General features: G+C 62.3%; 50 protein-coding genes and 1 pseudogene (1 of these 51 only partly in view). 21 read left to right on the plus strand and 30 right to left on the minus strand.

Translation table 11 applies throughout. The features are described from left to right. Positions 1-106 precede the first annotated feature (106 nt). Positions 107-700 carry a TetR/AcrR family transcriptional regulator gene (locus AC1Q6I_RS13525; protein WP_069075897.1) on the minus strand — a complete coding sequence of 198 codons (594 nt, stop codon included), beginning with the start codon at positions 698-700 and terminating at the stop codon, positions 107-109. Between the two features lie 72 nt (positions 701-772). On the opposite strand from AC1Q6I_RS13525, the gene AC1Q6I_RS13530 reads away from it, so the two are divergent. Beyond that, on the plus strand, positions 773-1,372 hold the full coding sequence (locus tag AC1Q6I_RS13530) for an NAD(P)H-dependent oxidoreductase (RefSeq protein WP_102625512.1): 600 nt from the start codon (positions 773-775) through the stop codon (positions 1,370-1,372). 1 nt (position 1,373) lies between these two features. Here the strand turns inward: AC1Q6I_RS13530 and AC1Q6I_RS13535 are convergent, their stop codons facing one another. From AC1Q6I_RS13535 to AC1Q6I_RS13550, 4 genes are all read right to left on the minus strand, one after another. After that, positions 1,374-1,763, minus strand: coding sequence for a hypothetical protein (locus AC1Q6I_RS13535; protein WP_041161191.1), 390 nt, complete (start codon positions 1,761-1,763; stop codon positions 1,374-1,376). 32 nt (positions 1,764-1,795) lie between these two features. Continuing rightward, positions 1,796-3,052 (minus strand): 3-phosphoshikimate 1-carboxyvinyltransferase, encoded by a 1,257-nt coding sequence (gene aroA / locus AC1Q6I_RS13540; protein ID WP_024075180.1) that lies wholly within the window; start codon positions 3,050-3,052, stop codon positions 1,796-1,798. Between the two features lie 91 nt (positions 3,053-3,143). Then, positions 3,144-3,698 (minus strand): UPF0149 family protein, encoded by a 555-nt coding sequence (locus tag AC1Q6I_RS13545; RefSeq protein WP_102625513.1) that lies wholly within the window; start codon positions 3,696-3,698, stop codon positions 3,144-3,146. Positions 3,699-3,738: 40 nt separating this feature from the next. Continuing rightward, positions 3,739-5,028, minus strand: a complete 1,290-nt coding sequence (locus AC1Q6I_RS13550; RefSeq protein WP_024075182.1) for a chloride channel protein — start codon at positions 5,026-5,028, stop codon at positions 3,739-3,741. 191 nt (positions 5,029-5,219) lie between these two features. On the opposite strand from AC1Q6I_RS13550, the gene AC1Q6I_RS13555 reads away from it, so the two are divergent. Then, positions 5,220-6,032, plus strand: coding sequence for a crotonase/enoyl-CoA hydratase family protein (locus AC1Q6I_RS13555; protein WP_024075183.1), 813 nt, complete (start codon positions 5,220-5,222; stop codon positions 6,030-6,032). Between the two features lie 5 nt (positions 6,033-6,037). Beyond that, on the plus strand, positions 6,038-6,871 hold the full coding sequence (gene nudC / locus AC1Q6I_RS13560; RefSeq protein WP_102625514.1) for an NAD(+) diphosphatase: 834 nt from the start codon (positions 6,038-6,040) through the stop codon (positions 6,869-6,871). On the opposite strand, the gene AC1Q6I_RS13565 is transcribed toward nudC, so the two are convergent. From AC1Q6I_RS13565 to AC1Q6I_RS13575, 3 genes are all read right to left on the minus strand, one after another. Then, positions 6,839-7,618 (minus strand): TSUP family transporter, encoded by a 780-nt coding sequence (locus AC1Q6I_RS13565; protein ID WP_041161192.1) that lies wholly within the window; start codon positions 7,616-7,618, stop codon positions 6,839-6,841. The genes nudC and AC1Q6I_RS13565 overlap by 33 nt on opposite strands. Before the next feature lie 139 nt (positions 7,619-7,757). Beyond that, the gene (gene pcsA, locus AC1Q6I_RS13570; RefSeq protein ID WP_024075186.1) at positions 7,758-8,474 is read right to left on the minus strand and encodes a phosphatidylcholine synthase; all 717 of its coding nucleotides are present in this window, start codon (positions 8,472-8,474) and stop codon (positions 7,758-7,760) included. A 148-nt stretch (positions 8,475-8,622) separates the two neighbouring features. Then, the gene (locus AC1Q6I_RS13575) at positions 8,623-9,549 is read right to left on the minus strand and encodes a class I SAM-dependent methyltransferase (RefSeq protein ID WP_102625515.1); all 927 of its coding nucleotides are present in this window, start codon (positions 9,547-9,549) and stop codon (positions 8,623-8,625) included. Between the two features lie 204 nt (positions 9,550-9,753). Between AC1Q6I_RS13575 and mdeB the strand changes: the two genes are divergently transcribed. From mdeB to AC1Q6I_RS13600, 5 genes and pseudogenes are all read left to right on the plus strand, one after another. Beyond that, complete coding sequence (mdeB, locus tag AC1Q6I_RS13580; RefSeq protein WP_102625516.1) at positions 9,754-12,432, plus strand: alpha-ketoglutarate dehydrogenase; 2,679 nt, start codon at positions 9,754-9,756, stop codon at positions 12,430-12,432. A 395-nt stretch (positions 12,433-12,827) separates the two neighbouring features. Beyond that, positions 12,828-13,187 carry a response regulator gene (locus tag AC1Q6I_RS13585; RefSeq protein ID WP_102625517.1) on the plus strand — a complete coding sequence of 120 codons (360 nt, stop codon included), beginning with the start codon at positions 12,828-12,830 and terminating at the stop codon, positions 13,185-13,187. After that, positions 13,187-13,798 carry a chemotaxis protein CheC gene (locus AC1Q6I_RS13590; protein ID WP_024075190.1) on the plus strand — a complete coding sequence of 204 codons (612 nt, stop codon included), beginning with the start codon at positions 13,187-13,189 and terminating at the stop codon, positions 13,796-13,798. The genes AC1Q6I_RS13585 and AC1Q6I_RS13590 overlap by 1 nt, the downstream gene beginning before the upstream one ends. An 11-nt stretch (positions 13,799-13,809) precedes the next feature. Next, the gene (locus AC1Q6I_RS13595) at positions 13,810-15,138 is read left to right on the plus strand and encodes an ATP-binding protein (protein ID WP_024075191.1); all 1,329 of its coding nucleotides are present in this window, start codon (positions 13,810-13,812) and stop codon (positions 15,136-15,138) included. A 2-nt stretch (positions 15,139-15,140) separates the two neighbouring features. Next, positions 15,141-15,557: pseudogene (locus AC1Q6I_RS13600) on the plus strand (response regulator); the annotation flags it as partial. 85 nt (positions 15,558-15,642) lie between these two features. Here AC1Q6I_RS13600 and AC1Q6I_RS13605 read toward each other — a convergent pair. Further along, on the minus strand, positions 15,643-16,893 hold the full coding sequence (locus AC1Q6I_RS13605) for a ribonucleotide-diphosphate reductase subunit beta (RefSeq protein ID WP_024075193.1): 1,251 nt from the start codon (positions 16,891-16,893) through the stop codon (positions 15,643-15,645). A 298-nt stretch (positions 16,894-17,191) separates the two neighbouring features. Between AC1Q6I_RS13605 and AC1Q6I_RS13610 the strand changes: the two genes are divergently transcribed. Continuing rightward, a complete protein-coding gene (locus tag AC1Q6I_RS13610) occupies positions 17,192-17,818 on the plus strand; it encodes a helix-turn-helix transcriptional regulator (RefSeq protein WP_024075194.1) in 627 nt (208 codons plus the stop codon). Here AC1Q6I_RS13610 and AC1Q6I_RS13615 read toward each other — a convergent pair. Beyond that, a complete protein-coding gene (locus tag AC1Q6I_RS13615; RefSeq protein WP_024075195.1) occupies positions 17,806-18,186 on the minus strand; it encodes a RidA family protein in 381 nt (126 codons plus the stop codon). The genes AC1Q6I_RS13610 and AC1Q6I_RS13615 overlap by 13 nt on opposite strands. Further along, positions 18,183-19,148 carry a threo-3-hydroxy-L-aspartate ammonia-lyase gene (locus AC1Q6I_RS13620; RefSeq protein WP_102623862.1) on the minus strand — a complete coding sequence of 322 codons (966 nt, stop codon included), beginning with the start codon at positions 19,146-19,148 and terminating at the stop codon, positions 18,183-18,185. The genes AC1Q6I_RS13615 and AC1Q6I_RS13620 overlap by 4 nt, the downstream gene beginning before the upstream one ends. A gap of 266 nt (positions 19,149-19,414) precedes the next feature. Between AC1Q6I_RS13620 and AC1Q6I_RS13625 the strand changes: the two genes are divergently transcribed. Together AC1Q6I_RS13625 and AC1Q6I_RS13630 are read left to right on the plus strand one after the other, a co-directional pair. Further along, on the plus strand, positions 19,415-19,933 hold the full coding sequence (locus tag AC1Q6I_RS13625) for a sigma-70 family RNA polymerase sigma factor (RefSeq protein WP_102623861.1): 519 nt from the start codon (positions 19,415-19,417) through the stop codon (positions 19,931-19,933). Further along, the gene (locus AC1Q6I_RS13630) at positions 19,930-20,847 is read left to right on the plus strand and encodes a FecR domain-containing protein (RefSeq protein WP_102623860.1); all 918 of its coding nucleotides are present in this window, start codon (positions 19,930-19,932) and stop codon (positions 20,845-20,847) included. The genes AC1Q6I_RS13625 and AC1Q6I_RS13630 overlap by 4 nt, the downstream gene beginning before the upstream one ends. Here AC1Q6I_RS13630 and AC1Q6I_RS13635 read toward each other — a convergent pair. Genes AC1Q6I_RS13635 through AC1Q6I_RS13645 form a run of 3 tightly spaced genes read right to left on the minus strand, consistent with a single transcriptional unit; the run spans position 20,844 to position 23,351 of the window. Further along, positions 20,844-21,554, minus strand: coding sequence for an ABC transporter ATP-binding protein (locus AC1Q6I_RS13635; protein ID WP_024075199.1), 711 nt, complete (start codon positions 21,552-21,554; stop codon positions 20,844-20,846). The genes AC1Q6I_RS13630 and AC1Q6I_RS13635 overlap by 4 nt on opposite strands. 2 nt (positions 21,555-21,556) lie before the next feature. Beyond that, entirely contained in the window at positions 21,557-22,384 is an 828-nt protein-coding gene (locus AC1Q6I_RS13640) for an ABC transporter permease (RefSeq protein WP_102623859.1), read from the minus strand. Positions 22,385-22,394: 10 nt separating this feature from the next. Then, positions 22,395-23,351, minus strand: coding sequence for an aliphatic sulfonate ABC transporter substrate-binding protein (locus AC1Q6I_RS13645; protein ID WP_102623858.1), 957 nt, complete (start codon positions 23,349-23,351; stop codon positions 22,395-22,397). Positions 23,352-23,668: 317 nt separating this feature from the next. Between AC1Q6I_RS13645 and AC1Q6I_RS13650 the strand changes: the two genes are divergently transcribed. After that, a complete protein-coding gene (locus AC1Q6I_RS13650) occupies positions 23,669-23,884 on the plus strand; it encodes a TOBE domain-containing protein (RefSeq protein WP_003173733.1) in 216 nt (71 codons plus the stop codon). 71 nt (positions 23,885-23,955) lie between these two features. Here AC1Q6I_RS13650 and AC1Q6I_RS13655 read toward each other — a convergent pair whose 3' ends face one another. The 7 genes from AC1Q6I_RS13655 to AC1Q6I_RS13685 form a co-directional block, all read right to left on the minus strand. Beyond that, complete coding sequence (locus AC1Q6I_RS13655) at positions 23,956-28,503, minus strand: dermonecrotic toxin domain-containing protein (RefSeq protein WP_102623857.1); 4,548 nt, start codon at positions 28,501-28,503, stop codon at positions 23,956-23,958. Between the two features lie 101 nt (positions 28,504-28,604). Continuing rightward, complete coding sequence (locus tag AC1Q6I_RS13660) at positions 28,605-29,750, minus strand: MalY/PatB family protein (protein WP_069075928.1); 1,146 nt, start codon at positions 29,748-29,750, stop codon at positions 28,605-28,607. Positions 29,751-29,904: 154 nt separating this feature from the next. Beyond that, positions 29,905-31,215: an MFS transporter gene (locus AC1Q6I_RS13665; RefSeq protein WP_024075204.1), complete on the minus strand. Its 1,311-nt coding sequence runs from the start codon at positions 31,213-31,215 to the stop codon at positions 29,905-29,907. 282 nt (positions 31,216-31,497) lie between these two features. After that, positions 31,498-32,130 carry an N-carbamoylsarcosine amidohydrolase gene (locus tag AC1Q6I_RS13670; RefSeq protein ID WP_102623856.1) on the minus strand — a complete coding sequence of 211 codons (633 nt, stop codon included), beginning with the start codon at positions 32,128-32,130 and terminating at the stop codon, positions 31,498-31,500. Positions 32,131-32,217: 87 nt separating this feature from the next. After that, entirely contained in the window at positions 32,218-32,970 is a 753-nt protein-coding gene (locus AC1Q6I_RS13675; protein ID WP_024075206.1) for a maleate cis-trans isomerase family protein, read from the minus strand. Between the two features lie 10 nt (positions 32,971-32,980). Next, positions 32,981-33,781: an alpha/beta fold hydrolase gene (locus tag AC1Q6I_RS13680; RefSeq protein ID WP_102623855.1), complete on the minus strand. Its 801-nt coding sequence runs from the start codon at positions 33,779-33,781 to the stop codon at positions 32,981-32,983. Then, positions 33,778-34,911, minus strand: a complete 1,134-nt coding sequence (locus tag AC1Q6I_RS13685; protein WP_024075208.1) for an FAD-dependent monooxygenase — start codon at positions 34,909-34,911, stop codon at positions 33,778-33,780. The genes AC1Q6I_RS13680 and AC1Q6I_RS13685 overlap by 4 nt, the downstream gene beginning before the upstream one ends. A gap of 308 nt (positions 34,912-35,219) precedes the next feature. Here AC1Q6I_RS13685 and AC1Q6I_RS13690 point away from each other — a divergent pair, with 308 nt between their 5' ends. The 4 genes from AC1Q6I_RS13690 (at position 35,220) to AC1Q6I_RS13705 (ending at position 41,284) form a co-directional block, all read left to right on the plus strand. Further along, positions 35,220-36,272 carry a 2,5-dihydroxypyridine 5,6-dioxygenase gene (locus AC1Q6I_RS13690; RefSeq protein ID WP_102623854.1) on the plus strand — a complete coding sequence of 351 codons (1,053 nt, stop codon included), beginning with the start codon at positions 35,220-35,222 and terminating at the stop codon, positions 36,270-36,272. Positions 36,273-36,401: 129 nt separating this feature from the next. Continuing rightward, on the plus strand, positions 36,402-36,836 hold the full coding sequence (locus AC1Q6I_RS13695) for a MarR family winged helix-turn-helix transcriptional regulator (protein ID WP_081329278.1): 435 nt from the start codon (positions 36,402-36,404) through the stop codon (positions 36,834-36,836). 438 nt (positions 36,837-37,274) lie between these two features. Next, the gene (locus AC1Q6I_RS13700; RefSeq protein WP_024075211.1) at positions 37,275-37,760 is read left to right on the plus strand and encodes a (2Fe-2S)-binding protein; all 486 of its coding nucleotides are present in this window, start codon (positions 37,275-37,277) and stop codon (positions 37,758-37,760) included. Positions 37,761-37,762: 2 nt separating this feature from the next. Then, positions 37,763-41,284: a molybdopterin cofactor-binding domain-containing protein gene (locus tag AC1Q6I_RS13705; RefSeq protein ID WP_102623853.1), complete on the plus strand. Its 3,522-nt coding sequence runs from the start codon at positions 37,763-37,765 to the stop codon at positions 41,282-41,284. Between the two features lie 45 nt (positions 41,285-41,329). Here AC1Q6I_RS13705 and AC1Q6I_RS13710 read toward each other — a convergent pair whose 3' ends face one another. Next, positions 41,330-41,977, minus strand: a complete 648-nt coding sequence (locus tag AC1Q6I_RS13710) for a TetR/AcrR family transcriptional regulator (RefSeq protein WP_069075925.1) — start codon at positions 41,975-41,977, stop codon at positions 41,330-41,332. Between the two features lie 160 nt (positions 41,978-42,137). Here AC1Q6I_RS13710 and ggt point away from each other — a divergent pair, with 160 nt between their 5' ends. Continuing rightward, on the plus strand, positions 42,138-43,862 hold the full coding sequence (gene ggt, locus AC1Q6I_RS13715) for a gamma-glutamyltransferase (RefSeq protein WP_024075214.1): 1,725 nt from the start codon (positions 42,138-42,140) through the stop codon (positions 43,860-43,862). A gap of 109 nt (positions 43,863-43,971) precedes the next feature. Here the strand turns inward: ggt and AC1Q6I_RS13720 are convergent, their stop codons facing one another. From AC1Q6I_RS13720 to AC1Q6I_RS13730, 3 genes are all read right to left on the minus strand, one after another. Then, entirely contained in the window at positions 43,972-44,490 is a 519-nt protein-coding gene (locus AC1Q6I_RS13720) for an AAA family ATPase (RefSeq protein WP_024075215.1), read from the minus strand. Continuing rightward, positions 44,487-45,050 carry a nicotinamide riboside transporter PnuC gene (gene pnuC / locus AC1Q6I_RS13725; protein WP_024075216.1) on the minus strand — a complete coding sequence of 188 codons (564 nt, stop codon included), beginning with the start codon at positions 45,048-45,050 and terminating at the stop codon, positions 44,487-44,489. The genes AC1Q6I_RS13720 and pnuC overlap by 4 nt, the downstream gene beginning before the upstream one ends. A gap of 132 nt (positions 45,051-45,182) precedes the next feature. After that, positions 45,183-46,817, minus strand: coding sequence for a methyl-accepting chemotaxis protein (locus AC1Q6I_RS13730; RefSeq protein WP_024075217.1), 1,635 nt, complete (start codon positions 46,815-46,817; stop codon positions 45,183-45,185). Positions 46,818-47,047: 230 nt separating this feature from the next. Between AC1Q6I_RS13730 and AC1Q6I_RS13735 the strand changes: the two genes are divergently transcribed. Then, positions 47,048-47,878: an undecaprenyl-diphosphate phosphatase gene (locus AC1Q6I_RS13735; RefSeq protein WP_024075218.1), complete on the plus strand. Its 831-nt coding sequence runs from the start codon at positions 47,048-47,050 to the stop codon at positions 47,876-47,878. Next, positions 47,875-48,258, plus strand: coding sequence for a DUF1294 domain-containing protein (locus AC1Q6I_RS13740; protein WP_024075219.1), 384 nt, complete (start codon positions 47,875-47,877; stop codon positions 48,256-48,258). Before AC1Q6I_RS13735 ends, AC1Q6I_RS13740 begins: the two co-directional genes overlap by 4 nt. Here AC1Q6I_RS13740 and AC1Q6I_RS13745 read toward each other — a convergent pair. Beyond that, positions 48,247-48,603 carry an MmcQ/YjbR family DNA-binding protein gene (locus AC1Q6I_RS13745; protein WP_024075220.1) on the minus strand — a complete coding sequence of 119 codons (357 nt, stop codon included), beginning with the start codon at positions 48,601-48,603 and terminating at the stop codon, positions 48,247-48,249. The genes AC1Q6I_RS13740 and AC1Q6I_RS13745 overlap by 12 nt on opposite strands. Continuing rightward, on the minus strand, positions 48,600-49,508 hold the full coding sequence (locus AC1Q6I_RS13750; protein WP_024075221.1) for a LysR substrate-binding domain-containing protein: 909 nt from the start codon (positions 49,506-49,508) through the stop codon (positions 48,600-48,602). Before AC1Q6I_RS13750 ends, AC1Q6I_RS13745 begins: the two co-directional genes overlap by 4 nt. Before the next feature lie 124 nt (positions 49,509-49,632). Between AC1Q6I_RS13750 and AC1Q6I_RS13755 the strand changes: the two genes are divergently transcribed. Continuing rightward, positions 49,633-50,244: an FMN-dependent NADH-azoreductase gene (locus tag AC1Q6I_RS13755; RefSeq protein ID WP_024075222.1), complete on the plus strand. Its 612-nt coding sequence runs from the start codon at positions 49,633-49,635 to the stop codon at positions 50,242-50,244. A 241-nt stretch (positions 50,245-50,485) separates the two neighbouring features. After that, the gene (locus tag AC1Q6I_RS13760) at positions 50,486-51,523 is read left to right on the plus strand and encodes an alpha/beta hydrolase family protein (protein ID WP_102623852.1); all 1,038 of its coding nucleotides are present in this window, start codon (positions 50,486-50,488) and stop codon (positions 51,521-51,523) included. Here AC1Q6I_RS13760 and AC1Q6I_RS13765 read toward each other — a convergent pair. From AC1Q6I_RS13765 to AC1Q6I_RS13775, 3 genes are all read right to left on the minus strand, one after another. Continuing rightward, on the minus strand, positions 51,517-52,692 hold the full coding sequence (locus tag AC1Q6I_RS13765; RefSeq protein ID WP_102623851.1) for an MFS transporter: 1,176 nt from the start codon (positions 52,690-52,692) through the stop codon (positions 51,517-51,519). The two genes, AC1Q6I_RS13760 and AC1Q6I_RS13765, sit on opposite strands and share 7 nt — an antisense overlap. Before the next feature lie 355 nt (positions 52,693-53,047). Continuing rightward, positions 53,048-54,634, minus strand: coding sequence for an ABC-F family ATPase (locus tag AC1Q6I_RS13770; protein WP_024075225.1), 1,587 nt, complete (start codon positions 54,632-54,634; stop codon positions 53,048-53,050). 142 nt (positions 54,635-54,776) lie between these two features. Then, a protein-coding gene (locus AC1Q6I_RS13775; RefSeq protein WP_069075922.1) for an MFS transporter crosses the window boundary here: on the minus strand, positions 54,777-55,875 show its 3' portion. Its footprint extends 140 nt past the window's final position; 1,099 of the gene's 1,239 nt are visible here — the last part of the coding sequence; its start codon lies off the right edge, out of view; it ends in the stop codon at positions 54,777-54,779.

A 55,875-nucleotide genomic window follows, 5' to 3' on the forward strand; every position in this document is an offset into this window, starting at 1 on the left:
ACGCGTGTTTCCTGAATCAACGCGGCGCCTGTGAGTTCTTCGCGAGCAAGCTCGCTCCTACAAAAAAGCCTTAACTGGACAGCATCAGGGCAAGCCCGTCCAGTCTTCAGCTCCGTGAGCGATTGACCATCGCCAGAATCGTCGCCAGCAACTCCTGTTGCGCCTCTTCACGGCTGATTTCGCCACTGGCGGCTGCGTGGGACAACGCTTCCGCGGCACCCAGCATCGCCCGCAATCCTGCCTGTGATACCTGGCCAAAGGGCGCCAGCGCGGCGCGGCATTTGTCGAGAAAGATCGCCTCGTATTTGCGCTTGAGCGCTTCCAGCTCCGGCGAGCTGCTCAGTGCCGCAATCACCCCCGGAATTTCCCGGCCCTGCAATAACACGCAATCGACATAGCACGAGGCAATCACCCCTGCGCGCTCTTCCAAGGTCGCGCTGCTGGCGTCGAGGGCCTCGGCAAACACCTGGGTCTGACGCCCGTCGAAGTCTTCATACAGCGCGGCGAGCAACCCGGCGCGGGTGACGAAATGGTCGTAGACCACCGGCTTGGTCACGCCCGCCAGTTCCGCCAGGCGGCCCAGGGTCAGCGCTTCGGTGCCTTCCTCGCGCACCAGTTGCCAGGCCACATCCAATAATTGGCGCAGGCGATCTTCACGGGACAGGCGACGACGTGGGGCAGGGGATTCAAGGCTTGACATGCTTATATACCAAAAGTAACTTATCTGCGTTAACTTACTAAAAGTAGATTAAACCGAAAGGGAGTCAAAGTCATGCACGCACTCATCGTCGTTGCCCATCACGACCCACAATCGCTCACCCACGCCGTGGCCGCGCAGGTGGCTGCCGGGCTGACTGCGGCGGGCCACAGCTTCGAAATCGCCGACCTCGCCGCCGAAGGCTTCAACCCGCGCTACGCCGCCGCCGATCACCTTGTGCACCGTATCCGCGCTACGCCGCCGGCCGACGTATTGGCCGAACAAGCGCGCATCGACCGTGCCGATGCGCTGGTGATAGCGTTCCCGATCTACTGGTGGTCCATGCCGGCGTTGCTCAAGGGCTGGGTCGACCGCGTTTTCGTCAACGGCTGGGCAATCGACTACGGCCCCGCCACGCCCGTGGTGAAAAAGCTGCGCCACTTGCGTGTGCACCTGCTGGCCCTGGGCGCCGCCGATGAAAGCGCCTTTGATCGACATGGCTATGCCAAGGCGATGCGCACGCAAATCGACTACGGGATCTTTGATTACTGCGGGGCCCAGGTGGTGACGTCGGAGCTGTTGCTGGAGTCGGAAGATGGCGCGGCGACCGCGCATCTGCAAACGGCCAAGGCGGTGGGGCAGAGACTGTTCGAGGCCGAGACGGTTGCCGGTTGATTCAACCTTCGCGAAACAGATCGTGGGCGTCCAGCAGGCGGTAGGCAATTTCCGGGTTTTTCTCCAGGCCCCGACGAATCGCCGCCGGGATCGATTGTCGGGTCTTGCGGCACATGCCGGGCAGTTCGTCGATCACGATCTGAATCCCGCGCATGCTCTTGACCTCGGTGTGCCCCGGCGCGATGTGCACGCGAATGCCCAACAGTTCGTACATCCGCTGCTGCATACGTTCCAGGTCTTGCAGGTTCTGCAGGTTTTCAAGGCGTTCGAGCAGGCGTTTTTCTTCCTGGCGGGTCAGGCTGAGAATGCGCAGGTCGGCGCCGGGGGCTTGCAGCAACTGTTCGCGATCGCAGACGCAGGCGCCGGGTGGGCAGGGTTGGCGAATCGTCATGTTCATTCCCTCCCCATTCCGACGCGTTTTCCTCAGTAAGTCAGCGCCACACCGAGGCTGCCCAAGGCCTTCCAGTACTCAGGATAGGTCTTGGCCACGCAGTCCGGGTCTTGAATCCTGATGCCCGAGACCTTCAGCCCGGCGAGGGCAAAGCACATGGCAATGCGATGGTCGGCGTGGGTGTCGATCAGGGCGTTGCACGACGTGCCGGCCAACGCCGGGTCGGCGGCGACCAGCAAGTCGTCGCCTTCAATGCTCGCCAGGCCCGGACGAATCTCGTTCAGGCCGTCATGCAGCGCCTGCACCCGATCACATTCCTTGACCCGCAGGTTGGCCAGTTCGGTGAAGCGTACCGGGGTGTTGTTGAACGCGGCCAGCACGGCCAGGGTGGGGATCGCATCCTGCATCTGCGAACCGACCACCGTGGCCTGCATGTGCGGGAACTGGGCAATCACGGCCTGGGCCTTGGCGTCTGGCTGGGTGAAGTCCTGCGCGGCCACGCCGATGTCGATGCGGCCGCCGGTCAACACTTCGGCAGCCCACAGGTACGTGGCGGCGGAAGCGTCGGGCTCGATCAGGTAGTCATGGGCGGTGTAGCCGGTGGGGGCCACGCGCCAGGTCGTGTCGTCGACCACCTCGACCTGCGCGCCGAACGCACGCATGCAGTCCAGGGTCAGGTCCACATACCCACGGGCGCCGATATCCTTGCCGGTCAGCGCCACTTCAATCGGCGCTTCGCCGCAGGCTGCGAGCATCAGCAGGGCCGAGACGTACTGGCTGGACAAGCCGCCATCGATCTCGAAGCGCTTGGCCTGGACCTTGCCGACGCCGTGCACGGTCACCGGGGGGCAGCCGGTCGGGCTCTCGACCTGGATGCCGTTCTCACGCAGGGTCGCCAGCAGCGGGCCGATCGGGCGTTTTTGCATGTAGTCGTCGCCGTCCAGCACCACGGTGCCTTGCACGGTGGCCACGGCGGCGGTGAGGAAGCGCATGGCGGTGCCGGCGTTGCCGAGGAACAGCGGTTGCGCCGGCAATTGCAGCTTGCCTGAACCGGTGACCACGAAGGTGGTGTCGTCCGGCTCATCGATGATCACGCCCATCTGGCGCAGGGCCACCGACATGTGCCGGGTGTCATCACTCTTCAGTGCGCCGCTCAGGCGACTGGTGCCGGTGGCCAGGGCCGCCAGCAGCAGGGCGCGGTTGGTAATGGATTTGGAGCCGGGGGGCGCGACCTTGCCAGTGAGGGGGAAATTGGGCGGTGTAACGGTCACGGTTTTCTGCGAACTCAAGGTACAAGGCTCCTGATTCAAGGCAAGGTGGTACGGAGTGGCCGACGGGCGGACCCGAATAATCGGGCATAGACGCCACGCTTGTCGAGGCTTAGCGCTGGGCGAGCCAGTAATCGTGCAGCGCCCGAGCGGCCGGTTCGATTGCGCTGGCGCGCTGCTGATGGGCCTGTACATCGAGGTCGGCCGGCAACTCGAAGTTGTCCTGTTCGGCGCACCAGGAGATTTTCTCCAGGTTCGCGGCCTGTTCAGCGGGCAGGTCCGGCCAGTTGCCGATCGCGGCACCGCGGATATAGCCAAAGCACCATTCTTCGGCGAGGGTCACGGTTTGCCCCTGATGCTCGGTGTCATCGAAGCGCGCCTTGAAACCCTGGGCATCGGTGGCCAGCTGTGTGGCGAGGGCGTTCATATGGCGTACGCACAGTTCGAGGAACTGCTTGGCTTGCTCGGCGCTTTCCCAGTCCGGGTTTTGCCCACCCCAGATCGCCGGGAACCATTCGGCGATATCCACCTGCGCCGGGCTGGACACCAAGGCCGTGAAGTAGCCGTCGAGCTCAGCCAGGTTCAGCACCGAATGGTCATCGCCGTACTGGAGCAGGGTGTCTTCGATAAATTCGAAATCGGCGGGGGCGAGGGGGTGGGTGAGCATGGGCATGTCCTTAAACGTCGAGCGCCGCTGATGGGGCGGCTTAAAGCGCGCAGGATGGCGCTTGGGCCGGCTTTTTTCCAGCACTTTCCCAGCGTTGGCACAGCTTGCTCACGCAGACCGCACCCACCACCGCGAGAATAATCGGTACCAGGAAGTCATGCTCGATACGGGTGAATTCCGCCACCAGCACGATCGCTGTCAGCGGCATGCTCATGCTGGCGGCCAGGAAAGCGGCCGCGCCGATGATCGCGAAAGCCCCCAACGGTACTCCGGGCCACGCCAGGCTCCAGGCGCCGCCGAGGATAATCGCCAGTAGCGCGCCGTTGGCCAGGCCGGGCGTCAACAGCCCGCCCTCGGCCCCGGCGCGCAGGCTGCTGGTGGTGATCAGCACCTTGACCAGCAGCAACAGCGCGGCCAGGCCGATCGTCAGTTCATTGTCGAAACCCAATTGCGCCGGGCCTTTGCCATTGCCGAGGATTTGCGGCAGCAGCATCGCCAGGCCGCCGATGAGCGTGAAATTAATCAAGCACAGCACCGGCAGGCGCCAGCCGCGCGCGGCGTTCGCCCGCGCGGCGCCGGTCAGGCGCGTGAAACCGTAGGCGGCCATGCCAAACAGCGGCCCGCAGACCACGGCCCAGGCGATCAATGCCGGGCTCAGGACAAAATGCGGCACGACGTACTGCGCCTCCGCTCCCAACCCGATCCAGGCCACGGCCGCACCAATGGCCGAGGTCGCCAGGGCGATCAGCGCCGCGGGCCAACTGAACGCGCCCACCAGCACCTCCAGCACAAACACCGCGCCGCCCAGCGGCACGTTGTACACCGCCGCCAGGCCCGCGCCCGCGCCACAGGCAACGATCAAACGGTGCATATCCGGGGTCAGCCGCGCGCGTTGCGACAACCAACTGCCGGCCAGTGCGCCGACCTCGCGCGGCGCCACTTCACGGCCCAGGGGCGAGCCCAGCGCCACGGTGACGATCTGCAACAGGGCGTGGGCGAGGGTGGTCTTGGGCGGCATGATCGGCATCGTGGGTGACACCGCCTGCTTGATGCTCACCAGCGGGCGACCATAGCGATACACGGCCCACCAACCCAGGCCGGCGACCAGGCCGCACACCACCAACACCTGCAAGCGCCGCTCGGGGGGCGCGGCAGTGACACCCCGCAGAAAGGTTTCATGCCCGACCAGGCTGTCGAGGCTGTAGCCGTAGGCCAGGTGTTGAATGCCATGCAGCAGCAACGCCAGGAGCATCCCGCCCAGGCCGGCGCCAATGCCGGTGAACACCACCACCAGGGCCAGAATCAACGATGAGCGAAACGTGGACGGCATAAACGACTCCAGACAGTGCCCCAGAGTGTATAGCCGATAAACCGTCGGGCCTGGATGAAATGTATCGGCGTGCCGTCAACCCTGCGCCACTGCATTCAATGGCTTTTACCAGTCCTGTTTTTGGCCGATGCGCCCTTGTGCACCCTTGTTATAGTCTGGCCTTTCTCAATCGCCAGCCAGGGATCACTGCCATGTCCGAATACCAAGCTTTCGTCGTCGAACTCATCGGTAACGTTGCCCATGTGCAGATCAACCGCCCGGAAAAGATCAATGCGATGAACGCGGCGTTCTGGACCGAGATCATCGATATCTTCCAATGGGTGGAAGACACCGACGCCGTGCGCGCCGTGGTACTCAGCGGTGCCGGCAAGCACTTTTCGTCCGGTATCGACCTGATGATGCTGGCCTCGGTGGCCAATGCGTTCGGCAAGGACGTGGGCCGTAACGCACGCCTGCTGCGCCGCAAGATCCTTGAGTTGCAAGCCTCGTTCAACGCCGTCGACAACTGCCGCAAGCCGGTGCTGGCGGCGATCCAGGGTTACTGCATTGGGGGGGCCATCGACCTGATCAGCGCCTGCGACATGCGTTACGCCGCCGAGGACGCGCAATTCTCCATCAAGGAAATCGACATCGGCATGGCCGCTGACGTCGGCACCCTGCAACGCCTGCCGCGCATTATCGGCGACGGCATGCTGCGTGAGCTGGCCTATACCGGCCGCGCGTTCGGTGCCGAGGAAGCGCGCAGCATCGGCCTGGTCAATCGCGTGTATGCCGACCAGCAAAGCCTGTTGGCCGGCGTCCTGGAAATCGCCCATGAAATCGCCGCCAAATCGCCGATCGCCGTGACCGGTACCAAGGCCATGATCAGCTACATGCGTGACCATACGGTCAATGACGGCCTGGAATACGTTGCCACCTGGAACTCGGCTATGTTGCAATCCAACGACCTGCGCGTGGCCATCGCGGCCCATATGAGCAAGCAGAAACCCGAATTCGTGGATTGACTGACATGACCCCAGGCTGGATTACCACTACGCTGCTGGACAACCAAACCCCCGGCGGCTGGGCTGTCGCCCGCAGCCACGACGGCTTTTTGCATGACACCAACGGCCCGCTGTTCCCACGGGAATGGCTCAAGCGCCAAGACCTTTCGGTGTTCGCCGAACACGGTATCGGCCACCTCGACGGCGAGCCGGTGTACCTGCTGGAGCTCAACGCCGCCAGCGAGGTCCCCGGCTGCAGTTGGCAGGGCCTGCGCGGCTTCATGTTGCAAGGTGATCACCGGCTTTACAAAGTGTTGGGCTATGCCGCGCAGATCGGTACCTGGGCCCGGGAACACCGGTTCTGCGGGAGTTGCGGGCAGGCCATGGTCCAGGTGCCCCGTGAGCGAGCGATGTTCTGTGAGGCCTGTGACCTGCGCAGCTACCCGCGTATCTCGCCAAGCATGATCGTGCTGGTGACCCGCGGTGATGAGATCCTGCTGGCGCGTTCGCCACGCTTTGTGCCTGGGGTGTACAGCACGTTGGCGGGGTTTGCCGAACCGGGTGAGTCGGCCGAAGACTGCTTGATCCGTGAAGTGCGCGAAGAAGTGCAGGTGGAGGTGCGCAACATCCAGTACATGGGCAGCCAGTGCTGGCCGTTCCCTCACTCGATGATGCTGGGCTTCCATGCCGAGTACGCCGGCGGCGATATCGTGCCCCAGGCTGACGAAATCGAGGACGCGCAGTGGTTCAACATCCACGACCTGCCGCCGTTGCCGGCGTCACGCTCGATTGCGCGCTACCTGATCGACCTGTACGTCGCGCGTCGCTTAGGCCACGCTGAACCAGTGCTGCCAGGCTAGGCGTACAGTCAGGCCAAGGACCACGGTGATAAATACCGGGCGAATGAATTTGGCGCCGCCGCTGATTGCGCTGCGTGCGCCAAAGAATGCGCCGCACATCACCGAGATGCCCATGGCCAGGCCGACGATCCAATCCACCGAGCCGTTGAAGATAAACACCGACAGCGCCGCCGCGTTGCTGACGAAGTTCATGCTGCGCGCCACGCCGCTGGCCTTCACCAGGTCGATGGGGTGCAGCAGCATTGTGCTCACGGTCCAGAACGCGCCCGTACCTGGCCCGGCTACGCCATCATAGAAACCCAGGCCAAAGCCTTGGGTGCTTTGCCATTTCTTCTTGATCGGTGCATCGGCATCCAGCGCAGCCTTGGGTGTGCCACCGAATAACAGGTACAGGCCACAGCCAAAGACAATGACCGGCAGCATCTTGTTCAGGGTTTCGGCGGGCAGGTAGTGGGCGACCACGGCCCCGGCCAGTGCGCCGACCAAGGTGCCGACGATGGCGTGCACCCATTGGCGCGGGTGGAACAGCTTGCGTCGGTAGAAGGTGAAGCTGGCGGTGGCCGAGCCGAAGGTGGAACTGAGCTTGTTGGTGCCCAACACCAGGTGAGGCGGCATGCCCGCGGTGAGCAGGGCCGGGGTGGTGAGCAACCCACCGCCGCCGGCGATGGCGTCGATGAAGCCGGCGATAAAGGCCACGACGGCCAGAATGGCGAGGGTGGTGAGGTCTACGCTGAGTTCGAAAGGCATTGGGCAGGGCTTAATGGTGGCAGGGCGCAGCAAAAGCGCTGTGCGAAGGGCCGCCATCTTACCTGCCTGAGGTACGCAGAACCAAATGTGGGAGGGGGCAAGCCCCCTCCCTCCCACATGTTTTACCGTGCCCGCTTGGCTATTTGTGCGTGCCCAGCCACTCCAGCGCCGTGCGCCAGATGCAAATCCCGAGGAAATACGCCGACATCAGCGACCACAAGCCGAATGTCCACGGGTTGGTATTGGGGTAATCCACCACCATCAAAAAGCTGCACAGCAACCAGATCGTGGTCACCGCGATGTTGATCGGCATGAAGCGCTTGACCCGGAACGGATGCAAAAACTTCATCGGCGTCACGGTCAGCAGCGCCAGGCCGATCACGGTCAACAAGGTCACCCAGGCGTCTGGCTGGATGATATACACGCAGAGGGCAACCACATTCCACGCGGCCGGGAAGCCGACGAAGTAGTTGTCCTTGCTCTTCATGTTCACGTTGCAGAAGCAGAACAACGACGACACCAGGATCACCGACACCGTGAACAAGTGGGTGAAGTCCGGCAGGTCGATATAGCGATAGATAAACAGTGCCGGGATAAATACGTAGGTCAGGTAGTCGATCACCAGGTCCAACACCGAACCGTCAAAGCTGGGCAGTACCGTGCTGACATTCACCCGGCGAGCCAGCGAGCCATCCACGCCATCGACCACCAGCGCCAGGCCCAGCCATAGCAGGCAAGCCTTGGGTGAGTTTTCCAGCAGCGCCAGGGTGGCCAGGAAGGCCAATACCACACCGGTGGCGGTAAAGCCGTGGGCGCCCCAGGCTTTCAGTCTGGCTACATGCAGGGTCGATATCACGGGCGGTTCTCCAAAGGTGAAACGGGGCAGCCGACGATGTGACACCGTCGAGTCTGGCCAGGGAATGCAGGTATCGACCGGGAAGGGGGGGATAAGGTTCACCGCCCCGGTGTATTGCCTAGCGTAGCAAGCGTAGGACGATTCAGCATCAGCCCTGGCGGAACACCAGCGCTTTCAGGCCACTTTGCGCGTCGATATCCGGAAATTCCGGCGGGTTTTGCAGCCGTTCGATAAAGCGCAGGCCCGGTGCTTCGCGCGTGACGCTGTCGATCAGGAAGTCTTCGCCGAACGCCGGATCGTTCATGCATGCCAGCACAGTGCCCTGTGCCGTGAGCAAGTCCGGCAGGCGGCGCAGCACACGCTGGTAGTCCTTGGTCAACAGGAAGCTGCCTTTCTGGAAGGACGGCGGGTCGATGATCACCAGGTCGTAGGGGCCGCTATTCGTCACCTTGGCCCAGGACTTGAACAGGTCGTGGCCGAGGAAGGTCACTTTGCCCAGGTCATGACCGTTCAGCCGATGGTTGTCGCGGCCACGGCTGAGGGCGCCACGGGCCATGTCCAGGTTCACCACATGCTCGGCACCGCCTTCGATGGCGGCCACGGAGAAACCGCAGGTGTAGGCGAACAGGTTGAGTACCCGCTGGCCCTTGGCCTGCTCACGCACCCAATTGCGACCGTAGCGCATATCGAGGAACAGGCCGCTGTTCTGTTTTTTCCCCAGGTCGATCAAATAGCGCAGGCCGCCTTCGGTGATCGTCAACGCGTCGACGGCTTCGCCGAACAACCATTCGGTGGTGCTTTGCGGCAGGTAACGGTGTTGCAAGGCGACGCTGCGCACGCCGTACCGCGCCCATTCGAAAGTGCTCAGCCACAGCTTGAAGGCATCCAGCTGCGCCGGTTCCGGTTCCTTGAACAGCGCGACCAGCACCACCCCTTGCAACCAATCGACCGTCAGTTGCTCCAGGCCCGGCCAGCAGCGGCCACGGCCGTGGAACAGGCGGCGGGTTTCCGTGGGCGCGTCGGCCAGGGCCGTGAGCAGGTGGGCATGCAGCGTGGCGAGTACGTCTGGGTTCATCGTTGAGCGTCATTCATTGAGCGGGCGGCATTTTAAACACAGTTGCGGTTTTTTTGTGAGGGATGGACACGGCGCTGGAGCACAACGTGCTGGGAAAAATCTGATTGGCAGTGATTCATGCTCAAAATGCGCTCTGAAGCGCCTGAAAATAGGCAAAAAATCCTCCGTCACCGACATAAACTGGAAAAAAGCCCGGAGGTGCCCATGAATGGTTTCGCGAGTGCAGTGAATCACACCGCAGTGGACGACGAAGAACTGAGCGAATGGCGCGATGCCCTGGCCTCACTGGTGGCCAACGCCGGCCCCGCGCGTGCACGGCAGATCCTTGACCTGCTGGCCCGCGAAGGCCGTGCCCCCCACATCGATTGGAAACCGCGCCACGGCACGCCCTATGTCAACAGCATCAGCGTCGACCAGCAGCCGGCATTTCCCGGTGACCTGGCCACCGAGGAGCGCCTGGCCTCGTTGGTGCGCTGGAATGCCTTGGCCATGGTCGTGCGCGCCAACCAGGCCTATGGCGAGCTCGGCGGCCATATCGCCAGCTACGCCAGTGCGGCGGATTTGTTCGAAGTGGGCTTCAACCACTTTTTCCGCGCACGCAACGACGGGTTTGGCGGCGACCTGGTGTTCTATCAACCTCATTCCGCTCCCGGTATCTATGCGCGCGCTTTCCTTGAAGGGCGCCTGAGCGAACAGGACCTGGCTCACTATCGCCAGGAAATCGGCGGGGCCAAGGCCGGTGCGCGGGGGCTCTCCAGTTACCCTCATCCGTGGTTGATGCCGGACTTCTGGCAATTTCCCACCGGTTCCATGGGCATTGGCCCGATCAGCTCGATTTTCCAGGCGCGCTTTATGCGCTACCTGCAGCATCGCGGCTTGCAGGACACCACCGACCGCCATGTGTGGGGCGTGTTCGGCGACGGCGAGATGGACGAACCGGAAAGCATGTCGGCCCTGACCCTGGCCGCCCGCGAAGGCCTCGACAACCTGACCTGGGTGGTCAATTGCAACCTGCAACGTCTCGACGGCCCGGTGCGCGGCAATGGGCGGATCATCGATGAACTGGAGGCCTTGTTCGGTGGTGCGGGCTGGAACGTGATCAAGCTGGTGTGGGGCTCGGACTGGGATGCCTTGCTCGCCAACGACGCCGACGGTGCGCTGGTCGATACCCTGTCGCACACCGTGGACGGGCAATTCCAGACCTTCGCGGCCAAGGACGGCGCCTATAATCGCGAACATTTTTTTGGCCAAAGCCCATCCCTGGCCGCTCTGGTCGAGGGCATGAGTGATGAACAGATCGACCGGCTCAAGCGTGGCGGCCACGACATGGTCAAGATCCACGCCGCCTACCACGCCGCGCGTCGGGTCAAGGGCAAGCCCACGGTGATCCTGGCCCAGACCAAAAAGGGCTTCGGCATGGGCGAGGCCGGGCAGGGCAAGATGACCACCCACCAACAGAAGAAGCTCGATCGCGAAGCACTGATCGCCTTTCGCAATCGCTTCCAACTGCCCCTGTCGGATGCGCAGGCCGAATCCCTGAGTTTTTTCAAGCCGGCGGATGACAGCCTTGAACTGCGCTACCTGCACCAGCGGCGCCAGGCCCTGGGCGGTTATGTGCCCAGCCGCAGCCAGCTCGCCGCGCCGGTTACCGTGCCTCCCGTGACGGGGTACGCCGTTTTTGCCACGGCCGCCGAAGGCAAGGAAATGTCCACCACCATGGCCTTCGTGCGCATGCTGACCAACCTGCTCAAGGACAAGGCCCTCGGCCCGCGCATCGTGCCCATCGTTGCCGATGAGGCGCGGACCTTCGGCATGGCCAACCTGTTCAAGCAGATTGGTATCTATTCCAGCGTCGGCCAGCGCTACGAGCCGGAAGACATTGGCTCGATCCTCAGTTACCGCGAAGCCACCGACGGGCAAATCCTCGAAGAGGGCATCAGCGAGGCCAGTGCCATCAGTTCCTGGGTCGCGGCAGCCACCAGCTACTCTGTTCACGGCCTGCGCATGTTGCCCTTCTACATCTATTACTCGATGTTTGGCTTTCAGCGTGTGGGGGACCTGATCTGGGCCGCCGCTGACCAGCGTGCCCGCGGCTTCCTGCTCGGCGCCACCGCCGGGCGTACCACCCTGGGCGGTGAAGGCTTGCAGCACCAGGACGGCAGCAGTCACCTGACCGCTGCCACGGTGCCCAATTGCCGCGCCTACGATCCGGCCTTTGCCGGCGAGTTTGCGGTGATCCTCGACCATGGCATGCGCCAGATGCTCGAACACGACGTAGACGAGTTCTACTACGTGACCCTGATGAACGAAAACTACCCGCAACCGACTCTGCCCCAGGGCGTGGAGGGCGCAATCATCAAGGGCTTGTATCGCCTGGAAGGCGCCAGCGCCGCTCAAGTACGCCTGCTGGGCTCCGGCACGTTGTTGCGCGAAGCCCAGGCGGCGGCGCAGTTGCTGGCAGATGATTGGCAGGTGGCGAGCGAGGTGTTCAGCGTCACCAGCTTCAGCGAACTGGCCCGCGAGGCGCGCGAGGTGGAACGCTGGAATCGCCTGCATCCGCTGCAGGTCGCACGCACCAGTCACCTGGCAGGCTGCTTGCCCACGGGCGCGCCGGTGGTGGCGGTATCTGATTACGTGCGGGCGGTGCCGCAGATGATCGGTTCGTACCTGGACTCCAGCTACACCGTGCTCGGCACCGATGGTTTCGGACGCAGTGATACACGGGCGGCGTTGCGCGATTTCTTTGAGGTGGATCGTCATCACATTGTGCTGGCTGCACTCACTGCCTTGGTAGAGCAGGGCCGTCTGGAACCGCGGGTGTGCCAGCGGGCGATTGAGCAGTATGGCCTGCTGCCGGAGCGCGTCGCCTCCTGGGCCTCCTGAACAACGCAGAGCAAGTGGGAAGGCTGAGCAAACAGTCACCTGTGGCGAGCGGGCTGTTGTGGCGAGCGGGCTTGCTGTGGCGAGCGGGCTTGCCCCGCGTTGGGCTGCGAAGCGGCCCCCTTACAGGCGAGGTGTTTTTAACTGACACACCGCAGTGCCCTGGTTTTGGGGGCCGCTTCGCAGCCCAACGCGGGGCAAGCCCGCTCGCCACTATAAGGTGGGCGTCCCAGATCACTGATCGCCGACGCTATATCGCAAAACACTCACGCAATATCAGGATTTCCTGATGGCTCTTTGCTATTTGTCACGCTAGAGTGCTTGAAAGAATAAAAGAAATTGTAGTTTCTTCGGCCGCGACTGAAGCCGTAGGACACTTCATAAATGTGGAGTGCACCATGAAAGTTCTAATCGCCGATGACTCATCCATGTCCCGCAAGTTGGTCTTGCGTGCCCTGCCAGAATCACTGACCGAAGATGTCCGCCAAGCCTGTAACGGCTCCGAGGTGATGGAGGCCTATCACGCGGGCTTGGTCGATTTGCTTTTTCTCGACCTCACCATGCCCGTCATGGACGGTTTCCAGACCCTGGAGGCGCTCAAGCGCGAAAACGCCAATGTGGTGGTCGTCGTGATCAGCGCAGACATCCAGCCCCGGGCCAGGCAACTCGTATTCAACCTGGGCGCCGCTGCCTTCGTGGCCAAGCCTGTTACGGCTGAAGCTCTACTCGAAGCTTTACACCTCATAGGAGTGCTTTGATGGAAACCTTGGCCGAGCTCACCGAAGACCAACGCGATGCCCTGCAGGAACTGATGAATATCGCCATGGGGCAGGCGGCCGAGCGACTGGCCCTGCTGACCAATACCATGGTCACGCTTTCGGTTCCTTTTATTCACCCGCTGATCCGGGAACAGAATAACCTGGCGATTCCGGAGCATCTGCGCCGAAGCTTCATGATCGTCACCCGCCAGTCTTTCCTCGGGGAGTTACGCGGAGAAGTGTTCGTGTGCTTTGGCTGCATGGGGGCAGATGAACTGGCCGAACTGCTGGGCTACAAGGGCGGCGGTCTGGACCAGCAGGACGAGCTGATGCTCGATGTCACCAACATTCTGACCGGCGCCTGCATCAGTGGCCTGGCAAAACAGGTGGCGACTCAAGTGAGCTATGACGCGCCATCCATTCTCGTCCACAGGGATCAGGAAGCGAACGCACTGGATGAGTTGAACCTGAATGAACACCTTGCGATGGTGTTGGAAATCCGCTTCGAGGTTGAGGCTCATCAATTCTCCTGCGACTTGCTGATCTGCATCACTGAACGTACAGCAGGCGTTGTCGTTCGGGCCATTGATCGTTTGCTGGACGAGCTTTGAAGGGACCTCTCATGACAGACAGCAAGGCAATCTCCCGGGAAACCCTTGAGTCGATGCTCACGGCCATCAACATGGGTGTGCTGCTCGTCGATAAGGACTGCAAAGTGCTGTTCTCGAACCACTTCATGTCCATCAACAGCGGCCGCAGCGCCGAAGAACTTGTTGGCCGTACGCTGTTCGAAGCCTTTCCTGAGCTCCCGGAGGTCTGGACCCGGCAGAAGATCAACAGCGTCCTCACGCTGCAAAACTTTGCTTTCACTTCGTGGCAGCAACGGCCGCACCTGTTCAATTTCGAAAGCACCCGGCCCATCAGTGGACTGGTTCGGCACATGTACCAGAACTGCACTTTCTTCCCGGTGCAAGACGCCGATGGCAGCAGCCTGGGCGTGGGCTTAGCCATCAGTGATACGACCGACACCGCTGCCCGTCAACTCGAGCTGACGCACCTGAACAAGCTGCTGGAAGAGGAAAAGGGCGCCCAGGCGCTGCTGATCGCGCGGCTCGAAGATGCGCAGGCGCAGTTGCTGCAGTCCGAGAAGATGGCGGCGATAGGGCAACTGGCTGCGGGGGTGGCCCACGAGATCAATAACCCGATCGGCTTTGTCTGCTCCAACGTCAACAGCCTGCGTCGTTACCTCGTGGACATTTTCGCGCTGCTCGAGGCTTATGAGCAGGCGAGTGACGAAAGCCATGCCGATGCTCATCCCGAGCTGGCGGCGATGCGTGACAAGGTGGATTACGACTTCATGCGTCAGGACATCGACGAGTTGCTTGTGGAATCGGTCGACGGTCTCGACCGGGTCACTCGCATCGTCAAGGACCTGCGCGAGTTCTCCCATGTCGACAGTTATGAATGGCAGTTGGCCGATCTGCACAAAGGGCTCGATAGCACCCTTAACGTTATCTGGAACGAGATCAAGTTCAAGGCCCAGGTGATCAAGTGCTACGGCGATATCGAGCCTATTGAATGCATGGGCTCACAGATCAATCAGGTCTTTCTGAACTTGCTCATCAACGCAAGCCATGCTGTGGGTGCCGACGGCCAAATCACCATCAGGAGTGGCAGGGAGGACGGCGGTGTGTTCGTTGAGATCGCCGACAACGGCCATGGTATCCCCCTTGAGATCCAGAACCGGATATTCGAACCGTTCTTCACCACCAAGCCGGTGGGCATGGGCTCGGGCCTGGGCCTGTCGTTGTCGTATAGCATCATCGTCAAGCACCATGGACGGCTCACCGTCGAGAGTGAGCCGGGTAGGGGAAGTTGCTTCCGGGCGTGGTTACCATTACGCCAGCCCCAGGTGCAGGCCCTCGCTACTTCTGCCGCCGAAGGACGCTGATCATGAACGCCCCCACTTCCTGCGTAAAACGCTACACCGTCATGCTGGTGGATGATGAAGAAAGTATCCTCAACAGCCTCCGGCGCCTGTTGCGTGGCAAACCTTATGACTTGCTGTTGGCGACTAATGGCGCGCAGGCACTGAGTCTTTTCGAACAGCACTCTATCGACTTGATCGTTTGCGATGCGCGCATGCCGTTGATGGACGGTCCGACGCTGCTCCGCGAGGTGTATAGGCGCAATCCAGAATGCGTGAATATCCTGCTCACCGGCTATGCCGACATGAGCATGATTACTCAGGCAATCAGCGATGGGTACGTTTACCGCTATATCAGCAAACCCTGGAATGATGACGAGCTGCAGCGCACGCTCGACCAGGCTCTCGAGATGCAGAATGCGCTTCGTAACCGCGACAGCCTGGCGTGAAATGTCGCACCACTGGAGTGCGACATTTCACGGTTCTTGACAGCGTTTCCGTCAAGTTGAACATGGCCCAGGGTAGGGCTTAGTCCCAGCTCAGCGCGCCGCCGGTCTGGTACTCGATTACCCGGGTCTCAAAGAAATTCTTCTCTTTCTTCAAGTCCATGATCTCGCTCATCCACGGGAACGGGTTAGTGGTCCCTGGATACTCTTCCTTCAAACCAATCTGCGACAGGCGACGGTTAGCGATGAACTTGAGGTAATCCTCCATCATCGCCGCGTTCATACCCAGCACACCGCGCGGCATGGTATCGCGCGCATATTCGATCTCCAGCTGCGTCCCTTGCAGGATCATCTGGGTCGCTTCTTCCTTCATTTCGGCATCCCACAGGTGTGGGTTTTCGATTTTGATCTGGTTGATCACATCGATACCGAAGTTCAGGTGCATCGACTCGTCGCGCAGGATGTATTGGAACTGCTCGGCGACGCCGGTCATCTTGTTGCGGCGGCCCATGGACAGGATCTGGGTGAAGCCGCAGTAGAAGAAGATGCCTTCCAGCACGCAGTAGTAGGCGACCAGGTTGCGCAGCAGTTCCTTGTCGGTGTCGACGGTGCCGGTTTCGAACTTCGGATCGGAGATCGAACGGGTGTACTTCAGGCCCCAGGCGGCTTTTTTCGCCACCGATGGGATCTCGTGGTACATGTTGAAGATCTCGCCTTCATCCATGGCCAACGATTCGATGCAGTACTGGTAGGCGTGGGTGTGGATCGCTTCTTCGAAGGCCTGGCGCAGGATGTACTGGCGGCACTCCGGGTTGGTGATCAGGCGGTACACGGCCAGGACCAGGTTGTTGGCAACCAGGGAGTCGGCAGTGGAGAAAAAGCCGAGGTTGCGCATGACGATGCGGCGCTCGTCGTCGGTCAGGCCTTCGGGGTTTTTCCACAGGGCGATGTCGGCGGTCATGTTGACCTCTTGCGGCATCCAGTGGTTGGCGCAGCCGTCGAGGTACTTCTGCCAGGCCCAGTCGTACTTGAAGGGGACGAGTTGGTTGAGGTCGGCGCGGCAGTTGATCATGCGTTTTTCGTCAACGGCGACGCGGGCGGAGGCGCCTTCGAGTTCGGCGAGGCCTTCGGCGATGTCGAGTTTGTCCAGGGCCGCCTTGGCGCGCACGATGGCGGCGGAGTCACTGGCGGTGACGGCGCGGGCTTCGATGGCGGCAGCGGCGCCGGCACCGTCGAGGCGGTCCATGTTGGCTTCGCTGGCGTGGCCGGCGTTGGCGCCCTTGATCACCGCTGCACCGGTGTCCTCGTTGTCGACTTCATCCCAACTCAGCATCGAAATACTCCTTCCTGGTCTGTTCTGACGGCATGTGAACCCGTCCAAAAATAGGTGATTTGCAGGCTATTAGGCATTGAAATACTGCGCGTAGTGTGGTCGATAAATACCGATGCTGCACACTATGTAGTGGTCTGTTTTGTTTATGGGCACACTATATGGGGTGTGGTCCCAGTGGTCAACGGACAAGATGTGCGGTTTTCGGTCGCTGCCCGGTGCCTATTGGATGTCGCGGGCTGCGAAGTGAAGGGCAGGGTGCAAATTGACGCCCTGTCCAGGACTGGATATGTTGTCTTGCATGAAAAAGACCTCTCTCCAAGACACCACCCTGATCAGCCAGCTCGAACAGATTGCCGAAGGCTTGAGCAAAACCTTCAGCCCGTTCTGCGAAGTGGTGCTGCACGACTTGCGCGACCCGCAGCACGCGATCCTGGCCATCCATAACAACCTCTCCGGGCGTGCCCCCGGTGACCCGGCCACCGAGTTGGGTCTGGCACGTATCGCCGACCCGGACTACCCGCAGGTCATAGCCAATTACCAGAACCAGTTCGCCGATGGGCGCCAGGTCAAAAGCACGTCGATCGGCATCAAGGACGCTCGCGGCCAGTACGTCGCCGCCCTGTGCCTGAATGTTGACCTCACGTTGTTTCGTGGTTTGCAGGGCCTGCTGGAGCAGTTCGGTTCGGTCAGTGGCGACAAGCTCGGCGAGTCTCTCGATCCCTCCGGCGCCGACGCGATCCGTGCACGCATCGACCAGTTCGCCGCCCGCCTGGCAACCACGCCGCGCGCATTGAAGACCGCAGATCGACGCGTGTTGATGCAGGAGTTGAAAGATTCGGGTTGCCTCGACATTCGCCGGGCCATGGAAACCGTGGCCTCGCACCTGGGTGTGTCGCGCGCGGCGGTCTATACCTACGCCAAGTAGCGCGCCAGCGCTTCGATCTCGACCTGATAACCGTGGTGCAATTGAGGTACCGGCACCACGGCGCGGGCAGGGCGGTGCTCGCCCAATGCGGCGGCGTAGAGCTGGTCGAATTCAGCCCAGTGCTGGACCCCGACCACATACACCGTGACTTTCACCAGGTCCTGTGGCGAGCCGCCCGCTGCCTTCAAGATAGCCAACAGGTTCTCCAACGCCACCTGGGCCTGTGCGGCGAACGACGCCTCGGGGTGATGGCGCCCATCGGCGCTCACCGGCAGTTGCCCGGAGATATACAGGGTGCCGGCGTGACCGATCGCCTGGGCGTAATGGCCGGCCGGTTTGGCCGCACTCGATGTCTGGATGATCTTCATGGGGCCTCGCGGAGCAGGGCGGCGTATCGCTCGATATCCACGTTGCCGCCGGTGACGATAATGCCCACGCGCTGGCCCTTGAACCGCTTGCCCAGTTGGCGCAACGCCGCCAGGCCCAGGCAGCCGGTGGGCTCCACCACCATCTTCATGCGCTGCATGAAGAACTTCATTTCTGCCACCAGTTGCGCGTCGGTGACGGTAAGAATGTCGTCCACCTTGTCGCGGATGATTGGGAAGGTGCAGTTGCCCAGGTGCTGGGTCTGGGCACCGTCGGCGATGGTCGCGGGGGTGTCGATATGCACGATGCTGCCGCTGCGAAACGAGCGTTGGCCGTCATTCCCGGCCTCGGGCTCGACACCGTAGAGCAGGCAATCGGGTGCCAGGGCGCGGGTACTCAGGGCGGTGCCCGAGAGCATGCCGCCACCGCCCAGGCCCACGAACAACGCATCCAGCGGGCCGGTGAATTCCAGCAACTCCTTGGCCGCGGTGCCTTGCCCCGCGAGTACATCAGGATGGTCATAGGGTGGGATCAGGGTCAGGCCGTGCTTTGCGGCCAGGGTACGGCCGATCTGCTCGCGGTCCTCGCTGAAACGGTCATACAGCACCACGCTGGCGCCATAGCCCCGAGTGGCCGCGACCTTGGCGGCGGGCGCATCGGTGGGCATCACGAGGGTCGCTGGTATGCCGAGCAGGCCCGCCGCCAAGGCAATGCCCTGGGCATGGTTACCCGAAGAAAACGCCACCACCCCGGCCTTGCGCTGCTGCGGGTCAAACTGCGAAAGGGCATTGAACGCGCCGCGAAACTTGAACGAGCCACCCCGTTGCAGGTTCTCGCACTTGATGAAGACCTGGGCGCCGGTCTCGGCGTCGAGGGTGCGTGAGGTGAATACCGGGGTGCGATGGGCGAAGCCTTCCAGGCGTTCAGCGGCGGCGATGACGTCTTGGTAAGTGGACGTGAGCATGAGACGGGCCTTGTTGGAGTGTCTGGATAAAATATCCATAACAAGACAAAGAGTAAAGTTTCGATTGTACGCACCGGCGTGTTCGCGCTCGGGCTTCCCTGATCTTTGGAGGATCGGCATGGCGCACAGGGGGCCAAAACGTGACTTGCCGCGCCAGAACGCTGTAACGCTCTAAACCCAATGTTGAAAAGATCATGGTGTCACGGCAGGATATTAAATAGAATGAATCTCATTTGAGACTCAATCGCGCCGTGCAGGTGGTTGCCATGAATGATGCTGTTGTCCCGACGCACGCCCCCGAACTGACCCTGTCGAGCCTGTACCGTGACCATCGCGGCTGGCTGGAAAGCTGGCTGCGGCGGCGCTTGGGCAATGCCTGGGATGCAGCGGACCTGAGTCAGGACACCTTTTTGCGGGTGCTCGCCAGTGCCCAGCCGATTGCGCAGATGCAGGAGCCACGGGCGTATCTGGTGACGGTGGGCAAGCGCCTGCTGGTCAATTTTCATCAGCGGCGCAGCCTGGAACAGGCTTACCTGAACGCCCTGGCGAACCTGCCCGAAGCCTGTGTGCCGTCGCCCGAGCAGCGCTGGCTGGTACTGGAAACCTTGCAAGCCCTGGATGAACTGCTCGACGGTTTGCCGGTGCTGGTGCGCCGCGCGTTTCTCTGGAGTCAGCTCGAAGGCTTGGGTTATCGCGAGATCGCCGAGCGGTTGGAGGTGTCGGAGCGCACGGTGAAACGCTACATGGCGCAGGCGTATGAGCATTGCCTGTTGGTGGACCTGTGAACCGTGAGATTGCGCGCGCCGCTGCCCAGTGGCTGGCGCTGCTGGAATCCGGCGCCGCCACCGAGCGCGATCACGTCGCGCTGCAGCACTGGCGTGACAGCCACCCGCAGCATGAACAGACCTGGCAAAAAGCCCAATCCCTGCGCCAGCGCTTCAGTGAGTTGCCCCAGGCATTGGCGATGGCCAGCCTCGACCGCCCGCAACCGGGGCGGCGCGTGTTGCTCAAGCGTGCGCTGGGCGTGGCGGCGCTGTTGCCGACCGCCTGGTTGATCAGCCGCCAGTTGCCTATCGAGGTCTGGCGTGCCGACCTGCACACCGCCACCGGCGAGCGCAAGCGCCTGTCCCTGGCCGACGGCGCCAGCCTGCAGCTCAATACCGCCACCGCGGTGGACGTGGACCTGGCGCAACGGCGTATCACCTTGGTGGAAGGGGAACTGGCCTTGAACGTGCCCGGCGCGGCCGCCCTCACGCTGGATACAGGCTACGGGCAACTGCGGGTCAGCCAGGCCGAGGTGTGTGTGCGGCAACTGACCGCTGGCTGCCGGGTGTCGGTCCTGAAGGGCGCGGTGCAGGTGCGCGACTTGAGCGGCAGGTTGGCGACGTTGCCGGGTGGCCAGCAGGCGCCGTTGAACGCTGGCGGACTGGGTGCATGGGCGCCGTTTGACGTGCTGCAATTGGGATGGCGCGACGGTGTACTGACCGCCCAGAACCAGGCGCTGGGGGACTTTTTGCGCGAACTGGCACGTTATCGGCCAGGTGTGTTGCGCTGGGATCCGAGCCTGGAGACGTTGCGGGTCACGGGGAGTTTTCGCCTGGATGACACCGACCGCGTCCTCAACCTGCTGGCCTCGACCCTGGGGCTTGAGGTGCAGGCGCGGACACGGTATTGGGTAACGTTACGCAAGAACGCCTAGATCACATGAGCGCGCTGCAGGTGCGTCAGCGACAACGCCTTGAGCTGCGCCAACAACGGATCACGCCGGTCCCTTGGGTGCGGCAAGTCCACCGCCAGTTCCTGGCGAATGCTGCTCGGCCGGTTGTCCATCACCAATACCCGATCACTCAGGTAGAGCGCTTCATCCACATCATGGGTCACCAGCAACAAAGCAATGGCATGGTGCGCAGCCAGTTGCAGCAACAGGTCTTGCAGCTTCATGCGGGTAAACGCATCCACCGCGCTGAACGGCTCATCCAGCAAGAGCACCTGCGGTCGCGAATACAAGCCGCGTGCGATCGCCACCCGTTGCGCCATGCCCCCGGACAGTGCCTTGGGCAGCGCCTGGGCAAAGCCCGTGAGGCCGACTTCCTCGATCAACTGCGTCACCCAGGCCCGGTCGTAGTGCTGGTCGTCGCTGAAGCCGATGTTCTGTTCCACCGTGAGCCAGGGCATCAGCCGGGGTTCCTGGAACACAAACGCCACTTCACCTTCAGGGCTGCGCAACTCGCCCTGGAAGTCGGTTTCCAGCCCGGCGACGATGCGCAGCAAGGTACTTTTGCCGCAACCGCTGGGGCCGAGCAGGCTCACGGCTTCACGCGGCTGCAGGGCCAGGTGCACATCTCTCAGGACCGTGGTGCTGGCGAAGTTTTTACGCGCCACGCGAATATCCAATAAAGGTTGCATGCCTATCGCTCCGTGCCTTGGCCGTTGAAGGTGTCACGCCAGGCCAGGCAGCGTTTCTCCAGGGTGGCGAGCAAGCCATCGCTGACCTTGCCCAATAGCGCCAATACGATGATCGCTGCGAGCACGATGTCTGGCCGTGAGGTTTCCCGCCCATCGCTGAGCAGGTAACCCAGGCCCTTGGTGGCTGCGATCAACTCGGCTGCCACCAGGAACATCCACGCCAGGCTCAAGCCGCTGCGCAACCCGGTGAACAGACCGGGCAGGGCGGCAGGCAACAGGATGCGACGTACCAGGCGCCGTCGGCTGAACCCATACATTTGCCCGACCTCCACCAGCTTGCGGTCGATATCGCGTATTGCCGCGACGCCATTGAGGTACACCGGGAAAAACGCGCCGATCGCGATCAGCACGATTTTCGAGGTTTCATCGATGCCCAGCCACAGCAACAACAGCGGCACCCAGGCCAGGCTGGGGATCGAGCGCAAGCCGGCGAAGGTCGGTTCCAGATAGGCTTCGGCCTCACGGCTCAACCCGACCCAGGCGGCGAATCCCAGGGCCAGGCTGGCGCCGATGGCAAACCCGAGCAACACCCGGCCGAGGCTGGCGCTGATGTGTTTCCACAATGCGCCTTCGGCCAGGTCCGTCAGGGTCACGGCAATCTCGCTGGGCGCCGGCATCTGGTAGGACGGCAGCCAACCCACGCGTACCACCGCCTCCAGCACCAGTAGGATCAGCACCGGCAACACCAGGCCCTTGAGCCGCCTTGGCCAGGCACTGCGGTTGATCGCCACGGGCGTGGCCAGGGGGAGTGCTTGGGTTTTGCTGGTCATCACGGGTTCCTCAGTGGCCGAACGAGGTGTCGATCAACTGGTCGATCACCTCGTCCACATTCACGCCTTTGCGCACCAACGCTTCGGACACCAGGATCGGTGCGGCAGCCTTGGACGACAGCACATCCTTGCTGCTCAAGAACGGTGTACTCAGATCCGTACGCGACAGTTGCAGCTTGGCCACTTCCAACGGCAGGCCGGACTCGTCGGCGAGCAGCTTGGCGAACTCCTCCGGGTGCTTCACCGCCCAATCCCGGGCCTTTTCATAAGCGCCGAGCACTTTGGTGATGGTCTGCGGATGCTCCTTGGCGAACTTCTCGGTCACGCTGACGACGCCGTAACTGTTGAACGCCTTGTTGCGGTACAGCAGGCGCGAACCGGCCTGGATTTCGCTGGCGGCCATGTGCGGGTCGAGACCGGCCCAGGCGTCCACGTCACCTTTCTCCAGGGCCGTGCGGCCGTCGGGGTGCTGCAGGTGCACCAGCTCCACATCGTCCTTCTTCAACCCGGCTTGTTGCAGGCTGCGCAGCGTGAACAGGTAAGGGTCGGTGCCTTTGGTGGCGGCGATTTTCTTGCCCTTGAGGTCGGTGACGCTCTTGAATGGCGAGTCCTTGCGCACCACAAGGGCGGTCCATTCGGCGCGACTGTAGACGTACACCGATTTGATCGGGCTGCCGTTGGCCCGGCTCAATACCGCCGACAGGCTGGCGGAGGAGGCAAAGTCCACGCCGCCGCTGTTGAGGTATTCCAGGGACCGGTTGCTGCCCTGGCTCAATACCCAGCCCACCTTGGAGTGCGGCAAGGCTTGTTCCAGCCAGCCGAAATGCTTGAGCACCAGGCTGACGGGCGAATAGTAGGCATAGTCCAGGTTGACTTCGACAGGGTCGGCTTCGGCGGCCTGGGCCAGGGGTTGCAGGCACAGAACCAGCGCGCAGGCGCCGAGTAAGCGTTGAGTGAAGGGTTTCATGGAACAGCTCCGGCAAGGCGTTGAGAGAAGGCTTTTCTTATATTCATAAAAATGAAATGGCATGTTCCATCATGCTTTTCAGGAATATGCAGTCTCTGTGCCATCTCGTTTGCACGCGTATTTACGGGGCTTCGAAGGGCCAAGGCTGTTGTGAGAGGGGCAAACTGTTGATCAAGTGTCGGTGGTGCAACAGCTTGTATATATCAAAATAGAATAAATAAAGAGTTATATATTCCTTTTAATGTCTTTGCGGTTGGCGCATTTTGAGGGCCTGCGCATTCGTGCGGATTGACCCAACAGCCAAAAGGAAAGCCGACATGACCATTAAAGCGATCAACGTGCGCAACCAGTTCAAGGGCGTAATCAAGGAAATTCTGCTCGGGGAGGTGGTCTCTGAAATTGACGTGCAAACCGCGTCCGGGATTGTCACCTCAGTCATCACCACTCGCTCGGTGCGGGACCTGGAATTGAAGGTCGGCAGTGAAGTGATCGCGTTTGTGAAGTCGACCGAAGTGTCCATCGCCAAGCTTTGAGCGACTGCACCGGTGACGGTAGCCGGCGGTGCTGGCCACCATCGCCGGTGAAAGGCGTGTGGCTGAACCTCTCAATCGATGCGGTCGAAGATGGCGCGCAGCTCTTCGGGGGGCAGTACCCCCTTGCCGGTGCCTTCGATCAGCTCGAAGGTGCCATCGGCGTTGACAGTAATACCCGCTGAGCCGGCAATCGTCACCGTGACCCCCGGCCGCTCCTTGAGCAACGCGTTGAGCGGCTGCTGCCCATTGAGCGTTTGTCCGATAACCGTGGCCAACCCCTGAGTGGATTGGGTGTTGACCCCGCCGACCAGTATCACGCGCCCCCCCTTGTTCAATGACGCCAACAGGTTGTCCAGCAGTTGCTGGGCGTTGCCATCGCGCAGGCCCAGTTCCAGGTTGCTGCCGGTCAGGTGCATCAGCGTACGGGTCTGGTAGGTGCTGCCATTCCAGTCGCTGAGTACCGCCAGCGCCGAGCAGTCGCTCAGGCTGCGGGTCGACAGGGGGGCGTGGTTATTGCTGAGGGTGGTCGATTCGCCCATGGCCACGTGGACAGGGGCGGCCGATTGCAATGATGGCGGGCGTACTGCCGGGGCCTTCGCGTTCCGGGGGCGTGACAGCTCGTAAGGGCGCTTCGGTTGCTTGACCAGGGTGTCGATCCAGTCCGGGTCGAGGGGGCTCATATTGGCTTGGCCGCCTTGACGAATCTGCAAGCCGGCGGCGTCCCATTTGGCCATGGTGGCCTGCAGTTGCTGCGTGTACTCAGACGCAGGGCAGGCGATGTCCGCCCAAGGGTCGACGACCCAGGCATCGGCCCAGGCTGGTCCGGCGAAGTCGGTTGTCGCGCTGACCGGGCCGGGTGGGCCGCCGATCACGGTGAACGCGTGCGCGTCGCCCGCGCGCCATTCTGCCGCCTTGCCGCCACTCTTGCCGATGATGTCCCTGGACAGCAGCGCCATTTCGCCGCAGTTGCCGGCACCGGTCTTCATGATCAGGTCGGGGCCGTTCGGCGCGCGCAAGTCGGCGGTACGGCGCAGCCAGTTGAGCGTCATGTCAGCCGCATCCGCCCGGGCCAGGTCATTCGCCGAACGCAGCTGGTTGCCAGGGCCGAGCCCGGTGGCCTTGAGCGCTTGCTGGACCTGGGCCTTGGCGTTCTCGGCGTAAAACCGGTTCTGCCGGGCGGCGGGCCAGCGGGCAAAGTCCGCCGGTTTTTCCAGCGCTGAAACCTGCTGTGGCCGCAGTGCAACGTCAGGCGGGGTGATGGCTTTGGCCCGCTGCAGCTGGTAGACCACTTCCCGCTGCTGCTCATCGGTCAACGCTTTGCACAGCTGTTTGAGTTCATCCACATCGGCTTTTGCATAGCCCGCCGCTTCGAGCTGCGGGTACACGCCCTTGAGCTTGGGCAGTGCGATGAAATCGGCATCCAGGGCCTGGGTGCTGTGGTTCAAGCCCAGGAACTGCCGGTAGCCTTGCACCAGGTCCAATTCGGTGGGGCTGCACTTTTTGAACGTGATATCGCCGGTCTGTTTTTTGTCCAGCGGGGCATAGTAGAACTCGGCGGTGTCCGCTTCCACGACCAGGTAGGGCTGGGTACCGCTGGTGACGACCACGGCCCTCAGTTGACGCTGGTCGTCAACGGCTTCGCTGATCTTGTTCAGCTTGACCACCCGCGTCTGTTCCGCGAGTGGCCCCACGGTGTTGCCTGGATAGAACCCAAAGCCCGGGTCGGCCACGAGCTTGCCGCGGACCTGGCGTTTATAGGTGATGCGCTTGGCGTCGTTGACCGGCACCAGTTGTGAGCCGATGTCGGTTTCAAGCATTTTATGCAGGCGTTTTTCGTGGATCACCCAGCGGTCCTTGCTGAACAAACTGGGCTTGGAGGGGAACAGCCGCACATGCTCCAGGGCCTGCAGCTGTGCCTTGGGCTCGGGCAGGTCGTTAAGGATTTTGGCGAAGCATTCGTCGTTGGCGCCGCGCCGGACACGCCGCACCGCCGCGGGGGCCGGGCAAATCGCCTCGAAATCGTCCAGGGGCTGGGCAGGCTCCTGCGCTTGGAGGTCGGTCAGCTCCCCAGGCCGGGAGTCTCGGTAGCGATAGATCCTGTCACCGTCGACCAGGTCGTAGCCGTTGGTTCGGGGCAGGGTGTAGGCATTCGGCGTCAGGGCGTGGTCAATCACCTGGGCGCGCTGGCCGTCTGAAAACACTTCGTTGCGCAGCGGGAGGACGGCGGGGCGTTCGCGCGGTAGCTCAAACGGGTCGCTGGCCACCGGGTCCGTGCCGCCCGCGACAGCGAACAGCGTATTGAGCACACCGTCCAGCGCCGCGGATGCGCCCTGCCTGCGTTCCGCCTGGGTATCGCCGGAATAGGCTTTCTCTGCGCCCAACGCCGTTTCTGCAAGACCGGTGGCGGCGGCGATGCCCACGACCACCGGCTCGCCAATCACCGCCAGCTTGGTCACCAGGCCCGCCGCTGCGGTCACATCGTTCAGCCAGGTATCACGGGTCACCTCGCTGTTGGATTTGATCGCGATGTCCGTATCGCTGGTCATGCGTTTGCGGGCCGCGTCCGTCATGGCGCTGAATACATCGCCCTGAATGCGCACATTGGCTTGATCGATCACGGTGCCTTCGAGATTGTCCCAGTACCCGCTGCCCAGGTACTTCAAGGCGCGGTCCACGCCTTTGTTCGATTGATCGTCGCCGGTGAAAAACGTCTTCAAGCCTGTCCAGAAACCGTTGTCGTTGTCCTGCCGATCTCTGAGCGAAAAATGTGATGCCAGCGCCTTGAGCTTATCGGGATCCTTGCCTTGCTCGGCGACCCATTGGTCCATTTTTTCCAGGGAATCGAAGCGAAGAAAGGCCGGTTGATGGCCTGGAGTGTAGAGGATCTGCACGCCGTCGCGACGGTCGCGCACCGATCGATACGTCTCGTCGTGGTCGGTAAAGCGCAGGATATCGCTGGATTGAAAGCCGTTGATATCAAACACGTGGGTCGACACCTTGACCGGAGCCGTCGCCTTCAGCTGTTCGACGGTCAGGGGCCGATGCTCCTTCAGTGGCAGGTTGGACGCGGCTCCCATCACCCACTGATAGTCGTCATGGGTAAACCGCTGCTCAGGCGGCATTTTCTCACGTTCGGCCGGCGAAGCCTTTTCGTACGCCATGCGTTGCTGGCGCGCCTGGGCGACAAAATTGCCCTTCAAGGCCATGCGGTAGTCGTCGCCATGGTCTTTCCAGAAGCGCGCCTGCCGGGTCGCCGTGAGTTCCTGAAAGTCGGTTTTCCAACTCTCATGCATCAGCCTTGAAGGGGTGAGCGGGAACTGATTATGCACGCCATAACCGCGTTTTTTGCTCTCGCCGGTACCCACTGTATAGAGCCCGGCATCCTGGTCGAGCACGCCCGGCGTCCAATCCTGCTCGCCGAAGTTGCTCAGCAGCGCGTCCGGCAGGCGCTGGGAGCGTAACGGCTCTGTGCCCAGGTGTTCCCAGCCGGTGACGGTGGGCGCCGAATCCGCGTTGTAGAAGCGATTGAGGAACACGGTGTCGGCATCGACCTTGCGCCCAGTCAAGGTGAAGATGATCTCTTCGGCCCACTTCTTCGCCTCGTTGCGCACGTTGGGGAGCGCGTTCTGCATGGACTGCAAGCGCTGCGCGTAGCGGGATTTTTCGCGCAGGTCCACAGGGTTTGGCGGCCCGGCTGCTTTCAGGTCGCGTAGCAGGCGCTTCAACTGACCGGATGTTTTGGGTGGGCGCCTGCCCGACGCCTGGAGCACCTGTGCCAGGCTGGCGCGAGCGGCCATGCCGTTGTGGTGCTCCTGGCTGTAGGAGGAGCCTGGATGCACGCTGATCTGGCTGCTGTTCAGGCCTCGCGCCAAGGCCAGGAGGGTTTCTGGCGGCGCGGGCAGGCCAGCCAGCAGTCGGGCCAGGCCGGCGATCAGGTGATGTCGGTCATGGCTGTCACCGACCACGCGCTGTTGTGCGGCCAGGGCGGCCGCGCCGCGCAGGGGGTCAGTGTCGGTGATGGGCGCAAATGTCTGTTTGCGGGCCGTGGTGTTCAGCGCATTCGAGTCAGCTTGGCTGATGCCATAGAAGCGCAGCACATCCTGGGCGCTGGCCACGTCGTACGGCTTGGACGGGTAGTCGAGCAGTCGTCCGCTGGAGGGCGGCCAGAAACCCAGGGCTTGTACCGCCTGGATCAGCGGCCCGGCCGCTGCCGCAAAGCCGGAGTGGTCGTCCAGGCTGAAGGTCTTGGGTTGGCCATCGACGGTGACTTCCAGGGTATTGGGCCCGGGGTGGAACTGTACGTTTGACGTTGAAATGTTATTGGCCTTCATCCACTGCTTGAAATCTGGCGTGCGCAGGGCATCGTCCAATTGCTTCAACCAGAGCCCCAGGGTGGAATGGGGCGGGACGTTGAACAGTGAGTCCGGGCCCGAAAGCGGATGGTCGAACGGCGCGGGGCCGATGCTTTGCACCAGTTGGCTGTCGCCCTGGTGCCTGAGCGTTTCGCGGCTCGACGGCGGCGAAATGGTGTAGGCCGGTTGATTGCGGGGAGCCTCCCCTGTGTAGGAGTTAAGGACGAGCACAGGGGGTAGGGCGGTGTTCTGGATTGATTGCGTCATGGGATGGCTGGCTCCGCGAACGTTTCTACAACTGGACTGGCCCCGCCAAGGCGTGGACCTGATCTGTGTGGGAAACGTCGGTGTTGCGGTTCCAGCCGATTTCAGCGGTTTTGTAAGCTGCGCTCCAGGCGTTGAATACCCTCTTCGAGCATCGCTCGGGGGCAGCCGAAGTTCAGGCGCACAAACTGCTGGCTGTCATCGCCGAATTCGATACCGGCGCTCAGGCCGACCTTGGCCTGTTCGAGGAAGAACTGCTGCGGGTCGTCCAGCCCCAGGGCGCTGCAATCCAGCCAGGCCAGGAAGGTGCCTTGCGGTGCATGCATCACCACGCCGGGCAAGCGGGTTCGCACCGCCTCAAGCAAATAGTCGCGGTTGCCTTGCAGGTAGTGCACCAGCGCCGCCAGCCAGTCGCTGCATTGGCTGTAGGCCGCGCGGGTGGCTTCCAGGCCCAGGGGGCTGACACTATCGACCATGCCGCAACGCGCGTGGTTGAAGCGTTCGCGAATCTCGGCGTTCTGCACCACGGCAAAACAGGTCTTCAGGCCGGCCACGTTGTAGGCCTTGCTCGCCGACATCAGGGTGATCGTGCGCTGCGCGATTTCCGGGCTGAGGCTGGCGGTGGGGATATGGCGACGCCCGTCGAAACACAGCTCGGCGTGGATCTCGTCGCTGATGATCAGTGCGCCCTGTTCCAGGCACGCGGTGGCCACGGCCAGCAGTTCTGCGCGGGGGAAAACCTTGCCCACGGGGTTGTGCGGGTTGCTCAGCAGCAGCGCTCCAGCGCCGCTCAGCGCCTGGCGCAAGGCGGGCAGGGGCGTGAGGTATTCGCCGTCGATGCAGTCGAACGGCACTTCGATACGGGGCAGGTTCCAGTGCCCGGGGGCCAGGCGGATCGGCCGATAGTTGGGGGTTTGCAGCACCACCGGTTGGCCGGGTTGCACGAAGGCGTGCAGGGCCATGTTGAACCCCGGTTCGACGCCGGGCAGGAACAGCAGCTCTTCGGGTTGCACGCGCCACGCGTACTTGGCCCACAGGTCGTCGACAATCGCCTCGCGCACATCCGGGCCGGCCACGCTGTAGCCGAGGATCTGCTGGTCGAGACGCTCGTGCAGGGCTTGCAACACCGCCGGCGGCGCGGCGATGTCCATGTCGGCGATCCACATTGGCAAGACATCTGGCGGGTAACGGTTCCACTTGGTGCTGCCGGTGCCGAGGCGGGGGTGGATCGTGTCGAAATCAAAACTCATGGGGGGGCTCGTGTCGGAAAAGGCGGGGGCAAGAATGGCGCTGATTCTAGCGCCATTCATTTGCCGATGCGCAACTTGCCGCAGGTGTTCAGTCGGTCAGTCCCCAGCGTTTCAGAAAACCTTGCAGGGTGATTCATCCGAGAAAGTTGGGGTATCAGCGATTCACCAGTTTCGCCGGCAAGGCGATGACCAGGAAGCTGCTGAGGATCAGGCAACCGGCGAAGAACCACAACGCACCCGCGCTGCTGCCGGTGACGTCGATCGCCACGCCCATCAAGGAGTTGCTCACCAGGCCCGCGATGTTCGCCACCGAGCAGGCCAGGGCGAAGCCGGTGGCCGCCGCGGTGCCTTTGAGAAAGGTCGCCGGCAGGCTGAAGAACACCGGCACCGCGCCGATGATCGCCGCCGAGGCAATCGCGAACAGCACCACGGTGGCAGCCACGTTATGGGTGAAGAAGGTGCTGGTGGCCATCGCGGCTGCGCCAATGAAAAACGGCACGATGATGTGCCAGCGGCGTTCGCGGTGCTTGTCCGAGCTGGCGCCAATCAGCAGCATGCCCAGCAGCGCGGCGACACTCGGCAGCGCGGTGAGGATGCCGATATGGAAGGTGTCGGTGACCCCGGCGTTGCGGATAAACGTTGGCATCCAGAACCCCATGGCGTAGGCGCTGAGCAGGATCGAAAAGTCGATCCCGCCGAGCATCCACACCTTGAGGTTGAAGAACCCGTCACGGAAGCTGTGCTTGCTGCCGGCACCGTCGGCGTCATCCTTGCGCAGCTCGCGTTCGAGCAGGGTCTTTTCCTCGATCGACAGCCATTTGGCTTGTTGGTAGCTGTTGGGCAACGCCCAGAACGTCAGGACGCCGAGCAGCACGCTGGGCACTGCTTCGATCAGGAACAGCCACTGCCAGCCACGCAGGCCCGCCATATGGTCGAAGTGCCCCATGATCCAGCCGGACAGCGGGCCGCCGATCACGCTGGACAGCGGCAGGCCGATCATGAACAACGCAATGATGCGTCCGCGCCGGTGCGTGGGAAACCAGGTGGTCAGGTAGTACAGCACCCCAGGCAAAAAGCCGGCTTCGGCGGCACCGAGCAAAAAGCGCAGGATGTAGAACTGGGTGGTCGAGGTGACCAGCATGGTGCAGGCCGAGAGCAGGCCCCAGGTGATCATGATGCGCGCGATCCAGATTTTTGCGCCGACCCGCTCCAGCACCAGGTTACTCGGTACTTCAAAGATGATGTAGCCCACGAAGAACAGGCCGGCCCCGAGGCCGAACGCGGTTTCGCTGAACTGCAACTGGTCGAGCATCTGCAGTTTGGCGAAGCCGATGTTGATCCGGTCGAGGTACGCGGCCAGATAGCAGAAGCACAGGAACGGGATCAGCTTCCAGGTGATCTTGTGGTAGAGCGTGTTGACGGGATCGGCGACCGTGGTCGCGGGTGCTGCATTCGCAATGGGCATTGGGGTGTCTCCTGGCGGTGACTTATGGTTTTTATGCTGCCGCTTTGTTCCAGCACTTCGGCGTGCTGTACAAGCGACGTCCAAAGGCAGTGTCAGAAGACTGAGGGGGTCGGGTTGGCCTTTACCGGTGGCGAGGGAGCCTGCTCCCGTCGAGCAGCCCCAGAGTGCTGGGAGCGCTGCGCACTCCAACGCGAGCAAGCTCGCTCGCCACCGGTAAGGTGCCTGGCTTCAGGCCTCAGTTTTTTCAAGACCGCGCTCTACGGCGCAGTTCTTAGTAACGTCTTATTGCTCCCTGAATTTGCTCATCGCCTCCTGCTTGCTCACCACGTCGCCGTACTTGCTGTCGATATCGAACAAGTTGGCTTCATGGGGCGCCGGGTGTCGATCGCCGACGCACTCGCGCACGACGATGGTGCGAAACCCGTGTTGCACCGCGTCCACCGCCGTTGCACGAATGCAGCCACTGGTGGAGCAGCCGGCCAGTACCACTGTGTCGATGCCCTGGGCGTGCAGCATCGGGGCCAGGCTGCTGCCGAAAAACGCGCTGGCGTATTGTTTGGTGATCACCACTTCATCGGCCTGGGGCACGACCTCGGCGCAGAACGCAGCGAGGGGGTTGCCTTCGACCATGTCCTTCATCACTGGGGCCTTTTTTACCCAGATACCGCCGTCGACGAAATGGCCGGGATGGTAGCGGATATTGGTGTGCACCACCGCAATCCCGTGCTTGCGCGCGGTGGCCAGCAGCTCGACGCTCTCAGCCACGGCAGTCACCACGCCCGGCGCGAACAACGGTGCGCCTTCGGTGGTGTAGCCCTGCATGAAGTCGATCATCAGCAAGGCGGCTTTTTTACCGAAGCCGATGCGGTTGCCCCAGACGCCTTGGTAGTTGGCGTCGGCGGATTGTTCGCTCATCGTTTCAATCCCTCATATTTGGACAATGCACTTACCCTGTGGTGATGGAGTTTGTTGGGGTGAGCTCGCCACTTCTCCATCTGCGCTTCAGTACGCGCCGGAGAGCAGGGCGCCGGCGCCGGGAACGATGGGTTCCAGGTCCAGGGCCTTGAGCATGGCGTAGGTGGTGGCAATGGCGGCGGTGAGCACTGGCTTGCCGGTTTGTGCTTCGACCTTGGCCACCACCGGCAGCGACTGCATCTGCACGCAGGCCGACAGCACGATCACATCGACGCCTTGCAGGTTCATTCCGGCGACAATGGCCGGCAGGTTGGCCGGATCGTGACGGGCCACGTCGAGGTTGTCGGGGATCTCCAGGGCGCGCCAGTCCACCACCTCGAAGCCTTCTTCGCGGATGTAGTTCACCACCAGTTCGGTCAGCGGCTTCATATAGGGCGCGACAATCGCGATGCGCTTGGCGCCCATGACTTTCAAGCCTTCGATCAGCGCCCCGGCACTGGTGATCACGGGGGCGTTGGCGTCGTTATCGGCGGTGGCCTTGCGCAGGCGCTGTTCGGAGTTGCGGTGATAGCCCAGGCCCATGGCCATGATCGCCACCAGGCACGCATAGCCCAGCACGTCGACCTTGGCGTCGGACAGTTCGACGGCGCAACGATCGGATTCGCCGTCCATCGCCGCCAGTTCTTCCTTGCGCACTTGCTTCATGCGCATGCGGCTGGAGTGAAAGGTAAAGCGCTCGGGGCGGATCGCCTGGCGCGCGGTGAGCATCGCCGGGATCTCGGTTTCCATGGTGGTGTTGGAGCTCGGCACAATCTGGCCAATGCGGTAAAGCTTCTGCATGGTGGTGTCCTTATTGTTGTACGAGGAAGTCGCCGAGGGCGTGGAAGAAGCCTTCGAGGTCGTCCCACGGAATCATGTGCCCGGCATTCGGCACGCGGGCGACCTGGATGCTCGGTTGCAGGGCCTGGATTTCCGCGATGTCGTCATCCAGGATCACGCCTCCACGCCCGGCCACCATCAACAGGGCCGGGGCCTTGAGGTGCGGCAGGTCTTGGTGGAAGTCCACCGTGTGGAAGTCATTGAAGGCACGCACGATGGCCGGTTCAAAGCAGGTGTGCAGCCACTCGGCGCGCAGTTGCAGTTGCGCGTCGGTCCAAGTGGCGCAGAAGGCGCGCATGGCCTCTGCGTCCATGCCGATCAGGGATTGGTGGATCGAGTCGACGTACCACGGCAGTTTGCTCGGGTATTCACGCCGGCCGGGGCCGGACACTGGTGGGTCGATCAGCACCACACGGTTGACGCCCCTGGGGTGCTTGACCGCGCTGCGTACGGCAAAGCGCGCGCCCATGGAATGGCCGACCAAGTGGTAGCTGTCCAGATGGAGTGCATCGGCAAAGGCGCCAATGTCCTCGGCGCAGGTGTCTGCGCTGTAGTCCAGCCCAGGTCCGGTGGAGGACAGCCCACGCCCGCGCACGTCCAGCACGTAGGTGTCGAAGTGTTCGCCCAGGCGTTCGGCGACGAACCCCCAGGTGATTGCAGGGCTGGTGATGCCCGGGATCAGGATCAGCGCCGGCCCTTTGCCGCCGTAGCGCAGGTAATGCTGGCGAATGCCATTGGCCTGCACGTTGCCGCCATAGAGGAAGGTGCTCACGCGGCCACCCCCGATTTCAGCTCCTGGGCGTACAGGTCATAGCCGTAGACCCAGGCCGGATCTTCCTGGGTGCGCAGCCAGGTGTTGGCGTTGGACACGGCCTGCACGCGGGACGCACGTTCCTTGCGGTTGGCTTCGTAGAGCTGGAAGGCGGTGCGGTAGTCGCTGATCCCGGTTTCCTGCAGGCAGCGGGTGAGCATGGCGGCGTCTTCGATGGCCATGCCCGCGCCTTGGGCCATGTGTGGTTTCATCGGGTGGCAGGCATCGCCCAACAGCACCAGGCGGCCGCGGCTCCACAGCGGCAACGGGTTGCGGTTGCGCAGCGGCCATTTGGTCACGCTTTCGGTGGATTCGATCAGCGCCTGCACGGTGGGGTGGTAACCCTTGAACGCCTCGAACATCTCTTCGCGGCTGCTGTCGACGAAGGCCCCCTGGAAGTCCCATTCGGCATGGGGCACACCGGTCACGTAGTAGTACTCGTCGCGCTTGCCGGTGGTGTAGTAGACCATCATGTGACGGTCTTCGGTCCACCACTTGATGCAGTCCTCGAACGTGAGGTCGTACTTGGCCAGCTGGTCGCCACGGATCAGTGCGCGGTGCGCGACCCAGCCGCTGTACAGCGGTTTTTCCACGCCGAGCAGTTCTTCGCGGATCTTTGAGTTGATGCCGTCGGCGCCGATCACGATATCGGCGTAGGTCACTTCGCCGTCGGCAAAGGTCAGGCGCACCTGGGTATCGGTTTCTTCAAGGGTTTCCAGGCGCTTGTTGAAGTGCAGGGTGCCGGGCTTGAGGGTGGACATCTGCAAGGCGTGCAGGTCGCCGCGGTGCACGGTGATATAGGAAGCACCGTAGCCGGTGAGGGGGATGCGCGAGAGGTAGTCGCCGGTTTCGCCGCAACGGCTGAACCAGTGCTCGGGGTGCGAGCCCATCAAGTCCAACTGCTTCTCGATGCCCATGCGGCGGAAGATTTTCATGATGTTGGGGCCCATGTGGATGCCCGCGCCCAACCGGGAAAATTCCGGTGCCTGCTCAAAAACGTCCACGTCGAAGCCGGCTTGTTGCAACAGGGTGGCTGCCGCCGCGCCACCCAGGCCGGCACCGACGATGGCGATTTTTTGTGTGCTTCCCATGGGGCGTGTTCCTCTCTCTTTTTGATTTTTCGGCGGCATCTTTCCGCAAGGTTTTTAAAGTGTATACGCTTATTTTTTGAAATGGGAAGTCCATCGTTGAAAATTTATTTTTGGGCGTCAATCGGCCTATGTAACGCTTAGTAGCCATTAAATATTAGGTTTGTGTGGGTTGGTAACGGTTTGGCGCGGCGCTTGCAGTCGGCCTGTAATTCAGGTCTTATCGTTATTAAATGGCGTATACGCTATAAAAGTGCACTAGAGTGAAGCGCAATGCCTGAACTTGGTGCAACCCAACAGGAGACAGGAAAATGCCGGTAAGCGATTGCGAACTGACCCAGATGTTTGAACATGTGCTGAGGTTGTCGAAGGTCGATGCGACCCAGAGCGTGGCCGTGCTCAAGAGCCATTATTCCGACGCGCGTACCGTGCGTGCCGCAATGGACGCGGCGCAGCGCTTGGGCGCCAAGGTGTACGCAGTGGAATTGCCGTCGTTCAACCATCCACGGGCGATGGGCAATGACATGACCGCCTACTGCGGTGACACCGCACTCACCGGCAATATCGCCGCCCAGCGTGCGCTCGAAGCCGCCGACCTGATCGTCGATACCATGATGCTGCTGCACTCGCCGGAGCAGGAGCAGATCCTCAAGACCGGCACGCGCATCCTGCTGGCTGTGGAGCCGCCGGAAGTGCTGGCGCGCATGCTGCCCAGCGAAGACGACAAGGTGCGCGTACTGGCGGCCGAACAGATGTTGAAGAAAGCGCGTTCGATCCACGTCAAATCCCGCGCCGGCAGCGATTTCCGCGCCGCCTTGGGGCAGTACCCGTCAGTGACTGAATACGGTTTTGCCGATGAACCTGGGCGCTGGGACCACTGGCCGAGTGGTTTTCTGTTCTCCTGGCCCAACGAAGAAACCGCCGAGGGCGTGCTGGTGCTGGACATTGGCGACATCCTCCTGCCGTTCAAGACCTACACCCGCGAGAAGATCACCCTGGAGATCGAGAAGGGCTTTATCACCGGGATTCATGGTGGTTTCGAGGCCGAATACCTGCGCGACTACATGAAGTACTTCAACGACCCTGAGGTGTACGGCATCTCCCATATCGGCTGGGGCTTGCAGCCGCGGGCGCAATGGACCGCCATGGGCCTGCATGACAAGAACGACGGCATGTGCATGGATGCGCGGGCGTTCTATGGCAACTTCCTGTTTTCCACCGGGCCGAATACCGAGGTGGGCGGCACGCGCAAGACGCCGTGCCATATGGATATTCCGCTGCGCAATTGCGACGTGTACCTGGATGATGAGACGGTGGTGATTGCGGGGGATGTGGTGGCCCCCGCAGCGTCCTTGGCTCGCTGAAGATCCCGTGTGGGCAGGGGGCAAGTCCCCTCCCGCATTTTTGAGTGCTTTCAGGCGATGAGTGCCTTGAGTCATTTCGGCATCCCCGCCATCATGCCTTCCCATCGCCAACCACCCACCGAGTCCGCCGTGCCTGATTCCTACGTCTTTTCTGAACAAGTTGGCCACCTGTTGCGCAAGGCCTACCAGCGCCACCTGGCGATCTTTCAGCAGAATGTCGGCGATTCGCAGCTCACTGCTGTGCAGTTCGTCACCCTGTGTGCGCTGCGCGATCACGGTGCAAGTTCCCTGACTGAGCTGGTCAAGGCCACGGCTGTGGACCAGGCGACCATTCGCGGGATTGTCGAACGGCTCAAGGCGAAGGAACTGATTACCCTGGAGCCCGACCCGCAAGACAAGCGCAAGGTGGTGGTCAACCTGTCTGGCGCGGGCGCCGAACTGGTCGCACATACTACGCCGCGCGCGGCACAGATCAGCGAGTTGACCATGAGCAACCTCAACCCCGCCGAACGGGTGGCGGTGCTGTTCCTGCTGCGCAAGATGATCGACGATCCCCAGGACTGATAGCGGCCTGGAGCCGGGCTTGGTTTGGTTAGCGGGCCCGTTGTGGCAAGTGGGCCTGTTGTGGCAAGGGGACTTGTTGTGGCAAGGGGACTTGTTGTGGCGAGCGGGCTTGCCCCGCGTTGGGTGGCGAAGCCGCCCCAATAAAGTCGCCGAGTTCTTTCTGAAAAAACCGTGGCGCCTGGGGTTAGGGCCGCTTCGCGCCCCAACGCGGGGCAAGCCCGCTCGCCACAACAAGCCCGCTCACCACAACAAACCTGCTCACCACAACAAGTCCCCTTGCCACAGAGGATGCGTCCACCCCCTTGGCATCGTTTTTGCTCTGAGTTGATGTAGCAGCCACTTCATGAGTCAAGTGTGTCGCGAGGCCCCAGGTCCGTGACGCTTTTTTTTGACTGTTTTATGTAGTGACTACTTCATCAATGGAGACAGGCGAAGCGAATGATCAGCCCCCACATCACGGTAGCGCTTGAGGTCAACGGCCAACCCAGCGAAGTCAGCGCCATGGCGGACACCTCGCTGCTACTGGTGTTGCGCAATGACCTGCAACTCAACGGCCCCAAGTACGGCTGCGGTTTGGGGGAGTGCGGCGCATGTACCGTGATCATCGATGGCGTGGCCGCGCGCTCCTGTGTATTCCCGCTGTCGGGGGCGGCAGGGCGCAAGATCGTCACCCTTGAAGGCCTCGGCACGCGCCAGGCGCCGCACCCGGTGCAGCAGGCCTTTATTGATGAGCAGGCCGCCCAATGCGGTTACTGCCTCAACGGCATGATCATGACCACCAAGGCTTTGCTTGACCGCAATCCCAACCCCAGCGAAGCCGAGGTGCGCAATGAGTTGTCGGGCAACCTCTGCCGCTGTGGCACCCATCTCGAAATCCTCCGCGCGGTGCTGCGTGCCGCCCGCCTTATGACCGTGGATCGATGACCATGACCGATACTCCGCTTTCCCGTGACCAGTGGCTGGCCAAGGCCGGCGTGCTGCTGATCGTCGATGATGTGCTACCGCCTTCCGGCCCGGTGGCCAAGGGCGGGACGCCCACCGTGAAGCCCAAGGAACTGGGATTGTTTATCGCCGTGAACGATGACGGTCTGGTGTACGCCTTCAACGGCCATGTGGACCTGGGCACCGGTATCCGCACCGCGCTGGCGCAGATCGTCGCCGAAGAGCTCGATCTGGACCTGGACCAGGTGAGGATGGTGCTCGGCGACACGGAGCGCGTGCCAAATCAGGGCGCGACGATTGCCAGCGCGACCTTGCAGATTTCCGCAGTGCCGCTGCGTAACGCGGCGGCCGAAGCGCGGCGCTTTCTGCTGGCGCGGGCCGCCGGGCGTTGGGGCGTGAGTACGGCGAGCCTCAAGGTGGAAGCGGGCGTGATTCATGCGTCAGACGGGCGAACCCTCACCTATGGCGAGCTGGTCTGCGGCCAGCGCGATCAGTTGCGCGTCAGCGGTGATGCCCCCTTGAAGGCCCTTGAGGATTATCGCCTGGTGGGCAAGGGCGCCGAACGGGTAGACATCCCCGGCAAGGCCACTGGCGAGTTGACCTATGTCCATGACATGCGTGTGCCCGGCATGCTCCATGGTCGGGTGGTGCGCCCGCCGTATGCAGGGCTGGATTGCGGCGACTTTGTCGGCAACAGCCTGTTGAGCGTGGATGAGTCCTCCATCGCGCATATCCCCGGCATCGTCGCGGTGGTGGTGATCCGTGATTTTGTCGGGGTGGTGGCGCTGCGCGAGGAGCAGGCGATCAAGGCCGCCGAGGCGCTGCAGGTGCACTGGAAACCGTGGAACAATGGGTTGCCGGATATGAGCGATGTTGAGCAGGCGATCCGCGACAATCCTCGCGTTCGCCGCACGGTGCTCGACCAGGGCAATGTCGACGAAGCGCTCGCCAATGCCAGCCAGCGCATGCCGCGCAGTTACCTGTGGCCATACCAGATGCACGGCTCCATCGGCCCATCCTGCGGCGTGGCGGATTACACGCCGGCCGGCAGCCGCGTATGGTCCGGCAGCCAGAACCCGCACCTGCTGCGCGCTGACCTCGCGTGGTTGTTGGCCTGCGATGAAGCGCTGATCGAGGTGATCCGCATGGAGGCTGCCGGCTGTTACGGGCGCAATTGTGCCGACGATGTGTGTGCCGACGCGCTGCTGCTGTCGCGCGCGGTGGGCAAGCCGGTGCGCGTGCAATTGAGCCGTGAACAGGAACACCTGTGGGAGCCCAAGGGCACCGCGCAGCTGATGGAAGTGGATGGCGGCCTCAACGCCGACGGCAGCATTGCCGCCTACGATTTTGAAACCAGCTACCCCTCGAATGGCGCGCCGACCCTGGCGCTGTTGTTGACCGGTCGTGTCGAGCCGGTGGTGGCGATGTTCGAGATGGGCGACCGCACCTCGATTCCACCCTATGACATCGAGTCCATGCGCGTGACCATCAACGACATGGCACCCATCGTGCGGGCTTCGTGGATGCGCGGCGTATCGGCCTTACCCAACACCTTCGCCCACGAATCCTATATCGACGAACTGGCGTTCGCTGCCGGCGTGGACCCGGTGGAATACCGCCTGCGTTATCTCAAGGATGAGCGCGCCATCGATCTGGTCAAATCCACCGCTGAACGCGCCAACTGGTCGCCGCGCACTGCGCCGATGCAGACCGCCAGCGAAGACCACCTGCTGCGCGGCCGCGGCTTTGCCTACGCGCGCTACATCCATAGCAAATTCCCAGGTTTCGGTGCGGCCTGGGCGGCGTGGGTGGCGGACGTGGCGATCGACAAGCAGACCGGCGATGTGTCGGTGACGCGGGTAGTGATCGGCCATGACGCAGGGATGATGATCAACCCGGCGGGCGTGCAACATCAGATCCACGGCAACGTGATCCAGTCCACCAGCCGCGTACTCAAAGAGCGCGTGACGTTTGAAGAGTCGACGGTGGCGAGCAAGGAGTGGGGCGGTTACCCGATTCTGACCTTTCCCGAAGTGCCGCAGATCGATGTGATGATGATGCCGCGCCAGGATCAGCCGCCCATGGGCGCTGGTGAGTCGGCCTCGGTGCCCAGCGCGGCGGCGATTGCCAATGCGATCTACGACGCCACCGGGATTCGCTTTCGCGAGTTGCCGATCACCCCGGAACGTGTGCTGGCGGCGTTGAATGCCGGCACCTTGGGGGAGCCCGCCAAGTCGCCGGAAAAACGCCGCAGGTGGTGGTTCGGTGCGCTGTTCGCCACCCTGGGCGCGGTGCTGGCCACGGCCTGGCCGTTTCACAGCGAGATTGCACCCATTGCGCCGCCCAGCGCCGGCACCTGGTCCAAGTCCACGCTGGAACGCGGGCGTTTGCTGGCGGCGGCAGGGGATTGCGCGGTGTGCCATACGGCGCCTGGTGGAGCGGCCAATGCTGGTGGCCTGGCGATGCAGACGCCGTTCGGCACGCTGTACAGCAGCAATATCACCCCGGATGTCGAGACCGGCATTGGCGCCTGGTCATACCCCGCGTTCGAGCGGGCGATGCGCGATGGGATTGGCCGTGACGGACGCAACCTGTACCCGGCGTTTCCCTACACGGCGTTTCGCAACATCAACGATGCCGACATGCAGGCGCTGTACGCCTACCTGATGGCCCAGGCGCCGGTTAGCCAGGAGCCGACGCCGAATGCCATGAGGTTTCCGTTCAATCTCCGGCCCCTGATGTCGGGGTGGAATGCACTCAATCTGCGTCGCGGTGAAATCACCCCGCAGCCTGAACGCAGTGAGCAATGGAATCGCGGCAATTATCTGGTGAACGGCTTGGGGCACTGCGCGGCGTGCCATTCGCCGCGCAATCTGATGGGGGCAGAGAAGGGCGGCAAGGCGTTCCTGGCCGGTGGCATCGTGGACGGCTGGGAGGCCCCGGCGCTGACGGGGCTGTCGAAGGCGCCGACGCCGTGGACCGAAGATCAGTTGTTCACGTATTTGAGTACCGGTTATGCCGATGCCCATGGCGTGGCGGCAGGCCCGATGGGGCCGGTGGTCAGTGAGTTGTCGAAATTGCCCAAGGCGGATATCCGTGCGATGGCGGTGTACCTGGCGTCGCTGAAGGGCGAGGCCGTTGCTGATGTGCAGGTGGCGACCCCGGTGCCAAATCCCAATGGCCGGCGTGTGTTCGAGGGCGCGTGCAAAGCCTGCCATGCCGATGGCCTGGGGCCGAAATTGTTTGGGGTCAGCCCGTCACTGGCGACCAATACCAATGTGCACAGCGATCGGCCGGACAATTTGATCAAGGTGATCCTGCAAGGCATCAACAATCCGGCCACACAGGATCTGGGCTATATGCCGGGCTTCAAGGACAGCCTGTCGAACACTCAGGTGGCGGATCTGGTGGCCTATCTGCGCGGGCGATTTGCGCCGAATGCGCCAGGCTGGGAAGGGCTGGAACAGAAGGTCGCCCACCTACGCGCCAACCCTGGTACGCACTGACACTATTATGGCGAGCGGGCTTGCGCCCACAGGTGGGTCCGGTTTCTACAAGGGGGGCGGTGTGACGCCCCGGACCACCAGGTCACTGATAAATCCCAGCCAATCCTGCTGCGGCCCTTTGTTCGACAAATCCTCCCCCAGGAACGAGCTGAGGGTATGGCGGTTGGAGTTATAGAAGTAGCACAGCGAGGCGATCATCAAGTACACGTGCTTGAGGTCGACATCCTCGCGGAACACGCCCTGGGCCTGGCCGGCTTCGATAATCGGCCGCAATACGCCAACCGCTTCGCCTGACAGCCGTCGCATCTCACCCGACTGCCGGGCGTGCTTGCCCTGGTGCAGGTTCTCGATGCTCAGGATCGCCACGAACTCCGGGTGCTTGACGTAGTAGTTCCAGATAAACCCCACCAGGTCGCGCAGGGCCTGCACGGGGGTGTCGAGGTTCAGCTTGAGTTTGCCTTCGGCTTGGTTGAATTGCTCGTAGGTGTGTTCCAGCACGCAGACGAACAGGTGTTCCTTGCTGCCGAAATAGTAATAGAGCATGCGGTCGTTGGAGTCGGCCTCCTTGGAGATGGTATCGACGCGCCCGCCGGAATAGCCGTCGCGGGTGAACACCTTGACCGCCGCCTGGAGGATGCGCGCGCGGGTCTGGTCGGCCTGTTGTGCCCGAATGCCGGTCTTCTTGATCACCATGTCAAAGTGCCTCGCACGACAGTTTGGGCGCGGAATATAGCATGGGGATTTTCCGCTCCGTTCTGTGACCGACAAGTTCTGTAATAAAAACGCCATTGCGCTGGGGATTCAATCCGCGCCGGGCTATTTTGGTGCATCTCAATAACTAGAGTAGTCATGGATGAAATACCAACCTTTCAGCCGCACATTAATTGCCACTGCGCTGGTGTTGACGGTCAGCGGCGTGCACGCCGCCTCCCAGGCCCCGGTAGCCGGTGAAAATGGCATGGTGGTGACCGCCCAGCATTTGGCCACTCATGTGGGCGTGGATGTACTCAAGGCTGGCGGCAATGCGGTGGATGCGGCCGTAGCCGTCGGCTACGCGTTGGCGGTGGTGTATCCGGCGGCGGGTAACCTCGGCGGCGGCGGCTTTATGACCGTGCAACTGGCCGACGGGCGCAAGACCTTCCTCGACTTCCGCGAAAAAGCCCCCTTGGCGGCCACCGCCGACATGTACCTGGACAAGGACGGCAACGTCGTTGACGGCCTCAGCGCCAAGGGCCATCTGGCGGTCGGCGTTCCCGGCACGGTGTCGGGCATGGAGCTGGCCTTGAGCAAATACGGCACCCTCAAGCGCGCCCAGGTGATTGCCCCGGCGATCAAGCTGGCGGAAAACGGCTTCGAACTGGAACAGGGCGATATCGACCTGCTGCACACCGCCACTGGCGAGTTCGAAAAAGACAAGGACCTGCGCGCGATCTTCCTGCACAACGGCCAACCGATGCAGGTGGGCCAGAAGCTGGTCCAGAAAGACCTGGCCAAGACGTTGAAAGAAATCTCTGCCAAGGGCAGCGACGGCTTCTATAAAGGCTGGGTGGCCAAGGCGTTGGTGGATTCCAGCCAGGCCGGCAAAGGCATCATCACCCAGGCTGACCTCGACAAGTACAAGACCCGCGAACTGGCGCCTATCGAGTGCGACTATCGTGGCTACCACGTGGTCTCGGCGCCGCCACCGAGCTCCGGGGGCGTGGTGATCTGCCAGATCATGAACATCCTCGAAGGCTACCCGATGGCCGACCTGGGCTATCACTCGGCCCAGGGCCTGCACTACCAGATCGAAGCGATGCGCCATGCCTATGTGGACCGCAACAGCTACCTCGGGGATCCGGACTTCGTGAAGAACCCGATCGAGCATCTGCTCGACAAAAACTACGCCACGAAACTGCGTGACGCGATCGAGCCGAACAAGGCCGGCGACTCCCAGGCGATCAAGCCCGGCGTATCGCCCCATGAAGGCAACAACACCACTCACTACTCCATCGTCGACAAGTGGGGCAACGCGGTGTCGGTGACCTACACCCTCAACGATTGGTTCGGTGCCGGCGTGATGGCGAGCAAGACCGGGGTGATCCTCAACGATGAAATGGACGACTTTACCGTCAAGGTCGGCGTGCCGAACATGTATGGGCTGGTGCAGGGTGAAGCCAACGCCATCGCACCGGGCAAGGCGCCGTTGTCGTCGATGAGCCCGACCATCGTGACCAAGGACGGCAAGGCCGTGATGGTCGTCGGTACGCCGGGTGGCAGCCGCATCATCACCGCCACCTTGCTGACCATCCTCAATGTCATCGACTACAAGATGAACATCCAGGAAGCCGTCGACGCGCCGCGTTTCCACCAACAGTGGATGCCAGACACCACCAACCTCGAAACCTTCGCGGTGAGCCCCGACACCCAGAAGATCCTCGAAAGCTGGGGCCACAAGTTTGCCGGGCCTCAGGATGCCAACCACCTGGCCGCGATCCTGGTGGGTGCACCGTCGCTGGAGGGCAAGCCGGTGGGGAATAACCGCTTCTATGGGGCCAATGACCCGCGCCGTAATACCGGGCTGTCGCTGGGCTACTAACCGCTGCAACTCCCTGTAGGAGCGAGCTTGCTCGCGAAGAACGTCAACGATAACGCGGGCATTCTGGATTGATCCGGTGCCCCTGCGTTCTTCGCGCGCAAGCTCGCTCCTACAGTATCTGTTTGACTGCCGCGAAGGCTTTGGCGCGGCGCGCTTCCCAATCCCCTCGAATCACCACCACCGCCTGTCGATGCTGCTGCATCCACTCAAGGCCATCGTTGAAAAACGCCTGGCGGTCGGCCAATTGCGGTTGGCAGCGCTGGCCATCCGCAGTCCATTCCACATCCTCCGGGGATAGCAGCAGGTGCAGGTCGTAGTGCCGGGCCAGCAGTTCGTCGTCGAGCCACGCCGGGTAGTCGCCGAACAGGGTCTGGCTCCACAGTTTGTTGGTCAGCAGGTGCGTGTCGAGGATCAGCAGGTGCGGTTGTTCGGCGCGGGCGGCGTCTTCCCAGGCCAGTTGGCCACGAGCGATGGCCGGAATGTCGGCCAGGCGGGTGTCACGCTGATGCTGGTCGATGAAATAGCGCACGTATTCCCCCACCATCAGCCCGCCGAAATGGGCTTGCAGTTCGCTCGCCAGCCAGCTTTTACCGCTGGATTCGGGGCCGGCCAGTACCACTACTTTCATGCGTGCAACGCCGGGTCGGCGCGCCATTCACGCCAGCCTTGCACGGCGATCACCGTGAACAAGGCGTAAAGCGCGGCGGTGAGGTAGAGGCCTTTGTAGAGAAACAGCCCGACGAAGATCACATCGAGGGCGACCCACAGCGGCCAGCACTGCACGCGCTTCTGCGCCATCCACATCTGCGCCACCAGGCTGAAGCCAGTCAGGGCGGCATCGAGCCAGGGTTGGGCGGCGTCGGTCCAGTGGGCCATGGCAGCGCCGAGCAGCAGGCTGCCGACCGCACCGATGGCCAGGCTGGTCATGATTGCAGGCCAGCCCAGGCGGGTGACCTGGCGGCCTTGCCTGACCTCGCCGGCGCGGGTCCACTGCCACCAGCCGTACACCTGCAAGGCGGCGTAGACCACCTGCAGCAGCATGTCGGAGTAGAGTTTCACGTCATAGAACACCCAAGTGTAGAGCAGCACCATCACCAGCCCGATGGGCCAGCACCAGGGGTTTTGCTTGACTGTCAGCCAGACAGCGATCACCCCCAGGGCGGCGGCGAACAGTTCAAGCCCGGACATGGTGGTTCCTTGGGAGAGTGGGAGAGGGCGGGGATTGTAACCAGAGGCAGGCAATCTTCAAAACACCGGAGGGCAAATGTGGGAGGGGCGGTGCGACGATTCGACTTGCCCCCTCCCACAGGTTGAACGGCGCTAGACCTTGAATTGGCGCAGCAAGCCTTCGAGTTGCTCGCTCAGGCTACGCAGGTGCGCACTGGCCACGCTGGACTGTTCTGCCGCCAGCGCCGTGCTGTGGGACAGCCCGGCGGCCTGGGTCACGTTCTGGTTGATGTCTTCCACTACGTGCGCCTGTTGCAGGGTGGCGCTGGCAATCGAGGCGTTGAGGCCGTTGAGGTTTTGCAGCGCCTGACCGATGGCGGTGAGGCTGGCACCGGCCTGGCCGGCCTGTTCGATGGTCAGTTGCGAGGCGCTGTGGCTATCGCTGATGACCTTGACCGCAGCTTCCGAGTGACCTTGCAGGCGCTCGATCATCGCCTGGATTTCAGCCGTGGATTTTTGCGTGCGCTGGGCCAGCAGGCGCACTTCATCCGCGACCACGGCAAACCCGCGCCCTTGCTCGCCGGCCCGCGCGGCTTCGATCGCGGCGTTCAAGGCGAGCAGGTTGGTCTGGTCGGCGATCGAGCGGATCACTTCGAGCACGCCGCCGATCTGGGTGCTTTCACTGGACAGGGTACGGATCACTTCCACGGCCTGGCTGATGGTGGTGGACAGTTGGTCGATCTGTTGCAGGCTGCTGTCGATATTGACCTGGCCCTGCTGTGCCTGGGCCTGGGCGTCGCGCATTTCACTGGCGGCGTGCTCGGCGTTTTTCGCCACGTCCTGCACGCCGTAGGTGACTTCATTGATCGCGGTGGCCACCAGCTCCATCTGCTGCGACTGTTGCTGGCTGCGGTCATGGGCCTGGGAGGCGTTGTTGCCCAGCTCGGTGGACGACTGTCCCAGGGCATTGGCGCAGACCTGCAATTGGCTGACGACCTGGCGCAGCTTGGCGGTAAAACTGTTGAAATGCTGGGACAACTGGGTGACTTCGTCCCGGCCATGGGTGTCGAGGCTGCGGGTCAGGTCGCTTTCGCCGCTGGCGATATTGCCCATGGCGTTCACGGCTTCCTGCAATGGCCGCACGATGCTGCGCACGATCAGCGAGACCAGCAGGGCCATGACCACGGCGATGGCCAGGCCGATCCCCGACGCTTTCCACACCTGCACATTGAACTCGGCCTGGACATCATCCACATACACGCCGGAGCCGATGATCCAGCCCCAGGGCTCGAACAGTTGGATATACGAGGTCTTCTCAACCGGTGCGTCGGACCCCGGCTTCGGCCAACGGTAGCTGATGATCCCGGCGCCCTTGGTCTTGGCCAGGCTGACGAACTCGTTGAACACGGCAAAGCCGTCCGGGTCGCGGATCGCCGAGAGGTTCTGGCCATCGAGCTTGGGGTTGGCCGGGTGCATGATCATCACCGGCGTCAGGTCGTTGATCCAGAAATAATCGTCATGGCCATAGCGCAAACCGCGCACCGCGCTCAGGGCTTGTTTTTGCGCAGCTTCGCGGGTCATGACGCCGGTGGTTTCGAGGCTGTGATAAAAAGTCAGGATTCCGCTGGCGGTCTGTACCACGTTCTGGGTCTGTTGGCGCTTGGCCTGATAAAGGTCGCCATGAATCTGCTTGAGCATCAGCAAACCCAGGGTCAGCAGCATCAGCACGGCGACTATCAGGATCAGCCAGAGGCGCCGGCTGATCGACATATTGCGCAAACTGTTCATCGTCCTGTCACTCCGTGCTTTTTATAATTGTGGCCGTCGCATCGACATTTCCGGCTTGTCTGATAGGCTTTCGGCCTGAAATTGGAAAACCTGAGTACTGCCTGATTTTTCACAGAATTTTTGCAGACCGGCGTTGAATCTCAACACCGGGCACTTTAGTGCGCTCGTTGTCAGTGAACCATTAAAAAGACTAGCGAGGCTTGCCGTAGCGCAAGACCTTTGGGGGAAGTATGGATTTGTGGACTGCCGCACAGGCATTGATACTCGGCGTGGTGGAAGGACTGACAGAGTTCCTGCCCATCTCCAGCACAGGCCACCAGATTATCGTCGCCGACTTGCTCGACTTCGGCGGCGAACGTGCCATGGCGTTCAACATCATCATCCAGCTCGGCGCGATCCTCGCGGTGGTCTGGGAGTTTCGGCGCAAGATTCTCGACGTGGTCACCGGCCTGCCGACCCAGCGCAACGCCCAGCGATTCACGCTCAACCTGTTGATCGCGTTCCTGCCGGCGGTGGTACTGGGGGTGATTTTCGCCAACCTGATCCACCATTACCTGTTCAACCCGATCACCGTGGCCACGGCGCTGGTAGTGGGCGGCATCGTCATGTTGTGGGCCGAGCGCCGCCAACACGAAGTGCATGCCGAGACCGTCGATGACATCACTTGGAAAGACGCGCTGAAGGTGGGCTTTGCCCAGTGCCTGGCAATGATCCCCGGCACCTCGCGTTCCGGCTCGACCATTATCGGTGGCCTGCTGTTCGGCCTGTCGCGCAAGGCCGCCACCGAGTTCTCGTTCTTCCTGGCCATGCCGACCATGGTCGGTGCGGCGGTGTATTCGGGCTACAAGTACCGTGACCTGTTCCAGCCGGCCGACCTGCCGGTGTTCGCCATCGGCTTTGTCACCTCGTTCATCTTCGCGATGATCGCGGTCAAGGGCCTGCTCAAGTTCATCGCCAGCCATAGCTATGCGGTGTTTGCCTGGTATCGGATTGCCTTCGGCCTGCTGATCCTGGCGACCTGGCAGTTCGGTTGGATCGACTGGGCAGCGGCCAAGGCATGACGATTCAACACCCGCGCCTGAAGGCGCTGATCTTCGCGTTGTTGTGCGCGGCGCCGCTGTTGGGGTCGGTGCTGGTGTGGCAGCGCGGTGAAACGGTGATCCCGCTCGTGGCCTATGGCGTGGTCAGCGTGGTGGCGTTCTTTTTGTACTGGAACGACAAGCGCAAGGCGCGTACCGACAGCTGGCGCACCCCGGAAAACATCCTGCACGCCGTCGAGCTGGCGGGTGGCTGGCCGGGGGCGTTGATTGCCCAGCAGGTGTTCCGCCACAAGACGCGCAAGGTGTCTTACCAGGTGCTGTTCTGGGCAATCGTGCTGTTGCACCAGGTGTTCTGGCTGGATCAGTTATTCCTGGGCGGCACCTTGGGTTCAATCCTCTAGCAACAACCCGATCTGCGTGCGCTTGGGCAGCTTGCTCACCACCAGCTGGTGGGAGCGCTGCAACAAGCCACGCAACTCCTCGGCGCCCAACGGGTAGGGCGTGTTCATGATGATCCACTGTGCGCGTGCCAGGTAGGGCGCCGGGTGGATGCCTGGGCGATCCACGTGGCCGAGGAACAGGTCTTTGTCGACCTTGAACGCCAACGAGTCACCGCGCAGGTGCTGCACGGCGAACATCTTGTTGCCGGCGATCGAGAACACCCGTACGCCGCCCCATTTGTAGTCTTCCCGAGCGCCCGGCAGGCTCAGGCAGAAGTGTGCGACTTGTGCTTCGGTCATGTTCATAGCAAGCGGTCTCCACAGTCTTTGAAGCCTTCTTCCAGGTAGTCGATCCAGGCACGAATGGCCGGCAGTACGCCGCGCCGATGCGGGTACACGGCCTGCAGCCAGCCGCCTGGCAGCGACCACTGCGGCAACAGCTGTACCAATCGGCCGCTGGCCAATTCCTCTTCGCAATACATCATCGGCAGTACGGTAAAGCCGAGCCCCATGATCGCGCTGGCCTTGCGCACGATAAAGTCGTCGATGCCCAGCCGCGCCTCCATCACCAGGTCCTGGGGATTGCCCTGGGGGTCGAGAACGCGCAGGTGCACCATGCGGTCGGCTTCCAGTGCGCCGAGTACCGGCAGTTGCTTGAGGTCATCAAGGTCGTTGACCTGCCGGCTGCGCATGAACTCGGGGCTGGCAACCAGCACGGTCTGGGCCTGGCGCAGGCGCTTGGTCACCAGCAGCGGGTCTTCATCGCCCAGCTCGCGCACGCGCAGGGCCACGTCAATGCCTTCGGCTACCAGGTCCACGCGACGGTTGACCAGGGTCATTTCCAGTTGCACCAACGGGTGGGCGGCGAGAAACCCGGCGACCAGTTCCGGCAGGATGTGTTGGGCCATGCCCACCGGGCAGCTGACACGCAGGCGCCCGCGGGGTTCGCTGGACATGCTGGCCACGGCCTCATCGGCCATTTCCGCTTCCAGCAGCATCGCCTGGCAATGGCGCAGGTAGCGCTCGCCGACGGCGGTGAGGGTCAATTGCCGGGTGGTGCGTTGCAACAGGCGCGCGCCCAAGCGTTCTTCCAGCTCGGCAATGCGCCGCGACAGGCGCGATTTGGGAATCCCCAGCAGGCGTCCGGCCGCCGCAAAGCCGCCGGATTCGACGACTTTGGCGAAATAGTAGAGGTCATTGAGGTCTTGCATGATGGGCCTATTGTCCTGTCAGTGGGACGAACTATCGCATTTCAACCACCTTATCGGCTATTGGTTTCATGCGTAGGCTTAACACCATCTAATCCTTACCGCTGACCTTATTTGGAGCTTTCCCATGAAACTGTTGCATATCGATTCCAGCATCCTCGGTGACAACTCGGCTTCCCGTCAGCTTACTGCCGGCGTGGTCAAAGCCTGGCAAGCGGCTGAGCCGGGTGTGGAAGTCACCTATCGCGACCTGGCCAACGAAGGTATCAGCCACTTCTCCGGCGCGACACTGGGGGCCCTGGGGACTGCCGCTGACCTGCGTGATGCTGCGCAAAAACACGAGGCTGACCTGAGCGCATCGACCCTGGCTGAATTCCTCGCCGCCGATGCTGTTGTGATCGGTGCGCCGATGTACAACTTCACCATTCCGACCCAGCTCAAGGCCTGGATCGACCGCATCGCGGTTGCCGGCCAGACCTTCCGTTACACCGAAGCCGGCCCGGAAGGCCTGTGCGGCAACAAGAAAGTCATCATCGTCTCCACGTCCGGTGGCTTGCATGTTGGCCAGGCAACGGGTGTAGCCCATGAGGAATACCTCAAAGTCATGCTGGGCTTCCTCGGTATCACCGACATCGAATTCGTCCGTGCCCACGGCCTGGCGTACGGCGACGACGCTCGCAGCAAAGCCCTGAACGACGCCAACGTACTCATCAACGAACAATTGTTCGCCGCCGCGTAAGGCTTGTGTAAATTTCGCCGTTGACCGGTTTCAATCCGAAGCCGGGCGCCTAAACTCTGTATTCTGATCGCCTGAAAAGTGATCGGAGTACGGAGTTTTTTCGTTTGCGCGCAGTCTTTACTTTGGCCCAGGTTATGCAGCATGGGTATATCACTCGGTGCGAGTACCTTGAACCATGGACTTTTCAATCAGACATGCCGCGGGTGTTGAGCGTGGTTGCACAGCAAAGGTGGACATCCTCATGATGCGTCTTTGTGCTGTTTTGGTTCTTTCCCTGCTCGGCGGCCTGGTTTCAGTGCACGCCGCACCCGCACCGCACCCGCATTGGAGCGTGGGCTTCCATCGCATGACGTTTCTCGATCCGCTGGATCTGCAGCCGATGAAAGCCGTTGCGTTCTACCCCTCCACCGACGACGAGCACAGCACGCAGCTGGGGCCTTATCGCGTCGCCGCCACCGAAGATTCCAAGATTGCCATCGGCCGCTTCCCGATGTTGATGCTGTCCCACGGCAACACCGGCACGCCGCTGGCCCTGCATGACCTGGCCACCTCGCTGGCGCGCAAGGGCTTTGTGGTGGTGGCGGTGTTGCACCCCGGCGACAACTACAAGGATCACAGTCGCCTGGGCACGGTCAGCAACCTGTATGGGCGGCCGATCCAGATTTCCGAAGCGATCACCGCGACCCTGGCGGACCCCATGCTGTCACCGTTCGTCAACGTCGATCAGGTGGGGGTCATTGGTTACTCGGCCGGTGGCGAAACCGCCTTGATCCTGGCGGGCGCCAAGCCTGATTTCGACCGCCTGCGCCGCTATTGCCAGGAGCGCCCGGAAGACCGCGATGCCTGCACCACCAAGGGTGAACTGGTGGTAGACCGCGATGACCTGCAGCCGCAATCCGATCCGCGTATCCATGCCTTGATGTTGATGGCGCCGCTGAGCTTGATGTTCGGCCGCCACACCCTGGCCGATGTGCATGTGCCGGTGCTGCTCTACAGCGGCGACGGCGACAAGCTGGTGGCGGTGGACAAGAATGCCGCCGCCCTGGCGCGCAAGTTGCCGAAACCGCCGGACTTCAAGCTGCTGGCCGGGGCAGGGCACTTCGTATTCATGGCGCCGTGCGACAGCGATCAACTGGCGTTGATGCCGGCGATCTGCACCGACGCCGATGGGGTCGACCGCGAAGGCATTCACCGCGACCTGATCTCCGAGGCCGGGCGCTTTTTCAGTCACACCCTGGGGCAGTCCACCCGCGCCGGTTTGCAGACGGCCGATCAGTAAGCGCGGCGCTTGAGCAGCACGGTCACGCCCAGCGCCGTGACTGACAACAGCGCCGCGCAGAAGAAGATCCAGCCGTAACCCAGGTTCAGCGCCACGGCGCCCATCAACGGCCCGGCAATCGCCAGGGCCAGGTCGAAAAACACCGCATAGGCACTCAGCCCCGCGCCCCGGCTGCTGTTGGGCACCTGCTTGATGGCTTCCACACCCAGCGCGGGGTACACCAGCGACAACCCGAAGCCGGTCAGCCCTGCACCGATCAGTGCCACGCCAGTGGATGGCGCAAGCCACAGCAGGGTCAGGCCCAGGGTCTCGATGATCATGCAGGCGATCGCTGCCCTGAAACCGCCAAACCGGCTGATGGCCGAGATAAACACCAGGCGCGAGACAATAAAGCACACACCGAATACCGTCAGGCAGTAGGCCGCGCCTTGCCAGCCGCGATTGAGGTAATACAGGGTGATAAAAGTGGTCAGGGTGCCGTAGCCGATCGAGGCCAGGCACAGGCTGGCGCCAAACGGTGCGATGCGCCCGAATACTGCCCAGAACGGCAGGCGCTCGCCACGTACCACCGGCACCGAAGGTTTGTTGCGGATCAGCACCAGGCCCAGGGCTGCCAGCGCCGACAGCGCGACCCCGAGGCTGGTATAGCCGTACTCGGCAACCATCACCACGCCCAGCGGCGCACCGATGGCAATGGCGCCATAGGAGGCGATGCCATTCCAGGAAATCGAGCGTGCGGTGTGCTCGGCGCCAACCTGGCCCATGCACCAACTGATGGTGCCCACGCCGATCAGGCCCTGGGCCACGCCGAGCAACAAGCGCCCGGCAATCAGGACGCCCAGGCTCAGCGCCGGCAGGCTTTCCATCAGTGTCGCGACAAACGTCAGCACGCCACTGACCAGGATACCGGCCAAGCCCAGCACGATCGCACGCTTGGTGCCCACGGTGTCGGACATGCGCCCAGCCATGGGGCGGCTGAGCAGGGTGGCCAGGTACTGCGAGCCGATGGTGACCCCGGCCACCACGGCACTGAAGCCCAATTGCTCATGCACATAGCCTGGAATCACCGCAATTGGCAGGCCGATGCAGATAAAGGCAATGAAGGTGTAGAAGACGATGGAGACGATCTGCAGGGTGATCGACAATGAGCTGGGGGTGGCGGCAGGCATGGGTGCTCGTTCGCGGGCGGGCGGTGAGCGCATCATGGCAAGGGCTTGGGGGAAAAGGAAGCAGCCTAACTAATTTGGCTGATGAATAGGCTTGCCGGGGGGCAGCGTGAGTTTGCTGTGTCGAGCGGGCTTGCTGTAGTGAGAGGGTTCGCTGTGGCGAGCGGGCTTGTTGTGGCGAGCGGGCTTGCCCCGCGTTGGGCTGCGAAGCAGCCCCAATAAAAAACACCGCGTTCTGCCAGGCAAAACACGGTGTTTGGTTTTAGGGCCGCTTCGCAGCCCAACGCGGGGCAAGCCCGCTCGCCACAACAAGCGGGCTCGCCACAGCAAGCCCGCTCGCCACTTCAGGTCGCTGCTTTTAGAACACCACGCCTTGGCTGCGCAGGTAGTCGTCGTAGGTGCCGCTGAAGTCGATCACGCCGTTGGCGCTCAACTCGATGATGCGGGTGGCCAGGGACGATACGAACTCACGGTCGTGGCTGACGAAGATCAACGTGCCGGGGTAGTTTTCCAGGGCCAGGTTCAGCGCCTCGATGGATTCCATGTCCAGGTGGTTGGTCGGTTCATCCATGATCAGCACGTTCGGCTTTTGCAGGATCAGCTTGCCGAACAGCATGCGGCCTTGCTCACCACCGGAGATGACCTTGACCGACTTGAGGATCTCATCGTTGGAGAACAGCATGCGACCCAGGGTGCCACGGATCACTTGCTCGCCTTGGGTCCACTGGCCCATCCAGTCGAACAGGCTCATGTCGTTTTCGAAGTCACTCGCGTGATCCTGGGCGTAGTAGCCCAGTTCTGCGGCGTCGGTCCACTTGACGCTACCGGCATCCGGGGTCAGTTCGTTGACCAGGGTACGCAGCAGGGTGGTCTTGCCGATACCGTTCGGGCCGATGATCGCCACGCGCTCGCCGGCTTCGACCTGGAAGCTGAAGTCCTTGAACAGTGGCTTGCCGTCGAAGCCTTTGGCCATGCGATCGACGATGACTGCCTGGCGGTGCAGCTTTTTGGTCTGTTCGAAACGGATGAACGGGCTCACGCGGCTCGAAGGCTTGACCTCGGCCAGCTGGATCTTGTCGATCGCCTTGGCACGGGAAGTCGCCTGCTTGGCTTTCGAGGCGTTGGCCGAGAAGCGGCTGACGAAGGATTGCAGTTCGGAGATCTGCGCTTTCTTCTTGGCGTTGTCCGACAGCAATTGCTCGCGGGACTGGGTCGCCACGGTCATGTACTCGTCGTAGTTGCCCGGGAACAGGCGCAGCTCGCCGTAGTCCAGGTCAGCCATGTGGGTGCACACGCTGTTCAGGAAGTGACGGTCGTGAGAGATGATGATCATCAGGCTGGAGCGCTGGGTCAGGATGTTTTCCAACCAGCGGATGGTGTTGATGTCCAAGTGGTTGGTCGGTTCGTCGAGCAACAGCACTTCAGGATCGGAGAACAGCGCCTGGGCCAGCAATACGCGCAGTTTCCAGCCAGGGGACACTTCGCTCATCGGGCCGAAATGCTGTTCCAGGGGAATGCCCAGGCCCAGCAGCAGCTCACCGGCACGGGATTCGGCGGTGTAGCCGTCCATCTCGGCGAATTCGGTTTCCAGCTCGGCCACGGCCATGCCGTCGTCTTCGCTCATTTCCGGCAGCGAGTAGATGCGGTCGCGCTCGGCCTTGACCTTCCACAGCTCCTCGTGGCCCATGATCACGGTGTCGAGCACGGTGAATTCTTCGTAGGCGAACTGGTCCTGGCGCAGTTTACCCAGGCGAACATTTGGTTCCAGCATGACCTGGCCGCCGGACGGATCAAGATCGCCGCCGAGGATTTTCATGAAGGTCGACTTGCCGCAACCGTTGGCACCGATCAGACCATACCGGTTGCCGGCGCCGAACTTGACCGAGACGTTCTCGAAGAGCGGCTTGGCGCCGAACTGCATGGTGATGTTAGCTGTGGAGATCAATTACTTTACCTATCAATGGGTTGCGAGCGTGGCGGCGTGAGCCTCCAGGCATGCGTCAACAGCGACATCAAGGCGCGAAACCCGGTCGCTGAGCAAAAAATGGGGGATGTGTGTTGGAATTTGGCGCGCATTGTCGCATATGTCAGGCGACAGTTGTATGGCACGCGAAAGATGGTTTTTCCAGCGTCTCCGGCATGGCCAGCCACAACAGCGCCAAGGCCACGGCGGCAACACCGGCCAGGGTCAGGAACGCGGCGTTATAGCCGGCTTGTTGCACCACGAAACCGGCCAGGCTGTTGCTCAATGCCGCCCCCAGGCCAAACACAGTGGACAGCGCGCCCAGGCTGACGTTGAAACGCCCGGTGCCCTGGGTCAGGTCCTTGACGATCACCGGGAACAGCGCGCCGAAAATGCCCGCGCCGATGCCGTCGAGCATCTGCACGGCGACCAGCCAATAGGGATCGTTGGACAAGGTATACAGCACGCCCCGCAACGGCAGAATCATGAAGCCGATCAGCAGCAGCGGTTTGCGCCCCCACAGGTCGGCCTTGGCGCCCACCAGCCAGGCCATCGGCACCATTACCAGTTGTGCGGCGACGATGCAGGCCGAGGTCAGTGGCGTGGCCATGTGCAAGTTGATCTGCGACAGCTTCTGGCTGACCAGTGGCAGCATGGCCGCATTGGCCAAGTGAAACAGCGCGCAGCAGATCGCGAACAGCAGCAACGGCCGGTTGGCCAGCAAAACGGCCACGCCGGAAGGCTGCTCATGCGCGGTGTGATGGGCAGGATCGAAGCCCCGGGCGACCTCATGGTCGATCGTCTTGGCCGACACGCAACTGACCGCGACGATACTGGCGACCGCCATAAACGCCATCAGGTAGAACACCACCACCGGCCCGAACAGATAGGCGAGGCCACCGGCCAGCAGCGCAGCCACGGCATTGCCGGCGTGGTTGAAGGTTTCATTACGTCCGGTGCGGCGGGTAAAGGCCCGTGGCCCGGTGATGCCGAGGGAAATCGCGGAGATCGCCGGGGCAAACACCGAGGCTGCAACGGCGCTGGCGGCCTGGGTCAGCGCCACCAGGCTGAACGAACTGACAAAGGGCAGCATCAGGCAACTGGCGGTGACCAATAGCGCCGCAACCGCGATCACCGCGCGTTTGCTGCGAGTGCGATCGATCAGCGCGCCTGCCGGGCCTTGGGTGATCAAGGCGGCGATCCCGGCCAGGGTCATGACCACG

The sequence above is a fragment of the Pseudomonas sp. MPR-R2A5 genome (genome assembly GCF_058793055.1).

What these genes read in the sequence shown, in the direction of transcription:
- AC1Q6I_RS13525 (WP_069075897.1), bottom strand. Translation starts at nt 700, where the DNA reads ATGTCAAGCCTTGAATCCCCTGCCCCACGTCGTCGCCTGTCCCGTGAA.
- AC1Q6I_RS13530 (WP_102625512.1), top strand. Translation starts at nt 773, where the DNA reads ATGCACGCACTCATCGTCGTTGCCCATCACGACCCACAATCGCTCACC.
- AC1Q6I_RS13535 (WP_041161191.1), bottom strand. Translation starts at nt 1,763, where the DNA reads ATGACGATTCGCCAACCCTGCCCACCCGGCGCCTGCGTCTGCGATCGC.
- AC1Q6I_RS13545 (WP_102625513.1), bottom strand. Translation starts at nt 3,698, where the DNA reads ATGCTCACCCACCCCCTCGCCCCCGCCGATTTCGAATTTATCGAAGAC.
- AC1Q6I_RS13550 (WP_024075182.1), bottom strand. Translation starts at nt 5,028, where the DNA reads ATGCCGTCCACGTTTCGCTCATCGTTGATTCTGGCCCTGGTGGTGGTG.
- AC1Q6I_RS13555 (WP_024075183.1), top strand. Translation starts at nt 5,220, where the DNA reads ATGTCCGAATACCAAGCTTTCGTCGTCGAACTCATCGGTAACGTTGCC.
- nudC (WP_102625514.1), top strand. Translation starts at nt 6,038, where the DNA reads ATGACCCCAGGCTGGATTACCACTACGCTGCTGGACAACCAAACCCCC.
- AC1Q6I_RS13565 (WP_041161192.1), bottom strand. Translation starts at nt 7,618, where the DNA reads ATGCCTTTCGAACTCAGCGTAGACCTCACCACCCTCGCCATTCTGGCC.
- AC1Q6I_RS13575 (WP_102625515.1), bottom strand. Translation starts at nt 9,549, where the DNA reads ATGAACCCAGACGTACTCGCCACGCTGCATGCCCACCTGCTCACGGCC.
- mdeB (WP_102625516.1), top strand. Translation starts at nt 9,754, where the DNA reads ATGAATGGTTTCGCGAGTGCAGTGAATCACACCGCAGTGGACGACGAA.
- AC1Q6I_RS13585 (WP_102625517.1), top strand. Translation starts at nt 12,828, where the DNA reads ATGAAAGTTCTAATCGCCGATGACTCATCCATGTCCCGCAAGTTGGTC.
- AC1Q6I_RS13590 (WP_024075190.1), top strand. Translation starts at nt 13,187, where the DNA reads ATGGAAACCTTGGCCGAGCTCACCGAAGACCAACGCGATGCCCTGCAG.
- AC1Q6I_RS13595 (WP_024075191.1), top strand. Translation starts at nt 13,810, where the DNA reads ATGACAGACAGCAAGGCAATCTCCCGGGAAACCCTTGAGTCGATGCTC.
- AC1Q6I_RS13605 (WP_024075193.1), bottom strand. Translation starts at nt 16,893, where the DNA reads ATGCTGAGTTGGGATGAAGTCGACAACGAGGACACCGGTGCAGCGGTG.
- AC1Q6I_RS13610 (WP_024075194.1), top strand. Translation starts at nt 17,192, where the DNA reads ATGAAAAAGACCTCTCTCCAAGACACCACCCTGATCAGCCAGCTCGAA.
- AC1Q6I_RS13615 (WP_024075195.1), bottom strand. Translation starts at nt 18,186, where the DNA reads ATGAAGATCATCCAGACATCGAGTGCGGCCAAACCGGCCGGCCATTAC.
- AC1Q6I_RS13620 (WP_102623862.1), bottom strand. Translation starts at nt 19,148, where the DNA reads ATGCTCACGTCCACTTACCAAGACGTCATCGCCGCCGCTGAACGCCTG.
- AC1Q6I_RS13625 (WP_102623861.1), top strand. Translation starts at nt 19,415, where the DNA reads ATGAATGATGCTGTTGTCCCGACGCACGCCCCCGAACTGACCCTGTCG.
- AC1Q6I_RS13635 (WP_024075199.1), bottom strand. Translation starts at nt 21,554, where the DNA reads ATGCAACCTTTATTGGATATTCGCGTGGCGCGTAAAAACTTCGCCAGC.
- AC1Q6I_RS13640 (WP_102623859.1), bottom strand. Translation starts at nt 22,384, where the DNA reads ATGACCAGCAAAACCCAAGCACTCCCCCTGGCCACGCCCGTGGCGATC.
- AC1Q6I_RS13645 (WP_102623858.1), bottom strand. Translation starts at nt 23,351, where the DNA reads ATGAAACCCTTCACTCAACGCTTACTCGGCGCCTGCGCGCTGGTTCTG.
- AC1Q6I_RS13650 (WP_003173733.1), top strand. Translation starts at nt 23,669, where the DNA reads ATGACCATTAAAGCGATCAACGTGCGCAACCAGTTCAAGGGCGTAATC.
- AC1Q6I_RS13655 (WP_102623857.1), bottom strand. Translation starts at nt 28,503, where the DNA reads ATGACGCAATCAATCCAGAACACCGCCCTACCCCCTGTGCTCGTCCTT.
- AC1Q6I_RS13660 (WP_069075928.1), bottom strand. Translation starts at nt 29,750, where the DNA reads ATGAGTTTTGATTTCGACACGATCCACCCCCGCCTCGGCACCGGCAGC.
- AC1Q6I_RS13665 (WP_024075204.1), bottom strand. Translation starts at nt 31,215, where the DNA reads ATGCCCATTGCGAATGCAGCACCCGCGACCACGGTCGCCGATCCCGTC.
- AC1Q6I_RS13670 (WP_102623856.1), bottom strand. Translation starts at nt 32,130, where the DNA reads ATGAGCGAACAATCCGCCGACGCCAACTACCAAGGCGTCTGGGGCAAC.
- AC1Q6I_RS13675 (WP_024075206.1), bottom strand. Translation starts at nt 32,970, where the DNA reads ATGCAGAAGCTTTACCGCATTGGCCAGATTGTGCCGAGCTCCAACACC.
- AC1Q6I_RS13685 (WP_024075208.1), bottom strand. Translation starts at nt 34,911, where the DNA reads ATGGGAAGCACACAAAAAATCGCCATCGTCGGTGCCGGCCTGGGTGGC.
- AC1Q6I_RS13690 (WP_102623854.1), top strand. Translation starts at nt 35,220, where the DNA reads ATGCCGGTAAGCGATTGCGAACTGACCCAGATGTTTGAACATGTGCTG.
- AC1Q6I_RS13700 (WP_024075211.1), top strand. Translation starts at nt 37,275, where the DNA reads ATGATCAGCCCCCACATCACGGTAGCGCTTGAGGTCAACGGCCAACCC.
- AC1Q6I_RS13705 (WP_102623853.1), top strand. Translation starts at nt 37,763, where the DNA reads ATGACCGATACTCCGCTTTCCCGTGACCAGTGGCTGGCCAAGGCCGGC.
- AC1Q6I_RS13710 (WP_069075925.1), bottom strand. Translation starts at nt 41,977, where the DNA reads ATGGTGATCAAGAAGACCGGCATTCGGGCACAACAGGCCGACCAGACC.
- ggt (WP_024075214.1), top strand. Translation starts at nt 42,138, where the DNA reads ATGAAATACCAACCTTTCAGCCGCACATTAATTGCCACTGCGCTGGTG.
- AC1Q6I_RS13720 (WP_024075215.1), bottom strand. Translation starts at nt 44,490, where the DNA reads ATGAAAGTAGTGGTACTGGCCGGCCCCGAATCCAGCGGTAAAAGCTGG.
- pnuC (WP_024075216.1), bottom strand. Translation starts at nt 45,050, where the DNA reads ATGTCCGGGCTTGAACTGTTCGCCGCCGCCCTGGGGGTGATCGCTGTC.
- AC1Q6I_RS13730 (WP_024075217.1), bottom strand. Translation starts at nt 46,817, where the DNA reads ATGAACAGTTTGCGCAATATGTCGATCAGCCGGCGCCTCTGGCTGATC.
- AC1Q6I_RS13735 (WP_024075218.1), top strand. Translation starts at nt 47,048, where the DNA reads ATGGATTTGTGGACTGCCGCACAGGCATTGATACTCGGCGTGGTGGAA.
- AC1Q6I_RS13740 (WP_024075219.1), top strand. Translation starts at nt 47,875, where the DNA reads ATGACGATTCAACACCCGCGCCTGAAGGCGCTGATCTTCGCGTTGTTG.
- AC1Q6I_RS13745 (WP_024075220.1), bottom strand. Translation starts at nt 48,603, where the DNA reads ATGAACATGACCGAAGCACAAGTCGCACACTTCTGCCTGAGCCTGCCG.
- AC1Q6I_RS13750 (WP_024075221.1), bottom strand. Translation starts at nt 49,508, where the DNA reads ATGCAAGACCTCAATGACCTCTACTATTTCGCCAAAGTCGTCGAATCC.
- AC1Q6I_RS13755 (WP_024075222.1), top strand. Translation starts at nt 49,633, where the DNA reads ATGAAACTGTTGCATATCGATTCCAGCATCCTCGGTGACAACTCGGCT.
- AC1Q6I_RS13760 (WP_102623852.1), top strand. Translation starts at nt 50,486, where the DNA reads ATGATGCGTCTTTGTGCTGTTTTGGTTCTTTCCCTGCTCGGCGGCCTG.
- AC1Q6I_RS13765 (WP_102623851.1), bottom strand. Translation starts at nt 52,692, where the DNA reads ATGCCTGCCGCCACCCCCAGCTCATTGTCGATCACCCTGCAGATCGTC.